The sequence below is a fragment of the Robiginitalea sp. genome, from assembly GCF_982776155.1.
Window position 1 is genome coordinate 115,343 of the sequence record NZ_CEXZKX010000001.1, and the last position, 57,671, is coordinate 173,013.

37 protein-coding genes and 1 other RNA gene (2 of these 38 running past the window's edge) are annotated in these 57,671 nt (G+C 57.0%); 21 read left to right on the top strand and 17 right to left on the bottom strand.

The genetic code is table 11. The features are described 5' to 3' along the window. Positions 1 to 520, top strand: the 3' end of a protein-coding gene (locus AC3DKS_RS00480) for an MFS transporter (protein ID WP_272608127.1). Its footprint begins 776 nt before the window's first position; 520 of the gene's 1,296 nt are visible here — the last part of the coding sequence; its start codon lies off the left edge, out of view; it ends in the stop codon at positions 518 to 520. Here AC3DKS_RS00480 and AC3DKS_RS00485 read toward each other — a convergent pair whose 3' ends face one another. Further along, the gene (locus AC3DKS_RS00485) at positions 521 to 1,102 is read right to left on the bottom strand and encodes a MiaE family protein (protein WP_272608195.1); all 582 of its coding nucleotides are present in this window, start codon (positions 1,100 to 1,102) and stop codon (positions 521 to 523) included. Between the two features lie 159 nt (positions 1,103 to 1,261). On the opposite strand from AC3DKS_RS00485, the gene AC3DKS_RS00490 reads away from it, so the two are divergent. From AC3DKS_RS00490 to AC3DKS_RS00520, 7 genes are read left to right on the top strand one after another with little or no spacing between them, the layout of a single operon-like run. Further along, positions 1,262 to 2,116: an EboA domain-containing protein gene (locus AC3DKS_RS00490; RefSeq protein ID WP_272608129.1), complete on the top strand. Its 855-nt coding sequence runs from the start codon at positions 1,262 to 1,264 to the stop codon at positions 2,114 to 2,116. Between the two features lie 2 nt (positions 2,117 to 2,118). Beyond that, positions 2,119 to 3,027, top strand: a complete 909-nt coding sequence (locus tag AC3DKS_RS00495) for a TatD family hydrolase (protein ID WP_015754529.1) — start codon at positions 2,119 to 2,121, stop codon at positions 3,025 to 3,027. Position 3,028: 1 nt separating this feature from the next. Then, positions 3,029 to 3,931, top strand: coding sequence for a UbiA-like protein EboC (gene eboC, locus AC3DKS_RS00500; protein WP_272608132.1), 903 nt, complete (start codon positions 3,029 to 3,031; stop codon positions 3,929 to 3,931). A 12-nt stretch (positions 3,932 to 3,943) separates the two neighbouring features. Further along, positions 3,944 to 5,110, top strand: coding sequence for a 3-dehydroquinate synthase (locus tag AC3DKS_RS00505; protein WP_272608133.1), 1,167 nt, complete (start codon positions 3,944 to 3,946; stop codon positions 5,108 to 5,110). After that, positions 5,110 to 6,312: a metabolite traffic protein EboE gene (gene eboE / locus AC3DKS_RS00510; protein WP_272608134.1), complete on the top strand. Its 1,203-nt coding sequence runs from the start codon at positions 5,110 to 5,112 to the stop codon at positions 6,310 to 6,312. The genes AC3DKS_RS00505 and eboE overlap by 1 nt, the downstream gene beginning before the upstream one ends. Further along, complete coding sequence (locus AC3DKS_RS00515; RefSeq protein WP_272608136.1) at positions 6,309 to 7,685, top strand: alkaline phosphatase family protein; 1,377 nt, start codon at positions 6,309 to 6,311, stop codon at positions 7,683 to 7,685. The genes eboE and AC3DKS_RS00515 overlap by 4 nt, the downstream gene beginning before the upstream one ends. Positions 7,686 to 7,696: 11 nt before the next feature. After that, entirely contained in the window at positions 7,697 to 8,056 is a 360-nt protein-coding gene (locus tag AC3DKS_RS00520) for a transmembrane 220 family protein (protein ID WP_272608138.1), read from the top strand. Between the two features lie 33 nt (positions 8,057 to 8,089). On the opposite strand, the gene AC3DKS_RS00525 is transcribed toward AC3DKS_RS00520, so the two are convergent. Further along, a complete protein-coding gene (locus AC3DKS_RS00525) occupies positions 8,090 to 10,036 on the bottom strand; it encodes a DNA polymerase III subunit gamma/tau (RefSeq protein ID WP_272608140.1) in 1,947 nt (648 codons plus the stop codon). A gap of 133 nt (positions 10,037 to 10,169) precedes the next feature. Here AC3DKS_RS00525 and rnpB point away from each other — a divergent pair. Further along, positions 10,170 to 10,494: RNase P RNA component class A (gene rnpB / locus AC3DKS_RS00530), an RNA gene on the top strand. Here rnpB and AC3DKS_RS00535 read toward each other — a convergent pair. Genes AC3DKS_RS00535 through AC3DKS_RS00545 form a run of 3 tightly spaced genes read right to left on the bottom strand, consistent with a single transcriptional unit; the run spans position 10,492 to position 12,492 of the window. Beyond that, entirely contained in the window at positions 10,492 to 11,034 is a 543-nt protein-coding gene (locus AC3DKS_RS00535; RefSeq protein ID WP_272608142.1) for an RsmD family RNA methyltransferase, read from the bottom strand. The two genes, rnpB and AC3DKS_RS00535, sit on opposite strands and share 3 nt — an antisense overlap. After that, on the bottom strand, positions 11,031 to 11,864 hold the full coding sequence (locus AC3DKS_RS00540; protein ID WP_272608144.1) for a DUF3822 family protein: 834 nt from the start codon (positions 11,862 to 11,864) through the stop codon (positions 11,031 to 11,033). Before AC3DKS_RS00540 ends, AC3DKS_RS00535 begins: the two co-directional genes overlap by 4 nt. Beyond that, positions 11,842 to 12,492 carry a hypothetical protein gene (locus AC3DKS_RS00545; RefSeq protein ID WP_015754538.1) on the bottom strand — a complete coding sequence of 217 codons (651 nt, stop codon included), beginning with the start codon at positions 12,490 to 12,492 and terminating at the stop codon, positions 11,842 to 11,844. The genes AC3DKS_RS00540 and AC3DKS_RS00545 overlap by 23 nt, the downstream gene beginning before the upstream one ends. 103 nt (positions 12,493 to 12,595) lie before the next feature. Here AC3DKS_RS00545 and AC3DKS_RS00550 point away from each other — a divergent pair, with 103 nt between their 5' ends. The 8 genes from AC3DKS_RS00550 to AC3DKS_RS00585 all read left to right on the top strand — a co-directional run bounded on the left by AC3DKS_RS00550 (position 12,596) and on the right by AC3DKS_RS00585 (position 36,729). Next, complete coding sequence (locus tag AC3DKS_RS00550) at positions 12,596 to 14,035, top strand: ATP-dependent DNA helicase (protein WP_015754539.1); 1,440 nt, start codon at positions 12,596 to 12,598, stop codon at positions 14,033 to 14,035. Positions 14,036 to 14,066: 31 nt separating this feature from the next. Next, entirely contained in the window at positions 14,067 to 14,630 is a 564-nt protein-coding gene (locus tag AC3DKS_RS00555; protein ID WP_015754540.1) for a DUF4126 domain-containing protein, read from the top strand. Positions 14,631 to 14,685: 55 nt separating this feature from the next. Continuing rightward, positions 14,686 to 15,414: a 3-deoxy-manno-octulosonate cytidylyltransferase gene (gene kdsB / locus AC3DKS_RS00560; protein WP_015754541.1), complete on the top strand. Its 729-nt coding sequence runs from the start codon at positions 14,686 to 14,688 to the stop codon at positions 15,412 to 15,414. Further along, positions 15,405 to 16,106 (top strand): HAD family hydrolase, encoded by a 702-nt coding sequence (locus AC3DKS_RS00565; protein WP_015754542.1) that lies wholly within the window; start codon positions 15,405 to 15,407, stop codon positions 16,104 to 16,106. The genes kdsB and AC3DKS_RS00565 overlap by 10 nt, the downstream gene beginning before the upstream one ends. A gap of 8 nt (positions 16,107 to 16,114) precedes the next feature. After that, positions 16,115 to 17,239: an iron-containing alcohol dehydrogenase family protein gene (locus AC3DKS_RS00570; protein WP_272608149.1), complete on the top strand. Its 1,125-nt coding sequence runs from the start codon at positions 16,115 to 16,117 to the stop codon at positions 17,237 to 17,239. Between the two features lie 20 nt (positions 17,240 to 17,259). Beyond that, complete coding sequence (locus AC3DKS_RS00575; RefSeq protein WP_272608151.1) at positions 17,260 to 17,805, top strand: lysophospholipid acyltransferase family protein; 546 nt, start codon at positions 17,260 to 17,262, stop codon at positions 17,803 to 17,805. A 467-nt stretch (positions 17,806 to 18,272) separates the two neighbouring features. Next, positions 18,273 to 27,161, top strand: coding sequence for a malectin domain-containing carbohydrate-binding protein (locus AC3DKS_RS00580; RefSeq protein WP_272608153.1), 8,889 nt, complete (start codon positions 18,273 to 18,275; stop codon positions 27,159 to 27,161). Between the two features lie 34 nt (positions 27,162 to 27,195). Continuing rightward, the gene (locus AC3DKS_RS00585; RefSeq protein ID WP_272608155.1) at positions 27,196 to 36,729 is read left to right on the top strand and encodes a malectin domain-containing carbohydrate-binding protein; all 9,534 of its coding nucleotides are present in this window, start codon (positions 27,196 to 27,198) and stop codon (positions 36,727 to 36,729) included. A gap of 46 nt (positions 36,730 to 36,775) precedes the next feature. Here the strand turns inward: AC3DKS_RS00585 and AC3DKS_RS00590 are convergent, their stop codons facing one another. The 8 genes from AC3DKS_RS00590 to thrA all read right to left on the bottom strand — a co-directional run bounded on the left by AC3DKS_RS00590 (position 36,776) and on the right by thrA (position 45,613). Continuing rightward, positions 36,776 to 37,486 (bottom strand): YebC/PmpR family DNA-binding transcriptional regulator, encoded by a 711-nt coding sequence (locus AC3DKS_RS00590; RefSeq protein ID WP_272608157.1) that lies wholly within the window; start codon positions 37,484 to 37,486, stop codon positions 36,776 to 36,778. Between the two features lie 153 nt (positions 37,487 to 37,639). After that, entirely contained in the window at positions 37,640 to 37,930 is a 291-nt protein-coding gene (locus AC3DKS_RS00595; RefSeq protein ID WP_041327151.1) for a 4a-hydroxytetrahydrobiopterin dehydratase, read from the bottom strand. A gap of 54 nt (positions 37,931 to 37,984) precedes the next feature. Further along, positions 37,985 to 38,689: a flavodoxin family protein gene (locus tag AC3DKS_RS00600; protein ID WP_015754550.1), complete on the bottom strand. Its 705-nt coding sequence runs from the start codon at positions 38,687 to 38,689 to the stop codon at positions 37,985 to 37,987. A gap of 181 nt (positions 38,690 to 38,870) precedes the next feature. Continuing rightward, on the bottom strand, positions 38,871 to 39,698 hold the full coding sequence (locus AC3DKS_RS00605) for a sugar nucleotide-binding protein (protein WP_272608161.1): 828 nt from the start codon (positions 39,696 to 39,698) through the stop codon (positions 38,871 to 38,873). A gap of 24 nt (positions 39,699 to 39,722) precedes the next feature. Continuing rightward, positions 39,723 to 40,808, bottom strand: coding sequence for a glycine cleavage system aminomethyltransferase GcvT (gcvT, locus tag AC3DKS_RS00610; protein WP_272608163.1), 1,086 nt, complete (start codon positions 40,806 to 40,808; stop codon positions 39,723 to 39,725). Positions 40,809 to 40,891: 83 nt separating this feature from the next. Then, on the bottom strand, positions 40,892 to 42,196 hold the full coding sequence (gene thrC, locus AC3DKS_RS00615; protein ID WP_474731734.1) for a threonine synthase: 1,305 nt from the start codon (positions 42,194 to 42,196) through the stop codon (positions 40,892 to 40,894). A 3-nt stretch (positions 42,197 to 42,199) separates the two neighbouring features. Beyond that, complete coding sequence (locus AC3DKS_RS00620; protein ID WP_015754554.1) at positions 42,200 to 43,147, bottom strand: homoserine kinase; 948 nt, start codon at positions 43,145 to 43,147, stop codon at positions 42,200 to 42,202. Positions 43,148 to 43,174: 27 nt separating this feature from the next. After that, the gene (gene thrA / locus AC3DKS_RS00625; protein WP_474731733.1) at positions 43,175 to 45,613 is read right to left on the bottom strand and encodes a bifunctional aspartate kinase/homoserine dehydrogenase I; all 2,439 of its coding nucleotides are present in this window, start codon (positions 45,611 to 45,613) and stop codon (positions 43,175 to 43,177) included. A gap of 341 nt (positions 45,614 to 45,954) precedes the next feature. On the opposite strand from thrA, the gene AC3DKS_RS00630 reads away from it, so the two are divergent. Then, on the top strand, positions 45,955 to 47,499 hold the full coding sequence (locus AC3DKS_RS00630) for an NAD(P)H-hydrate dehydratase (RefSeq protein ID WP_474731732.1): 1,545 nt from the start codon (positions 45,955 to 45,957) through the stop codon (positions 47,497 to 47,499). A 10-nt stretch (positions 47,500 to 47,509) separates the two neighbouring features. Here AC3DKS_RS00630 and AC3DKS_RS00635 read toward each other — a convergent pair whose 3' ends face one another. Continuing rightward, positions 47,510 to 47,923, bottom strand: coding sequence for a hypothetical protein (locus AC3DKS_RS00635; protein WP_015754557.1), 414 nt, complete (start codon positions 47,921 to 47,923; stop codon positions 47,510 to 47,512). 191 nt (positions 47,924 to 48,114) lie between these two features. Further along, positions 48,115 to 50,667, bottom strand: a complete 2,553-nt coding sequence (locus AC3DKS_RS00640; protein ID WP_474731731.1) for an ATP-dependent Clp protease ATP-binding subunit — start codon at positions 50,665 to 50,667, stop codon at positions 48,115 to 48,117. Positions 50,668 to 50,930: 263 nt separating this feature from the next. Between AC3DKS_RS00640 and gyrA the strand changes: the two genes are divergently transcribed. Beyond that, positions 50,931 to 53,477: a DNA gyrase subunit A gene (gene gyrA / locus AC3DKS_RS00645; RefSeq protein ID WP_015754560.1), complete on the top strand. Its 2,547-nt coding sequence runs from the start codon at positions 50,931 to 50,933 to the stop codon at positions 53,475 to 53,477. Between the two features lie 35 nt (positions 53,478 to 53,512). Then, the gene (locus tag AC3DKS_RS00650) at positions 53,513 to 54,775 is read left to right on the top strand and encodes a tetratricopeptide repeat protein (protein ID WP_474731729.1); all 1,263 of its coding nucleotides are present in this window, start codon (positions 53,513 to 53,515) and stop codon (positions 54,773 to 54,775) included. Between the two features lie 49 nt (positions 54,776 to 54,824). Here the strand turns inward: AC3DKS_RS00650 and AC3DKS_RS00655 are convergent, their stop codons facing one another. Continuing rightward, positions 54,825 to 55,577 (bottom strand): C40 family peptidase, encoded by a 753-nt coding sequence (locus AC3DKS_RS00655; protein WP_474731727.1) that lies wholly within the window; start codon positions 55,575 to 55,577, stop codon positions 54,825 to 54,827. An 18-nt stretch (positions 55,578 to 55,595) separates the two neighbouring features. Then, on the bottom strand, positions 55,596 to 56,771 hold the full coding sequence (locus tag AC3DKS_RS00660; RefSeq protein ID WP_474731725.1) for an acetyl-CoA C-acyltransferase: 1,176 nt from the start codon (positions 56,769 to 56,771) through the stop codon (positions 55,596 to 55,598). A 116-nt stretch (positions 56,772 to 56,887) separates the two neighbouring features. Here AC3DKS_RS00660 and AC3DKS_RS00665 point away from each other — a divergent pair, with 116 nt between their 5' ends. Continuing rightward, on the top strand, positions 56,888 to 57,671 hold the 5' end (the start) of the coding sequence (locus AC3DKS_RS00665; protein ID WP_272608175.1) for an HD family phosphohydrolase. The gene runs 1,265 nt beyond the window's last position; 784 of the gene's 2,049 nt are visible here — the first part of the coding sequence; its start codon is at positions 56,888 to 56,890; its stop codon lies beyond the right edge, outside the window.

A 57,671-nucleotide genomic window follows, 5' to 3' on the forward strand; every position in this document is an offset into this window, starting at 1 on the left:
TTTTTTGATGGCCATTCCGCTGGCCCAGCCGTATTTTGTGGTCATCGGCAGGGAGTACACGGATGCCGACTTGTCGGGCCTGGGCCTGTTTGTTATTGCCGCCGGCCTGGCAGCCCTGATATCCAGCCCGCTCTGGGGGAAGTTGGCCGATCGCTCCTCCCGCGGGCTGATGGTTGGCATGGCGCTGTTGGGCATCCTGAATTGCGGCCTGGTGGCCGGCTTTACGTATTTGCCGGAGGGGAGCCGGAGTATTTACCTGTTTGCCCCGTTGATCCTGATGAACATGATGGCCCACGGCGGCGCCCGGCTAAGCCGCAAAACATACCTGACCGACTATGCGCCCGAAGAAGATCGCCCGCTTTATGTGGCACTTGCCAACACGCTGATTGGAATTTTCACCCTGGCGGCTGCAGGGATCGGGTTTTTATCCGAATGGTTCGGCCCCCTGTTTTTACTGGCGTTTTTATCCGGGATGCTGCTGCTGAGTATTTTCTTCAGCCGGAGGCTGGAGGAAACCTGATCAGCCGTGGACGGTTTCCCGGTTCCCGAGCCCTTTGACGATTTCCGCCTCGTAGGCCAGCAGGTCTTCCCATTTTTGGTCTACTTCCGCCCGGTTGCCGTATTTCCTGGCAAATTTCAGGAATAAGGTGTAGTGCCCCGCTTCGCTTACCATGAGTTTGCGGTAAAATTCCGCCAGGTCCGGATCCTTGAGTTGTTCGGAGAGTAAACGGAAGCGCTCGCAACTCCTCGCCTCGATCAGCGCTGCGTAGAGCAGGCGGTGAACCAGTTTGGTCTCCCGGCTGCCGCCTTTTGGAAAGAACTTCATCAATTCCACCACATAATCGTCCCGCCGGTACCGCCCCAGGGTTTTGCCCCGGGCCAGGATCCGGTCGTGGACCATCTTGAAATGGCCCATTTCTTCCCGGGCAAGCGCTACCATTTCGGTGACGAGTTCCGGGTACTCCGGGAAGTTCACGATCAGTGAAATAGCCGTACTGGCAGCCTTTTGTTCGCAAAATGCGTGATCCGTCAGGATTTCGTCGATATTTTTTTCCACGATGTTGACCCATCGGGGGTCCGTAGGGAGTTTCAGCCCGAGCATGTCCTTCTTTTGTTGCAAAGGTACAAATCCCGAAGTGGAATTTTCACTTTCCCGAAACGGTCATCCAGTCGGGATTCTGAATAATTATAGCTACTTTTGACAGGAAGAACGCGCCGGGTTCTCCGCCAGGCGCACGAACCCGCCAACAGAATTGACTTTATGGATACGAACAACGTGTCACGGCGTTTGCGCATCCTTCTTACAGATACCCTGAAGCCCGGGCAGCTCGAGTGGCTGGATGAACGGATTGACCGTATTACCGGGGAGCCGTCCGGCAAGGACCTCTTCCTTTCCTACAGCCTGATTGGCCGGAAAATCCCCGGTTCGGGCGTGGAGCTCAATCAGGCAGCGCCATCCGCCGTCACCGATTATATCTGGGAACACGGTATCCGTTGCGACCAGCTGGCGCGGATCTACCTGCTGGCCTCTGTGCTCGAAGCGGACCCGGAGTATTTTACCCCAAAGGTTGCCACGCTCATTCAGGTGGCCGATACCGGAGAACTGGTAACCTTCCTCAGGTACCTTCCGGTTCTTCCCGCCGCCGGGGCCTTTAAGGAATCCGCTGTGGAAGCCCTCCGGACGAATATTGCAACTGTTTTCGATGCCATCGCTCTGGGGAACCCTTACCCGGTGGAGCATTTTAACCAGCAACAGTGGAACCAGATGTACCTGAAGGCCGCATTCATGGGTCGCGACCTGTTACAAATCCAAGGGGTGGGAAAGCGCGCCAACGCCGAGCTCGCCCGGATCATTTCGGATTACGCCCATGAGCGCTGGGCCGCTTCCCGCGCGGTAGACCCGCAGATCTGGCGCCCCGTGGGGCCTTTCCTGGAGGGGCCGCTGATAGGGGATATGCAGCGATTGCTGGACAGCCCGGACATCCGGGAACAACAGGCGGGGTACCTGTGTTGCCGGGCTTCCGATTCAGAAGCGGCCGGTAAACTCATCGACGGACACCCCGTGGAAAAGAAGTATGAAGCCAATCCATTTGACTGGCGCGATATAAAAGCATAAAAATGCAAGATAACCTCCGATTTATTGACCCGCACGTCCACATGACTTCCCGGACGACGGACGATTACGAAGCCATGGCTGCCGCCGGGGTGGTGGCCCTGATCGAACCGGCCTTCTGGCTCGGACAGCCGAGGACCCAGGTGGGGTCGTTCCAGGATTATTTCAGCAGCCTGGTGGGCTGGGAGCCATTCCGGGCCAGCCAGTTCGGGATCAAACACTACTGTACCATCGGCCTGAACTCCAAGGAGGCTAACAACGAGCCGCTGGCAGAAGCCGTCATGGAGCTGCTCCCCCTTTACCTGACCAAGGAAAATGTGGTGGCCGTGGGCGAGATTGGCTATGACGACCAGACACCTGCCGAAGACCGGTTTTTTCGTGCCCAGCTGGAGCTGGCAAAGGAAATGGGGATGAGCGTACAGGTCCATACGCCGCACCGGGATAAAAAATCGGGTACCATCCGGAGCATGGAGGTGTGCCTGGAACACGGATTGGACCCGTCGGATGTCATCATCGACCACAACAACGAGGAGACCGTCCGGGAAGTACTGGACCGCGGTTTCTGGGCTGCATTTACGATTTATCCCAAGACCAAGATGGGCAATGAACGCATGGTGGAGGTGATTAAACAATACGGGAGCGAGCGGATCCTGGTCAACAGTTCCGCGGACTGGGGGGTGAGCGATCCGCTGGCCGTCCCCAAAACGGCTTCCCTGATGCTTCGCAATGGAATTGCCCGTGAAGACGTGGAACGCAGCTGTTACGGAAACGCCCTGGCAGCATTCGGGAAGAACAGTACGATGAGCGAATCGGACTGGACCGGGGCCGGGGGCATCGACCAGCGCAAACTCTTCAATGACAACAGCGTCCTCCGCGGGCAGCAACCCCGGGTAGACTCCGACCAGATACAATAAGATGGGCAAAAGTGCCTTTTACGGGTACCTGCAGCTTATGCGGCCCCCCAACCTGCCGACGGCAGCCGCGGATATACTTGCCGGCGGGGCCATTGCAGGGGTTTATTCCCAATTGTTTGCTTCCCAGGAAGGGCCGGCACCCTGGCTCGTCCTCCTGGCTTTGGTTACTGCTTCCATCCTGCTTTATGCCGGGGGGGTAGTCCTCAACGATGTCTTCGATGCGCAACTCGATGCCCGGGAACGCCCGGAGCGGCCGATTCCCAGTGGGGTCATTCCCAGATCCCGGGCAGCGGTTTTTGGCGCTTCGCTGCTTTTCCTCGGCGTACTGGCAGCATCCCTGGTCCGCCTTGAGAGCGGCTATATCGCAGCCTTGCTGGCGATAGCCATCCTGGTTTACGATGCCTATGCAAAAAAATTCAGCTTTCTGGGGCCCTTGCTGATGGGTACTTGCAGGAGCCTGAACCTCTGGTTGGGGATCAGTATTTTACCCATAACCGGACAGGGGGCGTACCTCTGGGTGCCCCTGCTTTACATCTTTGCCGTTACCACGGTGAGCAGGGGGGAGGTATATGGGGGAAACAAAAAAGCCTTGATAGCCGCAGCCGGTATGTACGCAATTGCCATTTTCGGCGTTGGAATACTAGTCGGAGTACAGACCACCCGTTTTTGGTTTGCCCTGCCGTTCCTCCTGTTGCTCTGCCTGATGGTATTCAGGCCGTTATGGCGGGCCTATCAGATCAACCAGCCGGCGGAAATCCGGGGGGCGGTCAAAGGAGGCGTCCTGGGGATCGTTGCACTGGATGCCGCCTGGGCAGCGGGGTATGCCGGGCTCTGGCCCGCGGTGCTGATCCTGGCTTTACTGCCGGTGGCGCGATTGCTGGCGGCCCGGTTTGCAGTCACTTAAGTGAAGAGATCAATGGACAGACAGATAGAAAAAACATTCAATGTGCCCTTCCGGCACCGCCTCCTTTTCACTCAGGGGGTGTTCAATCCGGAGAACCAACTCCTGGCCGACCTGTTGCACGCCTACCGGCCCGGGGTGTCGGTCAAAACCCTGTTTGTCCTGGACAGCGGGGTGCAAAAGGCCCATCCCGGGCTTGAAAATGCCATTCAGACGTACTGCGGGAAGTATCCTGAACAAATGAAATGCGCGGATGTATTGGTGGTCCCGGGAGGAGAATCCGCAAAGAATTCAGAAGGCCCAACCAACCGGGTGCTCAAAGCGATCGAAACCCATGGGATCTGCCGCCATTCAGTGGTAGTGGCCATTGGGGGCGGTGCGGTTATCGATATGGCGGGGTATGCCGCCGCCATCGCCCACCGCGGGGTCCAGCTCATCCGCATCCCCACCACGGTACTGGCCCAGAATGACGCCGCCGTTGGGGTGAAGAACGGGATCAACTTTTACGGGAAAAAGAATTTCCTGGGCACCTTTGCCGTCCCCCAGGCCATCATCAATGACCGGGACTTTCTGGAAACCCTGGAGGACCGCGACTGGATAGCCGGTTCGGCCGAAGCGGTAAAGGTAGCCCTGATCAAAGACGCTCCGTTTTTTGAATTTCTGGAGCGGGAAGCCCAGGCGCTGCGCCGAAGGGATCCTGGCCCCATGCAGGAGCTGATCTTCCGGTGTGCGGAACTGCACATGGAACATATTGCAGGTGGGGGGGACCCCTTTGAGGCGGGCTCTTCCCGCCCGCTCGATTTCGGGCACTGGTCGGCCCACAAACTCGAACACCTGACCGGGTACGGGCTGCGCCACGGGGAAGCCGTTGCCCTGGGGATGGCCCTGGACGTGCGTTACAGCCACCGGTTGGGGATGCTCGAGCCCCGGGAAACCCAGCGCATCCTGGATTTGCTCACAAACCTGGGCTTCGACCTGCACCTCCCGGACCTGGGACCCGACGGCTCCCAAAACTTGTTGCAGGGCCTGGAGGAATTCCGGGAACACCTGGGGGGCGTGCTGACCATCACGCTGCTGGAAGGTATCGGCCGGAAGCGGGACGTGCATGAAATCGACCGGGATATTATGGCGGCAGCTATTGCCGAAATGCAACCTGGAAAAACAGCAAACAAGGCTTCCTGATGCTCCTGCGCAATACCTTCCATACCACCTATTGTACGAACATCCACCCGGGAGGGGACTGGAAGGAGACCTTCGGGGCGCTGGAAGACCATCTGGAAGCGATCCGGGGCAATGTAAGCCCCGGGCAACCCTTTGGCCTGGGGCTGAGGCTCTCCGACCAGGCGAGCAGGGAGCTCGACGCGGGCAATCGCCTGGCCGATTTCAAGGCATGGCTGGACGCCCGGGATATCTATGTCTTTACCATGAATGGCTTCCCTTTTGGAGCCTTCCACGGCACAGCAGTTAAGGACCGGGTCCACGAGCCGGACTGGACCACCCGGGAACGCCTGGATTACACGCTCCGGTTGTTCCGGCAACTGGAATTCCTGGCGGGGGAGGGGCGCGAAGCCGGTATTTCCACCTCTCCTGTCAGTTACCGGCATTGGTTTCGGTCGCCTGCGGAGAAATCGGATGCCCTCAGGGCAGGTGCCCGGAACATGGCCCGGGTAGCCGCGGCCCTGTACAGCAGGGAGCGGGACACGGGTGTTTACTTGCACCTGGACATTGAACCGGAACCCGACGGCCTGCTGGAGAACACCCGGGAGGTCCTGGATTTCTACCGGGACTATCTGATACCGGAAGGGGCGGCCTATCTGGAAACCGAGTTGGGTCTGGATACCGCAACTGCCCGGGAAGCTGTACTCCGGCACATCACCATTTGTTATGACATCTGCCATTTTGCCCTGGCCTACGAAGGCCCGGAACACGTGTTTGGCCTATTGGGTAAGGCAGGGATCCGCGTGGGGAAAATACAGGTCAGTGCAGCCCTCAGGATTCGCCCTGACGGGGCCGGCCGGGATATGGCGTTGAGGACCCTGGCGGAATTTGACGAACCGGTGTACCTGCACCAGGTAACCCGCAGGACCCCGGAGGGCGTGGAAACCTGGCCGGACCTGCCGGAATTATTGCAAGACCCGCCGGAATTTGAGGAGTTGCGCGCCCATTTCCACGTCCCGATATTTGCGGAGGGTTACGGGGCCCTGGGCGCCACCCAGCGGGAAATCCTGGAAGTCCTGGAATACCTGGTGGAACACCCGGATGCCTGCCGGCACCTGGAAGTGGAAACCTATACCTGGGATGTGTTGCCCGACGGCCTGAAATCCACCCTGTCAGAATCTATTTCCAGGGAACTCGGCTGGCTGAGAAAAGCGTTGAAAGCATGAAAAAAACAGTCGTAATCAATGCCGTCGGCCTGACGCGCCGCCTGATTGGCCCGGACACCCCGAGGATTCGGGAATTTTTGGCCTCCGGCCAGTCCCGGGATATCGCCCCGGTGCTCCCGGCAGTGACCTGTTCCGCCCAAGCTACCTACCTGACGGGGAAAATGCCTTCAGATCACGGGATTGTCGGGAATGGATGGTTTTTCAAAGAAGAGCTGGAGGTCAAATTCTGGCGGCAGTCGAACCGGCTGGTGCAGTCCCCGAAGATCTGGGACCGGCTCAAAGCCGAAGATCCGGGATTTACCTGTGCCAATATGTTTTGGTGGTACAACATGTATTCGAGCGTTGACTACAGCGTCACCCCGCGGCCCAATTACCTGGCCGACGGACGAAAAATACCGGATATCTACAGCCACCCGGCCAGTCTCCGCGACGACCTGCAGGAGCGATTCGGGCAGTTTCCGCTGTTTAAATTCTGGGGTCCCATGGCGGGGATCGACTCAACGCGGTGGATCGCCGATGCCTGTATCCACACGGACCAATCCTACAATCCGACCCTCACGCTGATCTATCTGCCGCACCTGGACTACAACTTGCAACGCCTGGGGCCCGACCCGGAACAAATTGGGCCCGACCTCCAAGCCCTGGACCACGAAGTGGGACGCCTCCTGGACCATTACGGCCCGCAGGAAGTGCAGATGGTGATACTTTCCGAATACGGTATTACCCCGGTTAGCCAACCGGTCCACCTGAACCGCATACTGCGTAAAAACGGGCTGATAGCCATTCGTGAAGAACGGGGCCTTGAGCTGCTGGATGCCGGGGCCAGTGAGGCGTTTGCAGTAGCGGACCACCAGGTGGCCCACATCTATGTGAAAGACCGGGACCGGATCGGGGAGGTCCGGGATCTCGTAGCGGCCACCCCGGGAGTGGAACGGGTCCTGGAAGGTGCTTCCAGACGTGAAGCCGGACTGGACCACGAACGCGCCGGCGACCTGATTGCCGTGGCCGGCCCCGATGCCTGGTTTACCTATTACTTCTGGCTGGACGATGCCAGGGCCCCGGATTACGCCCGGATGGTAGACATACACAAGAAGCCCGGTTACGACCCGGTGGAACTGATGACAGACCCTTCGGATCCGCTGGTAAAACTGAAAATTCTCCGGAAGCTGGCTGGTAAAAAGCTGGGGTTCCGTTCGGTACTCGACGTGATTCCCCTGAAAGCCGAACTGATTCGCGGTTCCCATGGCCGGATTCCCGAAGATCCCGCAGATTATCCTATTTTTATATGTAATAACAAGGGCCCGCTGCCGGATAGCCCGATAGCCCCCACCGAGGTGTACGGAGAATTGTACCGGCTGGTTAAGGGCCTGTAAACCAACCAACCATGCAACAAGCTTTAAAAATATTTGCCATCGTAATGGCTGTCCTTTTTGCCTGGGCGGCCTATGTTCAGATTAACGACCCCGATTCGGGTATCTGGATTGCCGTTTACGGGGCGGCTGCTCTGGGATCCCTGCTTTTTGCACTCGGGAAACTCCCTTCCTGGCTCGGGCTGATAATGGGGATCGCCTTTCTTGCGGGCGCCTTCCTTTCCTGGCCGGACACCTATGAAGGGGTGCGTTTCGGGGAGCGGAAAATGGCCAGCCTGAATATTGAATTGGGTCGGGAGTCCCTGGGTTTGGGGATTACGGCCCTTATTTTCTTCCTGTACAGCTGGCGCTCCAGGGGCCGGCGCATTTCCTAGGAAGTTGCCCGGAAGGGAAATACAATCAAACGCTTACAGTTCCAGGTCGAAGGTCTTTCGCAGCAGGTCGATAGCAGGGTTCTTTTCCCGGAGTTTCTGATATTTTTCCTCCGGGGTGAAGGCGAATTGTTTTGCCGTTTCTTCGTTTACGGTAATTTTCAACTGGATGTGGTGGTTGTTCAGCTGCGTCCGCAAAAAGTCCATGAGCTCGAACTGATCCCGTTCCACTTCTTTTTTCATGGTGCTGTTTGGCAATTCGATCCATATCACATGATCGCCGATTAATTTGGGCAAATCGGTTCCCAGGCTGGCTGCCAGTATTTTGCGCCCGCGTTTTTCCGTCTGTTCGGCAAACTCTGTCCAGAGGGCCTGCAATTCGCTTTCTTCGAAAGGGTCCCGGGGCAGGTCTTCCGGGTTGGGGGCTGCATGGTGTCGCGATGCCTTGTGTGCTTTTTTTGCCCGGATACTGGAAAGCGACAAGCCCGAAACTTTCTGGCCGGACTTTTTTTTGCCGACGGGCAGGGTCGGCGCTGGGGTCTCTTTCGGTCCGGCAGGAGCACTAGTGTCTTTTTGATTATCCGGGGATTGCGATTGCTCGGCTCCATCCGGTTCCCCTATGTCCTTTGATTCCGGCATGTCCTTTGATTCCGGGATGCTTTCCGTTGTCTGATGGGCACTTCCCACTGTTTCAGGGGAACTTTCCGCCCCTTCCTGGGCACCCGCCGCCGGTTTCGAGGTGCTTTCCACCCCTTCCGGGGCACCCGCCGCCGGTTTCGAGGTGCTTTCCGGCCCTTCCGGGGTACCCGCCGCCGGTTTCGAGGTGCTTTCCGGTTCCGAGACTGTTTCCGGGGGAGGCGTTTGGTTGTGGAAAGCTGCCGCCGGGATCAACCAGGCGTCTTCCCCGTTACGGGCCTTTTTTTTTTGACGCTGTGTCAGGGAGGCCAGTTTCATCAGGCAGAGTTCCACCAACAGACGGTGGTTCTTGCTGGTTTTGTAGTCCAGGTCGCACTGGTTGGCCAGGTCCAGGGCGGCGAGCAGGAATTCCCCGCTGCAGTGGCTGGCTTGCTCCAGATACCGCTGGCGGACGTTTTCGCTGGTTTCCAGCAGGGCAACCGTTTCCTGGCTGGTGCAGACCATCAAATCCCGGAAATGGGAGGCCAGGCCATTGATATAATGGTGGCCCTCAAAGCCCTGGGCCAGTATTTCGTTAAAGTTGATGAGCAGGGCGGGGATGTCTCCCTTGAGGATGTGGTCGGTACTTTCAAAATACACATCCACATCCAGGACGTTCAGGTTCTCCGCCACGGCTTTGCGCGTGAGTTTGTTTCCCGCAAAGCTCACCACCCTGTCGAATATGGATAGGGCATCTCGCATGGCCCCGTCCGCTTTTTGGGCAATCATGTGCAGCGCTTCCTCGTCCGCTTCAATTCCTTGTTGTTCTGCGATATATTTCAGGTAGGACGCGGCATCCCCCACAGTGATCCGCCGGAAATCGAATATCTGGCAGCGCGAGAGGATCGTCGGGATGATTTTGTGTTTCTCGGTGGTCGCCAGGATAAAGATCGCGTGGCGGGGCGGCTCTTCCAGGGTTTTCAAAAAGGCGTTGAAGGCTGCCTGGGAGAGCATGTGCACCTCATCGATGATATACACCTTGTACTTTCCCACCTGTGGCGGAATCCGTACCTGGTCAATGAGGTTCCGGATATCGTCTACCGAATTGTTGGAGGCGGCGTCGAGTTCAAAGATATTGAAGGCAAAATCCTCCCCGTCCCGTTGATTCCCGTCCTCGTTGATTTTCTTGGCCAGGATCCGGGCGCAGGTGGTTTTACCGACCCCACGGGGCCCGCAGAATAAAAGCGCCTGAGCCAGATGATCGTTTTCAATGGCGTTCAGCAGCGTGCGCGTAATGGCTTGCTGGCCCACCACGTCCTCGAACTGCTGGGGTCTGTACTTTCGGGCTGATACGATAAATGGTTCCATTCGAATGGGGCGGCGACCGGTGTATTCCGGCATGGTACCGCATTGACACAAATATAGGGATCGGGTGCCTAATTCGATAATTCCCGGGGGGATGTCCCCCGGTTTTTATTAACAAATGCGGTATCTTTACAGGCGAGCAGGCCGGCTTATCGCTCTTTGCGGATGCAGGGGGAGGAAAGTCCGGACACCACAGTGCAGCATAGCGGGTAACACCCGTCCCCCGACGGGCCCTGCCCGGTCGGGGAGGACCAGTGCAACAGAAAGTATGTACAGTTCGGCTGTAGTGAAATCATGTAAACTCTATGCGGTGAAACGCCATGTAGGCCAGCGACCGAGGGCGGCACGTCCGAGCTGGCGGGTAGGCGGATCGAACCCGGGGGCAACCCCGGGTCCAGATAAATGATAAGCGCCCCGGGCAACCGGGGAGACAGAATCCGGCTTACAGGCCTGCTTTTTTATATTCCCCTGAAAAAACTGAAAACTGTGCCCCCGTATCGGCGGGCCTGTTCAAATGCGTCCAGGTGGGACAAGTCGGTTTCCCGGGTATGTTCCAGAATCAGGAGGCCCTCCGGGGCGAGCAGTTGCCGGTCCATAACTTCCTGTACAAGCTCCTCCAGTTCGCCGGGATTCATGTCGTAGGGCGGGTCCCCGAAAACCAGGTCGAATTTCAGGGCAGATTGTCGCAGATACGCCAGGCAGTCAGACCGAACGGCATGGATGGGCATGTTCAGTTCCGCAGCCGTTTTTCGGATAAAAGCCACGCAGCCGGCGTCGGCATCTACAGCCGTAATGGTCTCCCCGCCACGGGAAGCGCTTTCATAGCTGATGTTCCCTGTTCCGGCATAGAGGTCCAGGACATGGGCCCGGGGCCAGTCCATCTCCGCAGCCAGGATATTGAAAAGGGCTTCTTTGGCCCGGTCCGTGGTGGGGCGGACGGGTAATTTCCGAGGGGCCCGGATGCGTCGTCCCCGATGCGTGCCAGAGATTATCCGGATCATAGCGAATTGATCAGGGTGAAATCGATATCTTCCTCGGAACCGACGCTGGCATAGGGCTCCCCGGAGGGTACGAAAATGGAGATATTCTCGATGTAACGGGCGGCCAGGTCGTACGTGGCATCCCCCGCCTCGATCTCGCCGAGGAAACGGAGTTTGATCGTCGCCGGGTCCAACCCGAGTTGCTCGATCGCGAAGAGGAGGTAGTACATTATATCCTCTCCGGTCCCGACGGAAAAGCTGTTGAAATACTGCATTTTCTTCCCTGAGAATACCGTCATGTCCATTTGTCCCTCGGCCAGGTGTACATAACATATTTCCCCGGTGCCGTTGGCAGGCAGTTTCACCAGGGTTTCCAGCAAAACCGTGGCCGTATGCTTGAATTCAAATTCCCCGAAGAGGTCGTAGAGATAGTTGTTGACATTCGCAAAAGGCACATATACGTTGACGGCATCCAGCCCGTCGATGGAATCGTAATCCAGGTGGTCGGTGGGGAGGATTTTCGCATTGAATTTCAGGTAATTGGCCAGGTCGTCCCTGCTGAACAATGCCTGGGGGACGAGGCTGAACAACGCATTGCGGTGGATGGCAACCACCTCGGAGAACCGGTACTCCAAAACCCCGTTTACCCGCAGGCTTTCCCGCAGTTCCCGTTGCAGGTCGTAGGGGCTGAGTTCCTGGTTAAAACGCAGGGAATGACTTAGCGCCAGGCGTTTGCCGATGGTATCCAGGATACAAAAAGAAAGTCCATTCAGGCTGACCTGAATGGACAATTTGTAAAAACTATCTTCTTGTTGTTCCAGCCTGTTGCTATTGTTCTCCTTTTTTGTCATAAATAGGGGGCCAGTTACCGCTGGTACTCACCTTGGAAAGGGAGCCAACCGTGATTTCAGGTCCGTTAACCTCTTCGACGCTCACCTGGGCCTTTTCCCGTGCCACCAGGTCCTGGGGCTGGTCGTGCAATACGATATCCTTGGCCACTTTGGCTTCAAAGACCGGGGCGCGGTACCCGCTTTGCTCGAGCATGTCCGCCTTCATGGTAAACTGCTCATTGTTCGGGGCGTAGGGGACATTCATCATGGTCTTGTAGCGATCACCCCCTTTAAAGAGCGAATCCTTAACGGATACATACCCCAGGGTATCGATAATCTTAACCTCGCGCAGCATATCGATCTGGTAGGTCTCGTCGAATTCCATATAGGAGGAATCCCGTTGGGTGGTGATCACGTACCGGCCCGTATCTACAAACTTGACCAGGCTTTCAAAATCATTGGCATAACTCCGGTTGACGGATTTATACGCCTCCTGGGCATTCCGGATATCCTTCAGCTTTTTAATTACTTCAGCATAGCGTTCCTGTTTGACTTCTGCGAACTCAATGGGGCCGGTTACTGAACGGTATATCAGGTACCCCAGTATGATACAAACAATCCAAAGAACAATCTGAAGTATGGTTTTCATTTTTGTAAGGTGTTATTTTGATTTAGCGGTTAACGACAAATCTACGATTTTTTTTTAATCACAAAAGCGTTCCCGGCAAAAAGGTCCGTATCTTTAGCCGCCTATGGAATCCCTTACCGCCCCCGTATTTTACAGGCTTTTAGAGGAAAAATTCCCCCACGAACCCACCCGGAACCAGGAGCGTGCCCTTCGTCAGCTTTCGGACTTTATCATCGGTGCGCATACCGACAGAATTTTTTTGTTGAAAGGCTATGCCGGTACCGGGAAGACCACGCTGCTCGGTACGTTGATTACCAACCTGTGGCACAGTAAGAAAAAGGCCGTCCTGATGGCCCCAACCGGGCGTGCCGCAAAAGTGATGTCTACCTATACAAATTCCCGTGCCTACACCATCCACCGGCAGATCTACATCCCGAAGAAAGAGCGGTCCGGAGGGGTGCGTTTTACCCTGGCCCCCAACCGCCACCGCAACACAATTTTCATCGTGGACGAGGCGTCCATGATCCCGGATTCCCCGGTTTCTACTGCCAAGGGGTCTGAACGCTCCCTGTTGGACGACCTGATGCAATACGTCTATTCCGGATTCCGCTGCCAGTTGGTGCTGATTGGCGACACGGCCCAGCTCCCGCCGGTTAAGCTGAGCCTCAGCCCGGCGCTGCAGGCAACGACCCTGGAACTCAACTACGATAAAACCGTCATCGAACTCGAACTGGACGAAGTGGTGCGCCAGACCCGGGATTCGGGAATCCTGATGAATGCCACCGAACTCCGGGAAGCGCTATCGGCCGACCCGGTCGGCTCTTTCCGGTTTTCCGTGGACGGTTTTCCGGACATTGTCCGCCTGACGGACGGATATGAAATCCAGGACGCCATCAACCGGGCCTTTGACGAAGGGGGGAAGGAGGAAACGGCCGTAATTGTGCGGTCCAACAAACGGGCCAACCTCTATAACGAGAACATCCGGAGCCGGCTGCTGTTTCTGGAGAATGAGCTGGCCACCGGGGATTATATGATGGTGGTCAAAAACAACTATTTCTGGTTGAAAAGCACCTCGGAAGCGGGGTTTATCGCCAACGGGGATATCATTGAAATACTGGAAATTTTTGCAATCAAAGACCTGTACGGATTCCGTTTTGCCGAGGTAAAAGTACGGATGGTGGACTACCCGGGGCAGAAACCCTTCGAAACCGTGCTGCTGCTGGACACAATCAAGGCGGAAAGCCCGGCGCTCTCTTACGAGGACGGCAACCGGCTCTATCAGGCGGTTATGCAGGATTACGCGGGGGAGACCTCTTCCTACAAAAAGTTTCTGAGCGTTAAGAATAACCAGTATTTCAACGCGTTGCAGGTAAAATTCTCCTATGCGATCACCTGCCATAAGTCCCAGGGCGGGCAGTGGGAAACCGTTTTCGTGGAACAGCCCTTCCTGCGCGGCGAGCCGGACCGGGAATACCTGCGCTGGCTCTACACGGCTGTTACCCGGGCGCGTACCAAACTTTACCTGATCGGCTTCAGCAACGATTTTTTTGTCAATGGCGAATAACGTATTTTAGGACTCCCAGCCTCGGAATGCGATGAGTGGAGAGACGATAATCAGTATTTTTCTAGGAATCGGCCTGGCGGCTTCCACCGGCTTCCGGGTATTCCTGCCGCTGTTTGCCCTCAGCCTGGCTTCCTATAACGGCCTCTGGGAGCTCAACGAGAACTGGGAGTGGATCGGCAGCCTGGCTGCGGTCATCACCCTGGGGGTGGCAACCCTTGCAGAGCTTTTTGCCTATTTTATTCCCTGGGTGGACAACGCCCTGGATGCCCTTGCGGTACCCCTTGCGGCCCTGGCCGGGACCGCCGTGGTCGTCTCCACGGTCACCGGGGTAGACCCGGTAATTACCTGGTCGCTGGCCATCATTGCAGGGGGCGGAACGGCAACGGCCATCAAAGGTGCGGCTGCCGGCAGCCGCATGGCTTCCTCCCTTTCCACCGGTGGGCTGGCCAACCCGGCTGTAGCAGCGGTTGAGACCGGTACGGCCACCGTGCTGACCGTCGCTTCCCTGCTCGCCCCGGTAATCGGGGCTGTCCTGGTGATTGCCGTCCTGGCTTTCGTCTTCAGGATCTACCGCAAGCTGCGGCCTAAACTATAGCACAAAACGGGCAATTAAGCGTACATTTGCTGCCCTTAAATAATAATATCAAATTGTGAAGGTAGTAGCCCTGATTCCCGCCCGATACGGCGCCTCCCGCTTTCCCGGCAAACTCATGAAAGACCTGGCCGGCAAGCCGGTAATCGTGCGTACCTACGAGGCTGCCGTTCGGACAGGTTTGTTCGATCAGGTGGTGGTGGTTACCGACAGCGAGGAAATCGGCCAGGCCGTTCGCGATGCCGGGGGTTCCGTGATCATGAGCCGGGAAACACATGAAACCGGCAGCGACCGGATTGCGGAGGCCGTCGAGGGGCTCGATGTGGATATCGCCGTAAACGTGCAGGGGGATGAACCTTTTATCGAAGGGGAAAGCCTGGCCAAGCTCCTGGAGGTTTTCCGGGATGACCCGGAGAAGACCATCGACCTGGCATCGCTGATGACCGAAATAACGGACCCGGAGGAAATCGCCAACCCGAATACCGTCAAGGTGATTACCGACCACCGGGGCTTTGCTCTGTATTTTTCGCGCGCCCCGATCCCTTTCCAGCGCGCGGAGCATCCCCGGGCCACCTACTATAAGCATAAGGGGGTGTATGCGTTCCGCAAACAGGCGCTGCTGGATTTCAGGCGGCTGCCCATGCAGCCCCTGGAAGCCGTGGAGAAAATTGAAGCCATCCGCTACCTGGAGTACGGGAAGCGGATCAAAATGGTGCAGACACGGGTCACGGGGATTGAGATCGACACCCCGGAAGACCTCGAAAAGGCAAAGGCAGCATGGACTTGAATTTCAGCAACATCACGACCATCGGCTTCGATGCCGACGATACCCTGTGGGTAAACGAAACCTATTTCCGGGAGGCGGAAGAGTATTTTGCCGGCATGTTAGAGGAATTCGAGACCCGCAATACGATCGACCAGGAGCTTTTCAAAATGGAAATGCGCAACCTGGAACTCTACGGATACGGGATCAAGGGGTTTATGCTGTCGATGATCGAGTCGGCCCTGGAATTGTCGAACAACCGGGTTTCCCAGGCAACCCTTTCCAGAATCCTGGATCTTGGAAAAAACATGATATCGCATCCGTTGGAATTACTGCAGGACGTTCCGGAAGTGCTCCGGGCCCTGCACGGAAATTACCGGCTCCTGGTGCTGACCAAGGGCGACCTGCTGGACCAGGAACGCAAATTGGAAAAGTCCGGCCTGATGCAGTATTTCCACCATGTGGAAGTGTTGAGCGACAAGAAGCCCAGGAACTACAGCCGGCTGCTTGAACATCTCGAAATCGACATCTCGGAATTCCTGATGGTAGGGAATTCCCTGAAGTCGGATGTTCTACCTATACTGGAACTGGGCGGCCGGGCCGTACATGTGCCGTTCCATACCACGTGGGCCCATGAAGAGGTGGACCCCGCGGACCATGCAGACCGGCACCTGACCCTGTCACGGCTGAACGACCTGCTGAACTATTTAAACTGATTGAAGGTATGAAAGTGGAAGGACAACCAACCAATGTCAAAGCGGCATTAGCCGGCACCAAATACCGGAATTTTCCGATGGTGCCCCGGGTGATCTACGGCAAAGGCAGCTTTGATCAATTGGGCGATATCCTGATGCCGCGCCGCAAACACGCGGAGGCACCTGTAATCTTCCTGGTGGACGACGTATTCGAGGACTCCCCCCTGATGGGTCGGATTCCCCTATTATTTGAAGACCAGATCATCCTGATTTCCGCCGACGAGGAGCCGAAAACCGGGCAGGTGGATGCCCTGGTGGCACAGATACGGGACAGTTTTGCATCGACGCCCTCAGGCATTGTCGGTATCGGCGGCGGCACGCTGCTGGACCTGGCCAAGGCGGTGGCCATCATGTTGAACAACCCGGGCAAGACCTCCCGCTACCAGGGGTGGGACCTGGTCGCCAAGCCGGCGGTATACCACGTGGGGATTCCCACGCTGAGCGGCACCGGCGCAGAGGTATCCCGTACGGCCGTCCTGCTGGGTCCCGACCGGAAGCTCGGCATCAATTCGGATTATACGACCTTTGACCAGGTGGTACTGGACCCGGACCTGACCCGCGATGTCCCCAGGGAGCAGTGGTTCTTTACGGGCATGGACTGTTATATCCATTGCGTGGAGTCCCTGCAGGGAACCTACCTGAACGCTTTCAGCCAGAGTTACGGGGAAAAGGCGCTGGAATTATGCGAGGAGGTTTTCCTCGGCGACCTCCCGGAAGATGTCGGGCGTGAAAAACTGATGATGGCCTCCTGGCACGGGGGCATGAGTATTGCCTATTCGCAGGTGGGAATCGCCCATGCGCTCAGCTATGGACTGTCGTATGTGTTGGGGACGCCCCACGGCCTGGGGAACTGCCTGGTGTTCCGGCATCTGGGGGATTACTACCCGGAAGGCGTTCGCCAGTTCCAAAAAATGCTGAAAAAAAACAGGATCGATCTGCCTGAGGGGGTTTGTGCCGACCTGACGGACCACGATCTGGAGACGATGGTTCAGGTGGCCCTGGGGATGGCCCCCCTTTGGGAAAATGCCCTGGGCCCGGACTGGGAATCCCGGGTATCCCCGGAACTCATCGCCGGGATATACCGCAAAATCTAAAAACAGGCCAGCGGGCTGCCATGCGCGCCATAGCCAGAATCATTTACGAAAGAATCCTCGGTTGGAATTTGGTGGGGGAATTCCCCCAACTGGATAAATACGTGGTGGCCGTGGCACCGCATACGAGCAATTGGGATTTTTTCATCGGGTTGCTGGTTCGGACACTGAGCGGGGTGCGGATCAACTATATCGGCAAGAAATCGCTTTTCCGCCCGCCTTTCGGCTGGTTTTTCCGCTACATGGGCGGTGCCCCCGTAGACCGTCGGAGGAACGCGGATACGGTCCGGGCCATTGCCGCCCTGTTTCGCGAGCGAGCCGAGTTTCGGCTGGGCCTCTCGCCGGAGGGGACGCGCAAAGCCGTACCTGCCTGGCGGACCGGGTTCTACTACATCGCCCTGGAAGCCGGGGTCCCCATTGTATTTGCGGCCCTGGACTATGGAAAGAAACAGGTCCGGCTTTCGAAACCCTTCTACCCAACGGGGCAATACGCCCAAGACCTGGAAATATACCACACCTTCTTTAGGGGCGTCCGCGGGAAGAACCCGGAAAACGGATACCCTGCCTGACTTCTCCGAGGGAAGCCCCTTACACACCGTGTGACTCAGCGAAGTTTTTGTGTCGTTCATCGATAGTTTGCATTTCATCGATGGTTATAAGAATGCTTTTCTTAATCTTTGATCGAAGCCAACCAACAAGATTTTGCTTCACGCGGCGGGTTTTCGCCAGCCGGTTTACATTTTTTACGTTCCCCCGTTTTTAGTATTTGGAAGTCACCCCACAACGCTTCCAGGCCTACCTTCTTATGCAATGGTGCAACGAGAGCACTTTTGCCTATGAAACAATTCTACTCCCGGAATACCGGTGGGAATGTCCCTACGTATTCCATCCTGGATTACCTGTATGCGCGCTTAGCGGCAGGCCGGCGGGTATTTTCCCCCTGGGGGAATGCTGCGGGGCAGTTTTGCGGGAAAGGATGCTCTTTGGTTGCCAGTAAGGAATCGAATTCATTCTCATCCCACAAACCGCTCCCATTATGGAAAATGTAGTTAAGCTACGCCAACGCCTTGCACGTGTAATCAAAAACATGGCCCAACGGCCACCCCGGACACAAACCGTTCCGGCAAAAATTCAATCGCCTCCAGCGTGGAACCGGAAGGCTCCGACCTTTTGGTTGTTCATTCTGGCCCTGGTCGGACTCGGATTCCTGAGTCCGGTCCGGTCCCAGGCCGACCTCGTCGTCAACCCGGCCTCCTCCGATGTGGAAGTGAGCGATACTTTCACCCTGACCGTAGCCATTGAGTCCACAGGACAGGCGTACCAGGGTACGGGCTTTTACTTGCAATTCGATCCTGCCATCCTACAGGTCAACAGCGCTACCCAATCCTCGGGAAGCGCCCTGCCGATTCCCCTGGATGGTCCGGATATCAACAATACTTCAGGGACAGTGTATTACCAGGCCGGGAACCTGTCTAGTGCCCCGACAACCGGGACCAACGTCCTCGATATCGTTTTTGAGGCCGTTGCCGAAGGGCAGTCGACTATCGCCTTTTTTGACCCGGACCCGAGTGATCCGTCACTTTTTCCGACCATATCACTCTCAGGCGGGAGCGTCCTGGGAACGGCAACAGGGGCTGTTGTAAATGTGGGAACCGCCAATCAGAACCCGATTGCCGATTTTACCATCGCGCCCAATCCGGCCAATACCAACCAGGTAATTGATTTTACGAGTACTTCCACCGACGCGGATGGGAGTATTGTCAATTACAGCTGGAACTTCGGGGACGGGAGCCCCGTGGTTTCCGGGGCCACCGAGACTGCGCCCCAGCACAGCTATACCCTTTCCGGCACGTACCAGGTCATGCTTACCGTTACGGACGACCTTGGGGGCGTCGGGATGATTACCAAACAAGTGCAGATCCTTGAAACCGGACCGACGCAGTATACGATTACTGCATCCGCAGGTGCGGGGGGAAGCATTTCCCCATCCGGGGCAGTTGCCGTCAATGAAGGAGACAACCAGGAGTTTGTATTTACGCCGGACCCCGGGTTTGAGATAACCGAAATACTTGTAGATTCCAGCCCGGTTCCTGTAGCACCTACCTACCAATTCACAGGTGTAACAGCGAATGCCACAATCAGTGTGAGCTTTGCCGAAATTCCTCCTTTCCAGCTGTGTATTGCCGCAGGAAATGATGCCCTGACGGCATTTGGAAGGGATTTTGTCGGCGACCCGAACACTACTCCTCCAACCACTACCCTGTTTTCCAGGACGAATGGGAAGGCCTACAAGGGGTATTCTAGTGCGATCGCGGGAACAACCCCAGGCTCTCCGGAGGAATTATTATTCCAGAAAGAAATTTACGGGGGCGCCGGTGGGACCAACCCATCCTATATCTATGACATCCCTGTCGAAAATGGAAACTACCAGGTAGAACTCTACTTTGCGGAGGTATTTCACCCGGGCCCCAACGGCCGGGTGTTCGATGTATTCCTGGATGGGAACCTGATCCTGGACGAGTACGACCTGGTCAACCCAATTAAGGATGGATTGTCCTCCAACCAGACGGCCATCACCAGGACATATAATGTCAATGTTACAGACGGAAATATTTCCGTACAGATTGGCGACGCTACCATTGACAATGGAAAACTGGCCGGAATTTGCATCACTGAAGTGAGCAGTGCCAACCTGCATCCGCTCAGCAATATCGGCCCGATTGCTGTCGATGCCACCGTGCCCGTTGCCCTGGCCCTGGGGATTTCAGACCCGGAAAGCGACCCGCTGACTGTAACGCTCCACGGCCTGCCCGCTTCCTTGAGCTTTAATTTTACCACCCAGCAACTCGAAGGCACCCCCCTGGTTGGTGACGTCGGCACCTATACCATCAACGCGATTATTTCGGATGGGACCAACTCCCCGGTAACGGAGGAATTCACCCTGACCGTTAACCCGGCCCCGGGCAATGACCCGCCAACCATCGACGCCATCGCGGATGTCACGGCCAATGAAGGGGATAACATCTCCGTGCCCATCACCATTACAGACGACACAGACCCCTCCGGTTCCATCGAGATATTTGATGTCAGTGCCGGGGGAACCAACCAACCGTTTACCCCAACGACTGCAGTTGCGGTCGGTTCCCTTACGGACAATGGGGGTGGTAGTTATAGCTTTGACTGGACGCCTGCGCCCGGCTCCGGTAAATCCTACCTGGCAATTGTTACTGCCGATGACGGGGTCAATCCGCCGGTTTCGGAATCCTTCCGGATTGACGTTGCCCAGCAACTCCAGGATGGCAGTACCATCCTGGCGCGGACATTTAACAACCCGGATCCCTGGTATGGTGGTAGCCCTCAAGCACCCTATACAGTAGCCATTGAAACCTCAACGGCACAAAACATCGGTTGGATCGACAACGGGGAATTTGTGGAATACCTCATCAACGTCCCGACCCCTGGGGTTTTTGATATGGTAGTCCAGGCCGCAAAGGGTAGTGGGGGGACCACAACCGTCACCTTCTCCGAGAATTCGGGAGGTTCTTTTATCCCTATCGGTTCTGTCGATGTTGTCCAAACTGCATGGCAAACCTATGCGTCCTACACCACCCAGGTAACTTTTGTGAATTCCGGGTTGCAGACATTGCGTCTGGATTTTAACGGGGGGGTGAATATCTCTGAATTCAGCTTCACGGCCAATAATGACAATACACCACCGGTGGTGACAATCACAAGCCCGGTTGACGGTATCTACGCAACATCTGATGTGAGCTTGAGTTTTACCGGAACGGCCAATGACCTGGCTGACGGTGACCTTTCTGCCAACCTGAGCTGGGAGTCCGACGTGGACGGCCCGCTGGGTGCGGGAGCCTCATTTTCTTCCAGCCTTTCCTTGGGAACCCACGTTATAACCGCTTCGGTTACAGATCTTGACGGATCTGATCCGCAAACGGGTCAGGCTTCAATTACAGTGAATATCATTTCCCCGGCACCGGCATGCGACGTGAGTTTCCGGGTGAATGCGGGAGGCCCGACCGTGTTATCTCCCGAGGGTGATTTTGAAGCAGATCAGTCTGTTTCCCAGGCAGGTTCAGATGCTCAGACAGGTACTCCCTCTCCCTATCTGGATCTGACTCCGCCTGCGGTGGATAAAACCTTTGGATCCAATGCGCCCCTGGCGTCCAATACTACAGGATATCCTGATTTTCTCTTCCAGACGGAACGATGGAGCGATGCCGCCAGCCCCGATAATATGAATTGGGCATTTCCCACAGGGAATGGTACGTTCCTGGTCAAATTATTATTCAATGAAAATTGGTCCGGCGAGGTCAATAGCCCCCGGGTTTTCGATGTGATAGTTGAGGGTGAACTGGCTCTGGATGATTACCGGCCTTCGGGACCAACGGGAGCAGATTTTAATGTTGCCAAAGTCGAAACCTATGAGGTGACTGTGGAGGACGGCACTCTCAACATCAATTTCCTTCCGGGAACCCAAAACCCATCAATCAAAGGGTTCGATATCTGTGCTGTCCCAGCCCCCAACACGGCTCCGGTCGTAAACATCACCGCCCCGGCGGCTGGCGCAAACGTAACCCGCGGCCAGGCGATAACGCTCACAGCGACCGCTACTGATACCGAAGATGGCGATGTAGCTGCCTCCATCCAGTGGAGCTCGGGCGACATCCAGTTCTCCCCGGACGGTACTGGCGGCAGTACGACCGGAGTATTCGTAACCCCGGGAACCCAGACACTTCGGGCTACCGCCCAGGATTCCGAGCCGCTCGAAGGCTTCGATGAAATTACGGTGAACGTAAGTGCGCCTGAGGTGACATTTGCGAGCCCCCTGGAGGGTGCTACCCTGAGCAGCCTGACGGTAGGCGTAGAGTTGAGCCCCACGGGTATCCTGTTCGGGAATTCAGAGCACTTCCATATTTATATCAATCCGCCGGATATAAACAATATCGATACGGATACGCGTATTTCCTCGGCCGGCACCGGCCCCTGGAAAATCAGCGAGACGGAGTTCGAGTTCGACGAGAATAGCGGATCCCTGACAGCTACCACACCCGGTAACGGCATCCAGGAAGGAGCCAACACGATTGTGGTGGTAGCGGCCAACCAGTTCCACGACGAATTCACCAACCCGGAAGCTAAGGCAGTTGTCAACTTTGACGTCTGCCTGGTAAACATCACAGATGTTGCAGCCACCGATCCCTCGGAATGCGGGGTAAACGACGGTAGTATCGTCATTACCGCCGATGGATCCAACCTGCAGTACAGCATCGACAACGGAGCCACCTTTGTGGCGTCCAATACATTCAGCGATCTGCCTGCCGGTACGTATAACATCGTGGTAAAGAACTCCGAGACTTGTTCGGATACACAACTCAATGTGGTCCTGACTGCCCCGGATGTGCCGGCGATAAGCCAGGTGGACCCTACCAACCCCACAGATTGCGGGACGGAAGACGGGACCCTCACCGTTTCGGCTACCGGGACGAACCTGGAATACAGCCTGGACGGCGTGGATTTCCAGGCCAGCAATGTATTTGGCGACCTGGCCGCAGGGGCCTACACGGTAACTGTCCGGGAAGTGGGCACCACTACCTGTACGGCAACATCCGGAGTGGTAACCCTGACAGCGCCCGAGGCGCCGTCTATTGACAGCATTACCCCCACCGACCCGACGGCCTGTACGACTGACGATGGAACGATTACCATCGGAGCCACGGGAACCCAGTTGGAATACAGTATAGACGGGGGTGCGAATTTCTTTGAAAACGGCGGGAATTTCACCGGCCTCCCCGACGGAACCTACAACATCGTGGTGCGGGAAGTCAACAGCCCGGCCTGCCTGGTGAACGGTGCCGCCCCGGTGGTCCTTTCCGACCCGATTGGCCCGATGCCGGTTATTTCCGGGGACCTTACCTATCTGCAAGGCACCTCCGGGACTACCCTGGATGCAGGAGCAGGATACTCCTCCTACCTCTGGTCTACCGGGGAGACCTCCCAGACCATTTTGGCAACGGCAGGCAGCTATTTTGTCACCGTAACGGATGCCAACGGGTGCGAAGGCACCTCGGTAACGGTTATTGTATCCGAAACCACGGACAACGAGGCCCCTAATGCCGTATGTACGGCCTTTGAGATCTTCCTGGATGCCGATGGGAATGCCACCCTGGACCCTGCGGATATCGACGGGGGCTCAACGGACAATGTAGGCATCGCATCCCTTTCCGCGAGCCAGACGGCCTTTACCTGTGCGGACCTCGGCGTCAACCAGGTGATGCTTACCGTGGTTGATGTGAATGGCCTGAGCAGTTCCTGTATGGCGGACGTTACCGTAACGGACCTGATTGCCCCGGTAGTGGATTGCGATGCGAATGTGATCCGGAATAGCCTCAATGGCAACCCGGTGGTGATTTCCGTTCCGGAACCCACAGTAACGGACAATTGCGAAACCGGCCTGGTGGCTGTGGGTACCCGCAATGACGGGCAACCCATGGATGCCGGCTTCCCGGTTGGCACAACGGTGGTTACCTGGACGATAGCAGATGCCTCCGGCAACGTGGGTACCTGTCAGACCAATGTGATTGTCAACAACACGGGGTCTACCAACAACAACATCGTGAGCTTTAACGTTGGCGGCCAGGTCGGTAACTCCAACATTGACGCCACGCTGCACACGGTAGAATTCACCATGCCTTTCGGCACGGACCTCTCCAGCCTGGCTCCGAGCATTGCCGTATCGGAATTTGCCTCCATCAACCCGGCCTCCGGGGCAACGGCAGATTTTACTTCCCCAGTGGATTACACGGTGACGGCACAAAGCGGTGCCCAGCAAGTATGGCAGGTTACGGCCCTGCTGGCGGCTGACTCGGAAGATCCTGTAGTTGCCTGCCCTCCAAATCTCACAATTACCAATGACCCCGGAGCATGCGGGGCAATCGTTACCTTCGAGGCAACGGCCACGGACAACGATGCGGTGAGCAGCCTGGATTATTCAACCCCCAGCGGAAGTTTGTTCCCGGTTGGAACCACCACCGTAACGGTCACTGCTTATGACCCTGCGGGGAATTCCGATACCTGTACTTTCGATGTAACTGTCAATGACACAGAGGCGCCGGCTGTTACCTGCCCGGGAGATATAATTGTGCAGGCGGCACCGGGAGCTTCCTCGGCGACGGTTTCCTACGGCCTGCCAACGGTTACGGATAATTGTCCCGGGGCAAATGTCAGCCTGACCGGTGGCCTGGCTTCCGGGGCTGCGTTCCCCATTGGGACCACCACAGTAACCTACCAGGCTACAGACGCCTCCGGAAACACGGCAAGTTGCAGCTTTGATGTAACCGTAGAGGAAACGCCGGTTACGGCAAGCCTGGTGATTGCGCCGGCCTCCATGAATGTCAACCTGAATGTTGGCGGGTCCCAGGCCGTGCAATATACCGTGGATTCCGATGACGGCAGTACGCTGCCTACGCCGGCTGCCATGACCCTCACGGACAATGCAACTGGTTTGGATGCTACGTGGGCGAGTACCACAAGCGCCGCCAACCAGGATACCCCGTATGAAGTATTCTTCAATGCCGCCGGCCTGGCTCCGGGAACCTATAACGGAACCCTTGCGGCCGGTCCTGTAACCGGATATTCAGATACGAGTATACCGATTACGATGACCGTGAGCGAAATACCGCCGCTCAGCCTGCTGGAATTTGTACTGGTGGATGCCGATTCGGATACGGATCTCTTCCCCATTACCAATGGCATGTTGATCGACGTCAATGCGCTGCCCACCAACAACCTGAATATCCGGGCAGAGGCCTCTGACGACGTCACCAGCGTGGTGTTCCAGCTTTCCGGGACCCTCACTAAGAACCAGACGGAGAATGTTTCGCCGTATGCAGTTTACGGAGACAACTCCGGCAATTACAACGCCCAGGTGTTCCCGCTGGGGTCGTACACCCTGAATGGCACCGCCTATAGCGGGGCAGGGGGAAGCGGCAGCTCGGGTACCACGGCCACTGTGCAGTTTACCTTTACCGATGAGAACCCGGCCTGCGCGTCTTTTGACGCCGTGTTGGACGCATCTTCGGATCCCACGAGCTGTAGTAGCCCGAACGGGACGGCTTCAATCGACGTCAGCGGCGCAACAGGGAGTGTTACATATACCTGGAGCCATAACCCGGCGCTGAACAGCGCAACGGCTACCGGCCTCTCCGGCGGATCCTATTCGGTTCAGGTGTCGGATAGCAACGGGTGTATCGATGTGGTGAATTTCACGCTGAATGCTCCTGCTTCGCCAGTAGTAACCCTGGCCGCCCAGCCCACCGTACTGAATACGGATGCACCGTTTGCGCTTACCGGCGGTTCCCCGGCAGGGGGCACGTACAGCGGTACGGGTGTCAGCGGGGGAGTGTTTGACCCCGCAGTAGGGCCCGGCACTTTTGCCATCACCTATACCTTTACCGACGGTAACGGGTGTACGGCAAGTGCTACGCAGAACCTCCAGGTGAATTCCGCTATTGGCGACGCAGCATTGATTGTATTGGACGCCACCACGGATACGCCCCTCTTTGCCCTGACCGATGGGATGACCATTTACAAGAGCAATATCGGCAATACCCCGCTGGGCGTAATCTATAATGCAGACCTCAATCCGGGCGGCGTTCAGTTCAACCTGAGCGGCCCCCTGAACGAATCCCGTTACGAAGGCCCTTCACCGCATTCCCTCTTTGGGGACATCGGGGTGAACATCCAGGGGAAACCCTTCCCGGTTGGGAACTACACCCTGGTGGCCAACCCGGCTAACGGGCCCACCATTTCGGTGAATTTCTCAGTGGTTGACCAGGATCCTGCCTGCGTATCATTTGACGCCAGCCTGGCATCGACCACCAACCCTTCAACCTGTAATGGGAATGACGGAAGTGCCACGGTTTCGGTTTCCGGTTCAACGGGTACGGTGACTTACCTCTGGAGCCATAACCCCGGCCTGAATGCCGCCACGGCCAACAACCTGGCACCCGGGGCGTACAGTGTTACCGTATCAGATAGCAACGGGTGTATCGATGTGGTGAGTTTCACACTCAACGGACCGCCCCTGCCGGTTGTGACCCTTGCGCCCCAGCCAACGGTTGAAGTAACCGATGCGCCGTTTGCCCTGTCGGGAGGGTCTCCTGCCGGCGGCACCTACAGCGGTACCGGAGTAAGCGGAGGCGTCTTTGACCCATCCGTAGGCCCGGGCACGTATGTAATCACTTATTCCTACACGGACGGGAACGGATGTTCCGCCAGCGCTACCCGGAACCTGACCGTATCCGGAGGCCTGGATGATGCGGTCCTGATTGTAGTGGATGCTACTACGGATACGCCCCTCTTTGAGTTGGTGAACGGCATGATCATCCAAAAGTCCGCGATAGGAAATACGCCCCTGAGTGTTATTTACAACGCGAGCCTGAACCCGAACGGGGTGTTCTTCAAGCTCACCGGCCCGATCAATGAAACCCGGAGTGAAGGCGCCATTGCCCCGCATTCCCTGTTTGGGGACATCGGGGTGGATATCCAGGGGAAACCTTTCCCTGTGGGGAATTACAGCCTGACGGCCAACCCGAACAATGGCCCCACGGTGGTAGTCAATTTCAGCGTGGTCAACACGTCCACTTCCAAGGTGGCCCCGTCGGTCAAATCCAGCCCGAACCCCGCAGACGAAGAGGTAACCCTCACCTTCGATGCCCCGGTACGCCTGGAGACCTTCCATATCTATGATACGGCAGGCCGCCTGGTCCGGGTGGTCCGGGCAGAAGGCGATTCGGACCTGCGAACCTATCAGCTGCAGGTGCTGGATCTCCCGGTGGGCATGTATTACGTCCGCTCTACGGATGCGGACGGTAACAGCTACCAGGAGCCCATTTTAATCAACCGCTACTAATCCCAGTCTTAATAAATAAACAAAAGAACCGATCATGTTAAGTTTCACCCCACATACGCGTCCCGGACGTCCTCCGGTGGTACGTTTTCTCACGACGACTGTATTTTTTATCAGTCTCCTGTTTGCCAGTCAGTTGGCAGCCCAATCCTTCAGTCAGAGCGATTTGAATTTCAATGGCAATGGCGGTGTGAGTTCCGGAACATCGCTGATGTTCGGGCCAGACGGCAGGTTGTATGTACTCAGTTTGAACGGTACGGTGGATGTTTTTACAGTACAACAAAACGGCCCAAACGACTATGTTGTAACGGATTCCGAGGAATTGTTGTTTGTAAAGAATATCCCGAACCATAATGATGACGGCAGTTCTAACAGCGGTAACAACCGGGAGGCCACGGGCCTTACGGTTGCCGGTACGCCTGCCAACCCGGTGATCTATGTAACCTCAAGCGATTCGCGTGTCGGGGGACCTGGCGGGGATGAGGACCTCGATACCAACTCGGGTGTCATTACCCGGATCACCTGGACGGGAAGTGCCTGGGACGCGGTGGATATTGTTCGCGGCCTGCCGCGGTCCGAGGAAAACCACGCTACAAACGGCCTGGAATTCGTCACAATTGGTACTACGGACTACCTGATCGTTTCCCAGGGGGGGCACGCGAATGCGGGCGGCCCTTCGGACAACTTCGCGTGGACTACGGAATACGCGCTTTCCGCGGCGGTGCTCTCGGTGAACCTCACCATGTTGGAGGCGATGCCCATTCAAAATGACGGCGTACGGGACTATATCTATGACATCCCGACCCTGGACGACCCGACCCGGCCCAACGTGGGGCCCGAGGATCCGGATGACACGGGTTATACGGGAATAGACGTGGGCGACCCCTGGGGTGGGAACGACGGCCTGAACCAGGCGATGCTGGTGCCCGGCGGCCCGGTACAGATATTTTCCCCGGGATACCGGAATACCTATGATCTGGTAGTGACCCAGGACGGAAAGGTTTTTGTAACCGACAACGGTGCCAATGGAGGATGGGGTGGTTTTCCGGAGAACGAAGGTTTGAAGGACGGCTCGGGTAATTCTCTGGTAACCAACAACTATCTGCCCGGGGAACCCGGGAGTACCTCCTCTTCCGGAGGCGAGCAGGTAGATAATGTGGACCACCTGACCATGGTGACCGATAATATCCAGACTTATGCTTTCGGAAGCTTTTACGGGGGGCACCCCACGCCCGTCCGGGCAAATCCCACGGGCGCAGGACTTTTTACCAACCCGGAAAAGAACATTTATAACCCTTCCACATCTGTGTTCCGCACGCTGATCTACGACCCGGACGGTTCCCGGGGTGCCGGATATACCACGGATGCGAGCATTGCGCTCCCGGCCAACTGGCCACCGGTTCCTCCGGCCATGGCAAACCCGGACGAGGGTGACTGGCGCGGTCCGACCGTTCCGAACCCGGATGGGCCGGATGATGTTCTGGTTACCACCTGGGGGAACAACACCAACGGGATCGATGAATACACCTCCACGGTGTTCGCCGGTTCCGAGAGTATGGTGGGCAACCTGATTGCAGGCAGGAACCAGGGTCGGCTCTGGCGGGTACAACTCAATCCGGACGGCAGTTTGCTCGACCTTTCGGAATTCGCATCCAACCTGGGCGGGAATGCCCTGGGGATTACCTGTAATGGCGACTCCGACCCTTTCCCGGGTACCATCTGGGTGGCAACCTTCAACAGCACGATTAAGGTATTTGAACCGCAACCTACCATTGTTTGCCTGTTCCCTGGCGATGACGGTTATGTAGGTACAGATGATACAGACGGGGATGGATATTCGAATGACGACGAGATTGCGAACGGTACGGATCATTGTACCGGGGCGTCGCAGCCTAACGATTTCGATAAAGTCGCAGGCGCTCCCTTTGTTTCCGACCTGTTGGACGAAGATGACGACAACGACGGCATCCCGGACGCATCGGATATATTTCAGATGGGGGACCCCGAGGACAATGGCTCCGATGCCTTTAATCTGCCGGTACTTAATGACTTGTTGTCGGACAACCCGGACCTGAAGGGCTATCTGGGGCTCGGATTTACCGGGATGATGAATAACGGGGACCCGAACCCGAACTACCTGGACTGGCTGGATGAGGTCGGGGCCGGGCCCAACCCGAACGACATCCTCGGGGGCGCCGTGGGGGCGATGACCATGCAGATGACTGCGGGTACTGCCCTGGGCAATGCGAATACCCAGGAAAAAGCTTTCCAGTTCGGGGTAGAGGTAGACCAGACGCTCAGCAGTTTTACCGTAGAGGGGCGCCTGTTCAATTTTGATGCCCCGCTCCAGCTATATGGATCATCCGCACCTGCTGCCGGAGAGATTGGATTGTTTATCGGTGATGGGACCCAGAGCAATTATATCAAATTCGTGATCAACCAAAACGGGCTCCAGGCCCGCCAGGAGATTGGGGACAACGCGCAAACACCCATCGACCTGACGATTCCTTCGGGCAGCCGGCCCGGCAATACGGCGACCCTTTTCTTTGTGGTCACACCGTCTACCGGAGAGGTAAGCCTCCAGTATAAATTCGACGGGGGTGCCATGCAGACTCTGGGGACGATTACGGCCCAAGGCTCCATCCTGACGGCTATCCAGCAGGCGGGAACGCCCCTTGCAGTGGGATTGATCGGCAGTTCCAATACATCCGGGCAGGAGGTGGAAGGTACCTGGGACTACGTCTATGTACAGGCCAGCCAGCCTACTGTCCAACAGGACCTGCCGGACCTGAGTGTTTTAAGCGGGGCCTCTCCGGGCTCGTTTAACCTGGATGACTACTTCAGCGATGACGGGGGTGACGGCAACCTCACCTACAGCGTAACGAACAATACAAATACGGCCATCGGGGCGACTGTGAATGGCAACCAACTCAACCTCACCTATCCGGCTTCGGAGGCCACCTCGGACATTACCGTGCGGGCCACCGACCAGGATAATTTTTTTGTGGAGCAAACCTTTACAGTGACCGTTTCCGACGAGCCCGTCCCATTGGTGCGGATCCGGGCAAATGGTGCAACGCTTGCCGCCACGGATGCCCCGAACCCGGATTGGGTGGGGATTACTGCTACCGGAGCCCAAAGCGGCACGGCCAACGGATATCCCTGGTCGGTCAACACGGGGAATCACTCCACGCATAACATCAGCGGCCGGGATGCCTCCGTACCGGCATATGTGCCCCAGGCACTCTTCGCCAATGAACGATGGGATCCGGGTGCAGCACCGGAAATGCAGTTTGATATCGACCTGCCCAGCGGGCAGACCTACCTGGTGCGTCTCTATATGGGGAACGGCTATAGCGGGACGTCTGCCGTGGGTCAAAGGGTTTTTGATATTACTATTGAGGGTAACCTTGTGGAAAACGACCTGGACCTGGTCCAAACCTTTGGCCACCAGGTAGGGGGGATGCTCGAGTACCAGGTGAGCCTTACCGACGGTACGCTGAATATCCTCTTTGAGCACGTAACGGAAAACCCCACAGTTAACGGGATTGAGATCCTCGGACTGGGCGGGGACTTTACGCCACCAGTGAGCGTGGACCCGATAGCCAACCAGAGCAACTTTGAAGGCGATCTGATCAATTTTAACGTGGTTGCCAGCGGCGGGGATCCGGGTGAGAATTTCACCTATGCAGCTACCGGCCTGCCCCCGGGCGTAGACCTGGAACCGACTACCGGACAATTCTTTGGCACGGTTTCAACCGGAGCGGCAGCAGGAAGCCCGTATGCGGTTTCCGTAACGGTCTCCAAACCGGGAAGCCCGAATGAAATTGTCAATTTCTCCTGGAGTATTTCCGATCCGAATGTTTCCGGGGACGCGCTCTACAGGGTCAATGCAGGCGGGCCCCTGACGGCTTCCAACGATGCGGACCCGAAGACCTGGGACGAAGACCAGGCGGTGGCCAATGCCAATGCCGGAGCAACCACCGGGACGCCCTCCCCCTATGTAAATTCGGGGGCGGAGGATGTGACCTACGGCGTGGTCCCGCTTCCTGCTGGTTTCACCAATACCACGGGTTACCCGGACGCCATTTTCCAGACCGAACGCTACAATACGCTGGCTGTCCCGGACAACATGCAATGGGATTTCCCTGTACCCAATGGCGATTACACGGTTAACCTCCTGTTTGCGGAAATTTGGACAGGAGCCCAGGACCCGGGCATCCGCGTCTTTGATGTTCAAATAGAGGGGAACCCCGTATTGACGAACTTCGACCAGACGGCAGCCTACGGCTGGGCTACGGCCGGCGTTGAGTCGTTCCCGGTGACCGTATCCGACGGGAACCTGGACATCGACTTTATTATGGGCGTCCAGAACCCGAGTATCAAGGGAATCGAGATTATCCCATCCGGGCCGCCCGTCGACCTGGAATGGACCGACCAGACGGACGACGAGAATTATACGGCGCGCCACGAGGCCTCTTTTGTACAGGCGGGGGATAAGTTCTACCTCTTTGGCGGGCGGGAAAATCCGGCAAACCTGGATGTGTACGACTACCAGACAAAGACCTGGTCCACCATCCCGAATTCGGCTCCTTCCGACTTCAACCATTTCCAGGCCACGGAGTACAACGGCCTGATCTGGGTGATTGGGGCCTTCAAAACCAATTCCTTCCCGAATGAGGCCCCCGCGGACTACGTTTGGGCGTATAACCCGGCAACAGACCAGTGGATCCAGGGGCCGGAGATTCCGGCCGACCGCAAGCGGGGTTCTACGGGGCTGGTGGTTTATAACGATAAGTTCTACATCATCGCAGGAAATAAGCTGGGCCATAACGGGCAGTACGGCCCCTGGTTCGACGAATTCGACCCGGCAACGGGTACCTGGACCACCCTGGATGATGCCCCGCGGGCCCGGGACCACTTCCACGCGGAGGTGATCGGCGATAAGCTCTATGTGGTGGGCGGCCGCCTCTCCGGCGGGGCCGGGGGAACGTTTGCCCCGCTGATTGCGGAGGTGGACGTATATGATTTTACCACTTCTACCTGGTCCACCTTACCGGCCGGCCAGAACCTGCCGACCCCCCGGGCAGCGGCCTCCGTAGCCGTTTTCCAGGACGAACTCTACGTCATCGGTGGGGAGATTGAGGTAGACTTGCAAGGCAATAATGTCAATGATGCCGTGAAAACCACCGAATCGTTTAACCCAACGACGAATACTTGGACCACCCGTGCCGACCTGATTACGGAACGCCACGGTACACAAGCCATTGTGTCTGGCGACGGTATCCACGTCACGGCGGGCTCCAACACCCTGGGTGGTGGCGGCACCATGAAGAACATGGAATACCTTGGAACGGACAACCCCACAGGGACTGCCCTCACAGCGGGCCAGCTTTCGGTGGCTTCCTCCCTGACTGTGGAAACAGGCGGGGCCAGTGTGGTCACTTTAAACCATACCGGAGGGAATACGGGAATCCTGGTAACCGGTTTTCAATTAACCGGGGCGGACAGCGGCAATTTCCAGGTGTTCTCAGACCTGGCCTTCCGGTTTATCCCGCCGGGCGGCAGCCTGGATGTGATCGTTGGCCATACGGGTGCCTCCGATGGTGAGGTCGCCTCCCTGGTATTTGAGTACGACGGTACAACGAGTTCCCCGGTGGCCCTGACCTCCGGCGAAGGACAGGCTACTGTCCTCTACCGGGTCAACACCGGCGGACCGCTGACCCCGGCAACGGATTCCCCGAACCCGGATTGGGAAAGCGATCAGGGCCAGGCTGGGGACGCGGCCAATTCGGCTTATCTGGCAACCATTTCCTCAGGTAATTCTATCTTCGCAAAAACATCGGGAAGTGCCTATACAGCCCCGATTGATATGTCAGACCCTTCCCTCCCGTCAGGGACGCCGTCTTCCTTGTTCGAAACCGAGCGGTACGACGCGGATACGGCACCTGAAATGCAGTGGGAATTCCCGGTTCCTTCGGGTACCACCGTAGAAATACGCCTTTATTTTGCAGAAATATATAATGGGATAACAGCTGCCGGTCAGCGCGTCTTCGATGTTTCCGTCGAGGGCAGTGTCCCGGCTGCGTTTGACGATATCGATCCATTTGCTCGAAATGGCGCTGTCGGAGCCTTTATGGTGAGCCATACGCAAACGGTTACGGACGGAATACTGAACCTGGAGTTTATCCACGGGGTGGAAAACCCGAATATCAAGGCGATCGAAATTCTGGATACAGGTGGGGTACCCACCAACCTGCCTCCGGTAGTTACGAACCCTGGCCCGCAATTGAGCGTGGACGGGGACGTAGTCTCCATCCCGATCCAGGCCAGCGATACGGACCCGTGTACGGGGCTCACCTATTCGGCAACCGGACTCCCGCCCAATGTAACTATCGACCCGAATACCGGGCTGATCAGCGGGACACTGCAGGACGGAACGGGTAGCGGCACGCCAGGTGCCTTCATTGAATCCGGCGGCCTGGTGGTTATCGAAGCTGAGAACAATAGCGGGATAACGGGCAATTGGAAGAATGCCTCCAATTCCACGGCGCCGAATGTGAACGACCCTGGCGGGGCTACCGGCAATGATTACATCTCCTGGGAGGGCTCCCAAAACCTAAGTACCCAGGGCGTCGGGTTGCTCGTATACCCCGTTGAAATCACCACCACAGGTACCTACCGCTTCCGGTGGCGTTCCCAGGTGGGCAATGGGACAGCTTCTACGGACCACAACGACACCTGGCTGAAGATCGAGGGGGATTCCTTCTTTGGGGAAAAAGGCACCGGAAGTATCGTTTGTCCGGCAGGTGCCGATTCCTCCAATGACTGTACGGGAAGCACTCCGAATGGTGCGAGCGGCAACGGCTGGTTCAAGGTGTACTCCAGCGGGACCACCAACTGGACCTGGTCTACCCAGACCAGTGACAACGATGCGCACCAGATCTATGTGCGCTTTGACACCCCGGGGACGTATAACATCCTGGTTTCCGCCCGCTCGAGCTTCCACCTGATCGACCGGATGGTGCTGAACCACCTGACGGCCTATAGCGGGAACGCCCTGGCCCTCTCGAATCCGCAGTCTGCGCAAAACACGGATGTGACGCCCGGAGCTTCGGAGAACAGCCCGTACAATGTGGCCGTAACGGTTACTGACGGCTGCGACCCGGCCCTGTCTTCTACGGTGGATTTTGTCTGGAACGTGACGGCCGAGCCTATCGGGAACCCGGAAGCATTCGTACAGGTGAATGCCGGCGGCGGCCTGGGGTCCTCCACTTTTGGCAACAATTCCTATTTGATACAAAATACGGGGGACGACATGATCACCAGTATTTCGTTCAATACACTCACCGGCTTCCTCCCGGATATCGTTTACGACCCGGTTGGAACCGCTGGTGACAACGCTGCCAAATGCCTGACCGAAGGGTCGGCTTCTGTTGGGGACGTGGGCATCACTGTCCCGGCCGACGGAGGTTCCGATGCCGAGGACTGCGAAAGCGTATTTGCCTCTCCCCACAATGGCGTTGACAATGACGAGGGATACGATGAACTCGTGTTGACCTTTACGGATTTTAATCCCGGGGAGGCTTTCTCCTTCGGGGTAGATATGGACCCTACAACCATCAAAGGCGACCTGAGTTCCGGAGATGCCGGTTCGGTGTCCGGGTTTGAGATGATTGGCAGCACGGTTACCATAACTTTTGCCAGTGGTGTCACTTATACGTCCAGCCTCTTTGACGAAGGGTCCATGGGCGGTTCGGATGCCCTGGTCAACCAGGTGAGCCAGGGTCTCGCGGCCCCCTCCCTCTTGGTCAATGGCACGGCCCAGCCGCGGTTGGTTACCGAGGCCAACCAAACCGTAGCCATATCCGGGACACCCAATGCAAGTGTTACGCTGCTGCGGGTGGATGCGCGCCTGCATATCGATGCCGGCAACCCGGGAGTCGGTTACGACATCGACCTGTTTGAGGCGAACGAAGCCATGGTGAAGGAGCTCTACACCGTAACCCTTGACGGTTCCGGCAACGCGCAGGTACCTGTTGTACTCACGCAAACGCCGGGTACTTCCGGAACGCCTGATGGCGGGCTCAACCACTTTATTGCGGTTGAGACGGCCCCGACAGGGGAACAGGGACTGGCATCCAATGTGATTGTCCTGGAGTACGATCCGGACGGGGTGATTGCCCCGTCTGCCCTTGTCGAGATCACCCCGGATGGCAGCGTGGATGCTAGCACGTACTCCAACAACAGTTTCCAGATCACCAACACCTCCACGGGCGGGTTGCAGATTACATCTGTGAGCATCGACCTGAGTACGGGGATCCTCCCGGATATGGTCTTTGACCCCGTCGGAGCCGGCGGAGATGCTACTGCGAGTTGCCTGACGCCCAATACGGGGGCTGCGGCTACCGGGTTTACGGCTCCGGGCGACCCGTGTACGGACCCCTTCAGCCAGCCGCGGAATGGCGGGTTTGATATTATATCGCTGAACTTCACGGAGTTCGATCCCGGAGAGTCCTTTGAGTTTACCACGGACATCGACCCGAATAGCATCCAGGGCGTGGCCGGTGCAGGCAACGCAGGTGCCGTTTCCGGATACGAATTGATCGGGGCGACGGTAACCATAACCTATAACGATGGTTCTGTCCTGGTTGGCTCCCTCTATGAAGATGGCAGCCTGGGCGGTTCCCAGGTTCTTGTGGACGTCCTTCCCGTAGCGCCTTCGCTGGCCGTTTCGGGAATCGGAGCCGGACCTGCGACCGTCAATGACCTGAACCAGGTGGCTCAGGTTACCGGTACGCCCGGGGACTATGTGTCGCTCCTGTTGATGGATTCCCGCCTGTTTATCGCTTCGGGCGACCCGCCTTTCAACGTGGCGGACCCCACCTATTACGCGAATGAGGCGATGTCCGGCAAGGCCCTGTATTCCGGGCAGATACCCGCAGGCGGCACACTGGATATACCGGTAACGCTCCTAAACACGGCCTCCACGGATGCCGGGCCCGACGGGGGGCTGAACCAATTGATCGCCGTGTCGTCCACGCAGCCCTATGCGGTGGACCAGCCGGTGAGCATGACGTCCAATGTGGTAACCTTGCTGTACGACCCGAATTTCCTTCCGGCCGAAGCGTCCATTACCTATACGCTCCAGGGCCGTACGGATCACACGGCCGATCTGACCGTGGAATTCTACGAAGTCGGACAGACCACTCCCGCCTATTCGTTCACCCCAACGGGTGATGCAGGGGGTACAGCGCTGGTACAGGGCCTACCCGAAGGTGCATTCAATGTGGCCGTTAAAACAGGCAAGTACCTGCAGCGGGTGGTCAATGTAACCCTCGCAGCCGGGGCAAACACCGTGGATGCCGGCCAATTGCTGGCAGGGGATATCGACGGGAACAATGTGGTGAATATCGACGACTTCACACTCCTGGCGGCAACATTTGCCCTGGGCGAAGGAGATCCCGGATATGATGAAGGATCCGACCTGAATGGGGACGGAGTTGTCAATATTGATGATTTCACCTTACTCGCAGGCAACTTCACTGTTGCAGGAGACGAGGTCGAATAATTCAATACATGTTAATAAGTGAAAACCCCCGGAAACGGGGGTTTTTTTATTCCTGCATACTGTGGTAGACGTTCTGTACGTCGTCGTCCTCCTCGATCATTTCCAGGAGCTTCTCCACGTCCTCGGCTTCCTCGGCAGATAGTTCCTTGGTGACCTGTGGGATGCGCTCGAATCCGGAGGACAGGATTTCGATATCCCGGGATTCCAATTCCTTCTGGATGGCGCCGAAACTCTCAAAAGGCGCATAGATCAGGATGCCGTCGTCGTCCACAAACACCTCTTCCGCCCCGAAGTCAATCATTTCCAGTTCCAGTTCTTCCGGGTCGATGCCTTCGGCTGGAATCCGGAAGTTGCAGGTGTGGTCAAACATAAATTCCACGGAGCCGGAGGTGCCCAGGCTGCCGTTGCATTTGTTGAAGTAGGAGCGGATATTCGCCACGGTTCGCGTATTGTTGTCCGTGGCTGTTTCGATCAGGATGGCGATGCCATGGGGCGCGTAGCCTTCAAAGAGGACCTCCTTGTAGTCGCCCTGGGACTTATCGGTGGCCCGTTTGATGGCCCGTTCAATATTGTCCTTGGGCATGTTCACCGCCTTGGCGTTCTGGATCACTGCCCGCAGCCGGGAGTTGGCATCCGGGTCCGGGCCGCCTTCTTTAACAGCCATTACAATGTCCTTGCCGATTCGCGTAAACGCCTTGGACATGGCTGCCCAACGCTTCATCTTACGTGCTTTCCGGAATTCAAAGGCTCTTCCCATGGGTGGCGTTATTATTTCCAGACAAATGTAGCAATTCCCCCATTTTCGGCAAGGGCATAAGGAGCGCAGGGAGCAGAGGAGGGCAGGCCAGGACGTGGGCCCGGCAGATGGGGACAGTGCCCGGCAGGTGGGGACAGTGCCCGGCAGGTGGAATCAGGGCTGCTCGGATACCAGGTTTTCAATAATTTCGGCCAACTGGAAATCCTTTTCGGTCACCCCTCCTGCATCGTGGGTGTTCAGCCGGATCTCCAACTGGTTGTACACATTGGTCCAGTCCGGGTGGTGCTGCATTTCCTCGCATTCAAATGCAATGCGGGTCATCAGGGTAAAGGCTTCCTTGAAGTTTTTAAATTCAAAGGTGGTAGCCAGGCAATTGTCGGTGTATTCCCAACCTTCCAGGCTTTTCAGTTTCTCTGCAATCGTTTCTTCAGATAATTTACTCATGGTTTCAATTTTCAAATTTTCAAATCGGCATATCTTCAAATCGCCATATCAACCTCATCCCCGGTATTCGGGATTCTCAAACCCCCAGCGCTCGCCGGATTCCCACCCGGCCCTTGAATTTCCGTACGCCGGATACCCGCCCTGGTCCTTCAGCATCCGGGCCAGGTGGAGCAGGTTGTAAGTCATAAAAGTGGTATTGCGATTGGTAAATTCGTGGTCGGCTGCGCCGGATTCGGGGTCCAAATAACTCGGCCCCGGACCGATTTCCCCCAGCCAGCCGCAATCGGCCTGAGGCGGAATGCTGTAGCCAATATGCTGCAGCGCGTATAGGATGCCCATGGCACAATGCTTTACCCCGTCTTCGTTCCCGGTAATAACCGTCCCGCCCACCTTGCCGTAATACAGGTACTGCCCTTTGTCGTTTTTTTCGCCGGAAAAGGCATAGAGCCGTTCGATGACCCGGGTGCAGACCGAGGAGCGTTCCCCGAGCCAGATCGGGGTGCCCAATACCAGGATATCCGCCGCCATGACGCGCTCAAACAAATCCGGCCAGGCATCGGTATCCGCCCCGTGCTCGCGCATATCCGGGTAAACGCCCGGGGCTATGGGGTAATCCACGGCCCGGAAAACGTCCGTCTGCACGCCCTCACGCTCCATAATTTTCCGGGAAACCTCCATGAGCCCGCGGGTGTGGCTTTGGGCCGGGGAAGGTTTAAGCGTGCAGTTGATGTACAGGGCGCTGAGGTCAGAGAAATCCATGGCTGTGCTTTTCTCCTGAAGATACGGATTCCTTTTGTGGGCAAAAAGCCCGGGCGCCATTGCACCCTGATTTTAGCGGCTTGAGTACGGTCAGTCCATCGGGAACTGTCCGTTTCCTGTCGGGATTCGCGGAGGATATCCGTTAAGGGGATTGCGGGATTTGTCGGGGACTCTGAAGGAGCTATTGCGGGATGTGGTGGTCGATGACCTCCTGGTAGCCGAGCTGCAGGTTTTTGGGCAGCAGGTTGTGTTTGGGCAACACGGCCAGGTACCTTTCTTCGTTGGTGGTAAACACCCGCTTGAAAAGAGGTTTCCGTTCGCTCAGGTGCGCGGCGATTTCCCGGATAAAGTCCTCGTGGTGTACCAGGTCCCGGGAACCCAGGTGGAAGACCCCGTGTTTGTCGCGGTTGATAATATAGTGTACCTGCTGACTCAATTTGTCATCCGATGTTACGTTGATCACCAGGTTCGGAAACACTTCGATGGCTTCGCCTTCCAGGAGGGCGTCCCGGATTTCCCGGGTTCTGGGGGATGCATTCCCGAATACCATTGGCAGGCGCAGGATGGCCATCCGTTTGGACGGAAGCCGAAGGAGCATGTTTTCGATTTTGATTTTCAACCGGCCGTAGATACTCTCAGAAAGGGTCTTGTCAAATTCGTAGGAAGGGAATTTGCTATACGCGTCAAACACATTGGCCGAGGAGAGGAAAAGCAACCGGCAATCATGGCGGGCCAGGTATTCCGCCAGGTGCGAGTGGGCTTGAATTTGCGCCCCGAAATCGCCGCGGAGTGCCGAAATGATAATATGCGGCCGGACCTCGTTGAGTACCTGGTGGATATCGTCCTCCAGCAGGTCGTAGTGTAGAAATTGTCCGTTGTCCCCAAAGCGCTTCCGCGCAGAACAATACGTTCCGTACGTGTCAAAATAATTGCAGAGTTCCTTGTACAGGGCATAACCCAGGAACCCACTACCTCCCAAAATCAGAATCCTCTTTCCTTCCTCGCGCACGCCTCTCTCTCCTGTTTACAGATTCTATCCTTTATAGAACGGGGGTTTCACAATAGTTGCGGGTACGTTTTTATTGCGTATTTGGATATTTACCGTCGTTCCGGGGGCTGCGAATTCAACGGGCACGTAACCCAGCCCGATTCCCCTGTTGAGGCTCGGCGACATGGTTCCCGAGGTTACCCGGCCAATCGGCTGGCCGTCTGCATCCGCTATGATGTAATCCTTGCGGGGGATCCCGCGCTGCTCAATTTCAAAACCGACCAGCTTGCGTTCCACGCCTGCTGCTTTCTGGGCGGCGAGTGCCTCGTGGTTGACGAATTCCTTGGTAAACTTCGTAATCCATCCCAGCCCGGCCTCCAGGGGGGAGGTGCTGTCGTCAATATCGTTGCCGTAGAGGCAGTAACCCATTTCGAGCCGGAGGGTGTCCCGGGCTGCCAGGCCGATGGGCTTGATTCCGTATGCCGCCCCGGCTTCCATCACCCGTTCCCAGACCTGGCCGACTTCCTCGTTCTTGCAATAGATTTCAAAGCCGCCGGAACCCGTGTACCCGGTGGCCGAAATGATCACGTTGGGAATGCCGGCAAAATCCCCGACCGCAAAATGGTAAAACGGGATGGCGGCCAGGTCCTCGGAAGTAAGGGATTGCATGGCGGCAACCGCCTTGGGCCCCTGGATCGCCAGGAGGGAGTACGCATCGGATAGGTTGCGCATTTCGGCGCCGATCCCCTCGTTGTATTTGCTGATATGGTCCCAGTCCTTGTCGATATTGGACGCATTGACCACCAGTAAATAAGTCGTATCCTTGATGCGGTAAACGATCAGATCGTCCACGATCCCCATGCGTTCATTGGGCATGCAACTGTACTGGGCGCGGCCCACCTCCAGCTTGGAAGCGTCGTTGGAGGAGACCCGCTGAACGAGTTCCAGGGCCCGGGGTCCTTCAATGAGGAATTCCCCCATGTGGGATACGTCAAATACGCCGACACCTTCCCGTACAGTCTGGTGCTCGGCGTTAACGCCTTCGTAGGATACAGGCATCAGGTAGCCGGCAAAAGGGACCATTTTAGCCCCCAATGCCTCGTGTACCTGCCTGAGCGCGGTTTCTTTCATCGATGCCGGATTAATTACGCGGCAAATGTATTGAAAATAGTTTGGAAGTCAGGGGCGGGCACCCATTGAATTGGCAGGCAAATTCAACTGCCCGGGGGCTGCATCAGGAACCTTCGGAGATCGTCGTAGCTGGTAATCGGAAGGGCGGTTTTATCCCGTTCCAGCAGGCCTCGGAGTCGTTCCGGCAGGTCCAGTTCAAGCCCCAGCGTACGCTCCACTTCCGGGCGAAATTTAATGGGGTGGGCCGTCTCCAGGAAAATACCCGGACCCCCCGGGTCCTGCAGGAGGTAATCCGACAGGCCCAGGTAGCCCACCGCACCGTGCGGGTCGGCGATGTACCCGTAGGTCTCGTGTAGGTGCCGCATGGCGTCCCGGGTCTGCCCGTCCGTATAGGCATGGGAAGTCATCACTGCATCCAGGTCGGGGAAGCGGTAGCCGAAAAGCTTCCGGATACGGACAAAGTTGCTCGGATCGGCTACATCCATGGCATTGGAGATGGTGGGGACTGCCTTTTCCGGGGCGTACTGGCCGCTTTCCATAAACCGGGGAACCGTGTCGTTGACGTTGGTCGCCGCCACAAACTGCCGGCAGGGCATACCCATCCGATGCGCCAGCATCCCGGCGCAGATATTCCCGAAATTCCCGCTGGGTACGGCAAATACCGGGGGTTTGGAATCGGGCCCGAGCTGCCTCCACGCCATCGCGTAATACAGCATTTGCGGAATCCACCGGGCCACGTTGATACTGTTCGCCGAGGTGAGTTGTCGGGCGGCCTTCAGGTCGTTATCCAGGAAGGCCCGTTTGACCATGCGCTGGCAGTCGTCAAAGCTGCCAGACACCCGAAGTGCCCGGATGTTCTGCCCCAGGGTGGTTAGCTGGCGTTCCTGGATGTCGCTCACCTTGCCTTCGGGATACAGGATCACCACCTCCACACCGGGCACCCCGAGGAACCCGTCTGCAACTGCTCCTCCCGTGTCCCCGCTGGTGGCCACCAAAACAGTAATTTCAGCCGGGGAATCCTTAGAGAAATGCCCCAGGCACCTGGCCATAAACCGGGAGCCCACATCCTTGAAGGCCAGGGTAGGGCCGTGGTAGAGTTCCAGGGAGTAGACCCCTTCGGAAAGCTCCACCAGGGGGAATTCAAAGCTCAGCGTCTCCTCGAGGATGCGGCCGAGGTCGGGGTCCGGTATGGAATCGCCAACAAAGGGCCGCATGAGTTCCAGGGCAATTTCATTTACGGGTTTTTCCCGGAGGTTCTTCCAGAAGCTGTCCGGCAGGCGGGGAATCTCCACCGGGAAATACAGGCCTTTATCCGGGGCAATCCCCTGGATAGAGGCTTCCCGGAAAGGTACCTCGGCGGCATTCAGGTTCAGGCTGTGGTATCGCATCGGTCAGGTATTCGGGTTTATGGAATAGATTCCGCGTCGGTTCACCGGGCCGTGGTGGAGCGTATACGGGATGTCAATGGCGTCATATGCTTTGCCCAGGGCGCGGGAAACGGCCTCCGCGGTATCGGCCCCGTGGGTCAGGGCATACACCGAGGGCCCTGAGCCGGAAATTCCGAACCCCAGGGCGCCCGCCGCCAGTGCGGCTTCCCGAAGCGTGTCGAACCCGGGGATCAGCAGGGACCGCACCGGTTCGATGATACAGTCCTCGAGCGACCGGCTGATCAGCCCGAAGTCTTCTGTAAACAAGCCAGTGACCAGCCCGCCCACATTGCCCCACTGGCGGATGCCCTTGGAGAGCGGGATGGAGGTGCGGAGCACCTTGCGCGCATCGGAGGTTTTCAATTCAATTTGCGGGTGCAGGATGCAGGCATGCAGCGCCTCTGGGCAATGTACCCGGGCGATGTCCAGGGGGTGGGAACTTCGGACCAGGGTGATCCCGCCATACAGGGCAGGCGCCACGTTATCGGCATGGGCCGCGCCACTTGCCAGGGCTTCCCCTTTCATGGCAAACCCCACCAGGTCCGGCAGGCCGAAGGGTTCCCCCAGCAGTTGATTCAACCCCCAGACGGTGCCTGCTGAACTGGCCGCGCTGCTGCCGATACCGCTGCCCGGGGCAATGCGTTTTTCGATTTCGATCCGTACGCCCCCCGAATAGCCTGTGGCCGCTTCCAGGAAGGCCATGCCGGCAATTCCCGCTACGTTCCGGTCGGTTTCCAGGGGAATGTCGGCCCCGGTAACCCGGGTGATGGATACCCCGGGCTCCGGGGTCAATTCCAGGTGGAGGATATCGCCGATGCCGTCCAGGGCCAGGCCCAACACGTCAAAACCGCAGGACAGATTGGCAATTGTTGCCGGGGCAAAGACGGTAAGTTTTTCTGTTTTCATTTTCATCTGCGAAATGCCAGGCCCGTTCAGGCCTTAGAAGTTACCAATTCGGATAATGTCCGCAAAGATGCCCGAAGCTGTGACTTCGGCCCCGGCCCCGGCCCCTTTTACTATGAGGGGTTGCTCGCTGTACCGGTCCGTATAAAAGAGGACGATGTTGTCGCTTCCGCTCAGGTTAAAGAAATCGTGACCTTCCGGGATTTCCTCCAGCCCTACGGAAGCCTTTTCCCCGTCGAGCTGGGCCACGTACTTCAATCGGCAATTCGCTCCATCGGCCTGTTCCCAAAGCCTTCTGAAATGAGGCTCCTGCTGCTCGAGGACTTCGTAAAAGGCGTCCACGCTTTCGGCCTCCAGGGCTCCCTCGGGCAGGAACGACCGGTTTTCGATCGCGTCCATCTCCAGTCGGAGGCCACTTTCCCGGGCCAGGATCAGGATCTTCCGCATCACATCCACCCCGCTCAGGTCAATCCGCGGATCGGGTTCCGTGTACCCTTCTTTCCCGGCCAGCCGAACAACATCGGCAAAGGAATCCTTCCCGTTATAGTTGTTGAAGACGAAATTCAGGCTACCGGAAAGTACCGCCCGGATGCGGCGTACCCGGTCGCCGGAGAGGATCAGGTTTTTCAGCGTATCGATAACCGGCAGGCCGGCACCCACATTGGTTTCGAAAAGGAAGGGGGCGTTGTAGGTACGGGCGAGGCTCTTGAGCCGGGCATATACTTCGTACTCCGAGGAACAGGCAATCTTGTTGCAGGTCACTACGGAAATACTGTTTTTCAGGTAGGAGGCATACCAGCCCGAAACGGTTTCGCTGGCCGTATTGTCAATAAAGATGGCATTGCGTAGGTTTAGCTCGCGTACGCGGGAAAAAAAGGCGTCCAGGTTGGCCGGCTCCCCTTTCTCCAGGACATCCTGCCATTCCGCAACCGGGAGCCCTGAGGCGTCAAAGGCCATTTTCCGGGAATTCGAGATCCCCACCACCCGCAGGTTCAGCCGCAATTCCTTTTTCAGGACGCGTTGTTGCAGGCCAATTTGCGCCAACAGGCGCGAACCGACATTTCCCACGCCCATCACAAACAGGTTGAGTTGTTTGACCTGCTCCTCAAAAAAGGCCTCGTGCAGTGTGTTAAGCGCCTTCTTGACATCCCCCGACCGGATAACAGCCGAAATATTCCGCTCGGAGGCCCCCTGGGCAATTGCGCGGATATTCACGTTATTACGTCCCAGGGCGCTGAACATTTTACCGCTGAGCCCCTGGTGCTGCTTCATCTGATCGCCCACCAGGGCGATAATCGCCAGGTCGTCTTCTGCCTGCACCGGCTTGATGAGCTGTCGGTCCATTTCATAGGCAAACGTGTCGTTCACCGCCTGGATGGCTCGCTCCAGGTGCAGGGCGGCAATCCCCACGCAAATGGAGTGCTCGGAGGATGCCTGGGTGATAAAAATAATGCTGATGCCCGCATCGGACAGGGTTTCGAAAAAGCGTTTGCTGATCCCGGGAATCCCGATCATGCCGGGGCCTTCAAGCGAGACCAGGGCGATCCCTGGGACATGGCTGATCCCCCGGACGGTCCGGCCCTCCGTGTTGCCGCGGGCGTGGATCAGTGTGCCGTCCGTATGGGGGTCGAAGGTATTTTTGATCCGGATCGGGATACCTGCATCCAGGACGGGCTGGATGGTTGGCGGATAGAGTACCTTGGCCCCGAAATGGGATAACTCCATGGCTTCCTCGTAAGAGATGAGCGGGATGGGCCGCGCCTGGCGGACGAGGCGCGGGTTGGCCGTGAACATGCCACTGACATCCGTCCAGATCTGCAGTTCTTCGGCGCCCAGGGCGGCAGCCAGTATGGCCGCCGAATAGTCGGAGCCTCCCCGGCCGAGGGTCGTGGTATCCCCGGAAGCGGTGGCCCCGACAAAACCGGGCAGGATACTGATTTCCTCAGGCTTATGGAGTGCCTCGCGGACTTTGGTGCGGGTGGCATCCATCCGCACATGCGCATTGCCAAAAGTGGCATCCGTTTCGATCAGTTCGCGACTGTCCCGGAAAACGGCCGGAAGCCCCTGGCTTTCGTAATAGGCTGCAATGAGGAAGGAGGACAGCAGTTCCCCGTAACTCACAATTTTATCCAGGAGTTTCGGGGTGGTTTCCCCAATGAGGAAGGCGCCCTCCAACAGGGTTTCCAGGGTATTCAGGTCCGTTTTTACGCGTCCGATGACCGCGGCCTGCCGGGCCGGGGGGATCAACTCGCGTATGGTGTCCAGGTGCCGTTTCTCGAGGGAGGCCAGGCTTTCCTGGTAGTCTGTTTGCTGGGCAGCAGCCTGGGCGGCTGTCAGGAGAAGCAGGTCGGTTACCCCGCCCAGGGCGGAGACCACAACGGCCAGGGGACGGCCGGCGTCGGTAACTATTTTACAGGTTTCGGAAATCGCCTGGGCATTTGCTACGGAGGTGCCGCCAAATTTCAGGACTTTCATAAAGAGTGACTTAAGGGAGTTGGAAACAGGTTACAATACAGATCGGGCCGGAGATAAATACAGGTTCTTACCCCCAGGGGGTGCATCCCGTGGCGGACAGCGGGGTCGCTGCAAAGCGGAAAGCGGATATGCCGGCAAAATCTGATCGCATGGCGTGAACGTTTTTGATACGCCTGTCAAAAGTAGCACATTTGGAACCCCGTGCAAGGATTTACCGGATTTTTACAAAGTCCGCACCAAATGTTGCTTTTTGCTCCGGATTGCTGCTACTTTTGTAGGGATTCCCGAAAATCGTTCAATGCCGGAAATCCCTCCGGACTGGCGGCAATTGACCTGGTATCATGAAGATCCTCAGCAAAGAACAGAGTTACGAAGCAGACCGCAGGACCCTGGCAGCCCAGGGGATCAGCAGCACTGAACTGATGGAGCGCGCTGCCGCTTCGATATTCAACTGGCTGCACAACCGCCTGCAGGGCGCCCCGGTCCGGATACACATTTTCTGCGGCACGGGTAACAATGGGGGAGATGGCCTGGCCGTGGCCCGCCACCTGGCCGAGCACGGATACCATATACAGGTTTACCTGGTGAATTACAGCGAGAAGCGGTCCGGGGACTTTCGGATTAACCTGGAACGGCTCCGCCAGCGCAAAATCGAGCCGGAATCTCTGGACGCGGACAGCGGGTTGCCGGATATCTCCGAAGCGGATATACTATTGGATGCCATATTCGGAATCGGCCTGAGCCGTCCGCCGGCCCCTTGGGTTCGAAACCTCATTGCACACATGAATGCGGCCGATGCCTTCCGGCTGGCGGTGGACCTGCCTTCCGGGCTGCAGATGGACGCCATGCCTGCCCATCCCGAAGGTGTGCTGGCTGCTGATTTTGTGCTGACAATCGGGTCGCCGAAACTCGTTTTTTTCCTTCCCGGGAGCGGGGAATTCGCAGCGGATTTTGAGGTGCTGGATATCGGGTTCGACACCACTTACCTCAACGAAGTGGCTGCACAATATGAATGGGTGGGGGCAGACGAGGCTCGGGCGCTGCACCGGACCCGCGGAAAATTCAGCCATAAAGGGACTTTCGGACATGCCTGCATCGTGGGCGGCTCCCACGGAAAAATCGGAGCTGTGGCCCTGGCCGCATCGGCTTGCCTGAGGGCCGGGGCCGGACTGGTTTCGGCATGGGTTCCCAAGTGCGGCTACCTGCCCCTTCAGGCCGGCGTTCCCGAAGTCATGGTGGAAACCTGCGGGCGGGAACAATACCTGGACGCCTTCCCGGAACCGGGTTCCGGGTACCGGTACGGCGTGGGCATGGGAATGGGTACGGAGAAGGATACCGCCAAAGCATTCTTTGCATGGCTGGGCCGGGTCAGGGAGCCGGTAGTGGTGGACGCCGACGGACTCAATAGCCTCTCGGCCCATCCCGAAGCGCTTGCCAACCTGCCTGCCGGGAGTATCCTGACCCCGCATCCGGGCGAACTGGCCCGGCTGATAGGGGAGTGGACGGATGATTTCGATAAATTGGAGAAAGCCCGCGCCTTTGCAGCAGACCACAATTGCGTCTTGCTTATCAAAGGCGCCTATACGGTAATACTCGGAGAGGGAAAGGGGTTTATCAACAGCAGCGGCAATCCCGGGATGGCCACTGCCGGCAGCGGCGATGTACTCGCCGGGATACTAACCGGATTGCTCGCCCAGGGATACCCGGCCCTGGAAGCAGCCGTGTTCGGTGTATACCTGCACGGGCGCGCCGGAGATCTGGTCGTTTCGGAAACAGGACCCGAAGCCCTGGTTGCCAGCGACCTTTTCGGGGCGTTGGGCAGGGCCTTCAGGGAGCTGTACGCAGAAGCCACACCGCCCCAGCCCAAAGAAGGGGAGGAGGGGTAAGCGCCGGACTTCAGGCAGCTTTTACCCGACGCCGGACCCAGTCCAGGGCATTGCGGTACTCGATATAAAATTTCATCGGTTTTTTGTAGAACATGCGCTCGATATTGAAGTTGTGCATGTCCACTTCCCGTGAGGATACGATGGCGTACGCCCTGAGGTTTTCAAGTTCCCGCAGGTAGGTATAGACCACGGGGTCGATGGCAAAGGAATGTTTGCGATGGCTGATGATCCCGAAGGGTTTGTCCCGGAAATGGATTTCGGATATCCCGATAATCTGGTAGGCCCTCTCCAGGGTCAGTGTGGCGCCTTCGTCAAAAATGGCTACGAGGTAGTTGTCGTAAACCTGGATCTTCCCCACATCGAGCTGGTATTCCCGCACGATCACGGTCTTTTTGGCCGGTCTTGTATTATTGCCCATATTCATATAGTGTGTCTGAGACGAAAGTATGCGTCAGGTATCCGTTTGAGAAAAATAATAGATTATCGACATAAATATCGTATAAGCGGTTCCAGCGTCCGGGCTATGTCGAACGATTCCTACGAAGCCTGACCGACAAGCATAAAAAAAGGGGTCATCCAAAGATGACCCCGATACCTTTCCCCTTACAGTGCCAATCAGGCTTCCTTGGAGGATTTACTCGCTTTCTTAATGGAAATGGTCAACTTGTCAGCCTCCTCGTCCAGGTCCATGGTGATGCTGTCCCCTTCGTTGAGCTTCGAGTTGACGATCTCTTCGGCCAGGGCATCCTCGATATACTTCTGGATGGCCCGTTTGAGCGGCCGGGCCCCGTATTGCTTATCGAAGCCCTTCTCGGCAATATAGTCACGCGCCTTATCGGTAAGGGTCAGATGGTAGCCGATATCCGCAATGCGGTCGTAGAGTTTCTTGAGTTCGATTTCGATGATCTCGTGTATGTGCTCCCGTTCCAGTGGGTTAAATACAATAACGTCGTCAATCCGGTTGAGGAACTCCGGTGCAAAGGCTTTTTTCAAAGCATTCTCGATAACGCTCTTTTGGTGCGTATCGGCCTGGGATTTCTTCGCCGAGGTACCGAAGCCGACACCCTGGCCGAAATCCTTGAGTTGCCGTGCCCCGATATTCGAGGTCATGATGATAATGGTATTGCGGAAGTCGATCTTCCTGCCGAGGCTGTCCGTGAGGAAGCCGTCGTCGAGTACCTGCAGCATCATATTGAAAACATCCGGGTGTGCCTTTTCCACCTCGTCCAGCAGGATTACGGAGTAGGGCTTGCGCCGCACCTTTTCGGTGAGCTGCCCGCCTTCCTCATAGCCGACATAGCCGGGGGGCGCTCCCACCAGGCGGGAGATGGCGAATTTTTCCATGTATTCGCTCATGTCGATCCGCACCAGGGCGTCCTCCGAGTCAAAGAGTTCCTTGGCGAGTACTTTGGCCAACTGGGTTTTCCCGACCCCGGTTTGTCCGAGGAAAATAAAACTCCCGATCGGCTTGTTGGGGTCTTTCAGCCCGGCCCGGTTCCGCTGGATGGCTTTGGCCACCTTGGCCACGGCTTCGTCCTGCCCAATGACGCTGTTCTTGATTAGCTGCGGCAATTCGGCCAGCTTATTGCTTTCGGTCTGGGCAATTTTGTTGACCGGGATGCCGCTCATCATCGAGACCACGTCGGCGACGTTGTCTTCCGAGACGGTTTCCCGGTTCAGTTTGCTGTCTTCTTCCCATTTCTCCTGGGCGGTAGACAGGTCTTTTTCCAGTCGTTTTTCGTCGTCCCGCAATTTGGCGGCCTCCTCGTAACGCTGTTTCTTGACCACGCTGTTCTTGAGTTCGCGCACCTCTTCAAGCTGCTTTTCGAGCTCGAGGATCTGCTTGGGCACGTCCATGTTCACAATGTGCACCCGCGATCCGGCTTCATCCATGGCGTCGATTGCCTTGTCCGGGAGGAAGCGGTCGGTCATGTAGCGGTTCGTGAGCTTCACGCAGGCCACCAGGGCCTCTTCCGTGTAGTTTACGTTGTGGTGATCCTCGTATTTTCCCCGGATGTTGCGGAGGATTTCGATGGTTTCCTCCACCGTGGTCGGTTCCACCATCACCTTCTGGAAACGCCGTTCCAGGGCGCCGTCCTTCTCGATGTACTGGCGGTATTCATCCAGGGTCGTGGCCCCGATGCATTGAATTTCGCCCCGGGCGAGGGCCGGCTTGAACATGTTGGACGCATCCAGGCTTCCCGTGGCGCCTCCGGCTCCCACAATGGTGTGGATCTCGTCGATAAACAGGATGACGTCGTCGTTCTTTTCCAGTTCGTTCATCACGGCTTTCATCCGCTCTTCAAACTGCCCGCGGTACTTCGTGCCGGCAACCAGGGACGCAAGGTCCAGGGTTACCACGCGCTTGTTGTACAATATGCGGGATACCTTTTTGTTGATGATCCTCAGGGCGAGCCCTTCGGCGATGGCGCTTTTGCCCACCCCGGGTTCCCCGATCAGCAGCGGGTTGTTCTTTTTGCGGCGGCTCAGTATTTGCGAGACGCGTTCAATTTCCTTTTCCCGACCGACAACCGGGTCGAGTTTGTTTTCTTCCGCCAGGCGGGTGAGATCCCTGCCAAAATTATCGAGGACGGGGGTTTTGGATTTCTTGTTTCCTTTCTGGGAGGTACCGCTTGAAAAAGTGCCCTCCTTGCTGTCCCCGGTGTCGTCCGAATCGCTCGGAAAGGATTCCGAGGTCGGGCTGTCCGTATAGTCGTCGTCGCTGGTGATCATGCTTTTGAATTGCTCTTTGACCCCGTCGTAGTCCACCTTCATCTTGTGCAGAAGCTTGGTGGTCGGATCGTTTTCGTTTCGCAGGATACAGAGCAGCAGGTGCGCCGTATTGATGGATGAGCTCTGAAACAATTTGGCCTCCAAAAAGGTGGTCTTCAGGGCGCGCTCCGCCTGACGGGTGAGGTGCAGGTTTTTCTTATCCTTGGGTTGCGAGCCCGCTTCCGGGTTCGCCGGGGAGAGGATTTCCACCTTTCTGCGCAGGTGGTCCAGGTCCACGTCCAGCGCATCGAGTATGCTGATTGCCTTCCCGTTCCCGTCGCGCAGCAGGCCGAGCATCAGGTGTTCCGTCCCGATGAAGTCGTGGCCCAGGCGCAGTGCCTCCTCCTTGCTGTAAGCAATTACATCTTTTACTCGCGGTGAGAAATTATCATCCATATACCTAGTGCGTATTCAACTTTAAAATTAGTAAAACTTATTATAAGAACGTCAAATACCGTACCTATATTCGATAAAGCTTCCCTAAATGACGAAAAAAACAAGGAAGTGCAAAATATATGGCCTGGATTTTATCAAAAAACCAAGGGGGGTTTGGTGTTGATAAAATCTTTAATAAAACCTGCGCAACCTGCCACAAAGGGGTGGTTTTTACGTATATTGGCATGATTTTTTAACCACAAAAATACAAGCCCGATTCAGTTATGGCGGAAGGAGAGAAACTGATTCCGATTAATATAGAAGATGAGATGAAATCGGCCTACATCGATTATTCGATGTCGGTCATTGTGTCACGTGCCCTGCCAGATGTTCGGGACGGCCTCAAGCCGGTGCACCGGCGCGTCCTCTACGGCATGCACGAACTGGGCGTACGCTCCACGAGTGCCCACAAGAAATCTGCCCGTATCGTCGGGGAAGTCCTGGGTAAATACCACCCGCACGGGGATTCCTCGGTCTACGATACAATGGTGCGCCTGGCACAGGACTGGAGCATGCGCTACATGCTTGTGGACGGCCAGGGGAACTTCGGTTCCATAGACGGCGACAGCCCGGCGGCCATGCGGTATACGGAAGCCCGCATGCGGAAGATCGCCGAGGAGATGCTGGCGGACATCGACAAGGAAACGGTAGACCACCAGCTTAATTTTGACGACTCTCTGGAAGAACCCACCGTCCTGCCGACGCGCATCCCGAACCTGCTGGTCAACGGCGCCTCGGGGATCGCTGTGGGTATGGCCACCAATATGCCTCCCCACAACCTTTCCGAGGTGGTGGACGGCACCATCGCCTATATCGACGACCGCGACATTACCATCGAAGGCCTGATGCAGCACATCAAGGCGCCCGATTTTCCCACCGGGGGCATCATCTACGGCTACGACGGCGTCAAGGAGGCCTTTGAAACAGGCCGGGGCCGGGTAGTTATGCGGGCCAAGGCCACGTTCGAAGAGGTGCAGGGGCGGGAGTGCATCGTCGTCACGGAAATCCCCTACCAGGTGAACAAGGCGGACATGATCAAGAAGACCGTCGACCTGATCAACGAAAAGAAAATCGAGGGCATCGCCACGATCCGGGACGAGTCGAACCGGAAGGGGATGCGGATTGTCTACGTGCTCAAGCGGGACGCCATCCCGAATATCGTGCTGAATATGCTGTATAAGTATTCGGCACTGCAATCTTCCTTCAGCGTGAACAATATCGCGCTGGTGGGCGGGCGTCCGGAACTCCTCAACCTCAAGGACCTGATTGTGCATTTTGTAGACCACCGGCACAAGGTGGTCGTCCGGCGATCGGAGTACGAACTGCGGAAGGCGGAGGAACGAGCGCACATTCTGGAGGGGCTGATTATCGCCTCGGACAACATTGACGAGGTCATCGCCATTATCCGGGGCAGTGCCAACGCCGAAGAGGCCCGGGCAAACCTGATTAAACGGTTTGAGCTGAGCGAGGTACAGGCCCGCGCCATCGTGGAGATGCGCCTCCGCCAGCTGACCGGCCTGGAGCAGGACAAGCTGCGCAGCGAGTACGAAGAAGTCCTGGCCACCATCGAGGACCTGAAGGACATCCTGGCCCGGGAGGAGCGCCGGATGGAGATCATCAAAGACGAACTCCGGGAGGTCCGGGATAAATACGGCGACGACCGCCGCAGTGAAATCAACTACGCCGGGGGCGACCTGAGCATCGAGGACATGATCCCGGACGAGCAGGTGGTGATCACCATTTCCCATGCCGGCTACATCAAGCGTACCCCCCTGACCGAATATAAGACGCAACACCGGGGAGGGGTCGGGCAAAAAGCCTCGGCCACCCGGAATGAGGATTTCCTGGAACACCTGTTTGTGGGGACGAACCACCAGTATATGCTGTTCTTTACGCAAAAGGGCCAATGTTACTGGCTCCGGGTCTTCGAGATACCGGAAGGCAGCCGTACCTCCAAGGGCCGGGCCATCCAGAACCTGATCAATATTGAACAGGACGACAAGGTAAAAGCCTTTATCTGTACGCAGGACCTCAAGGACGAGGAATACGTGAACAGCCATTTTGTAATCATGGCCACCAAGAAGGGGGTTGTGAAAAAGACGTCCCTGGAACAGTATTCCCGGCCCCGTCAGAACGGGATTATCGCCATCGGCATACGGGAAGGGGACGAGCTGCTCGAAGCGCGCCTCACCACCGGGTCCAGCCAGATCTTCCTCGGGCTCAAATCCGGGAAGGCCATCCGCTTTGAGGAGAGCAAGACCCGTCCGATGGGCCGGAGCGCCTCAGGGGTCCGCGGCATTACCCTGGCCGACGACAACGACGAGGTCATCGGTATGGTAAGCGTCCACGATTTTGACGAGGACATCCTGGTCGTTTCCGAGAACGGTTACGGCAAGCGCTCAAGTCTGGACGATTACCGGATTACCAACCGCGGGGGCAAGGGGGTTAAGACCATCTCCATTTCCAAAAAAACCGGCGGGTTGGTAGCTATCAAGAACGTATCGGATTCGGACGACCTGATGATCATCAATAAATCCGGGATTGCAATCCGGATGAGCGTGGAAGACCTCCGCACCATGGGGCGCGCCACGCAGGGCGTAAGGCTGATTAACCTGAAGGACAACGATTCCATCGCCGCTGTTGCCAAAGTGATGAAAGACGAAGACGACCTGGACGACACGGACATCCTGAATATCGAGGTCGATGCCGAGGATGGCACGACCCTTGATACAGATGGGGCGGATTCCGAAGGGACGGAGTCCGGAAAATAATTGATAAACACTAAATTTGCATAAACACTTTTTTAATGAAAACTAGATTGACTCTTCTGGCAGCCCTGCTTATCGGGTCTGCCGCAATAGCACAAAAATCAGAGATCCGGGATGCGGAGAAAGCCCTGAAAGACGGGAACACCGCCGAGGCGAAAGCCAGCCTGGACGCCGTTCAGGGCGTCATTGCCGGGGAAGACGAACGCCTGCAGTCCGAGTACCACCTGGTACGCGGGCAGGTCTACGCGGATTTGGCCAAGAAAGGCGACGACAGCGCCTTTGAGGAAGCGGTGGCTTCCTTCAGGAAAGTCCTGGAGGTGGAGGAACAAAGCGGTAAGGACCGGAACTCAGGTGAAGCACAGCAACGTTTAAAAGCCATGTCGGCCGACCTGGTAAACTCCGCTGTGGATGACAACAACGCCAAAAATTTCGATGCGGCTGCCGAGAAGCTCTATATGAGTTACAAGATCAGCCCGACGGATACCATCTACCTGTATTACGCGGCCAGCAGTGCTGTCAATGGCGGGAATTACGAGCGCGCCATGGATTTCTACCAGGAACTGAAGGACATTGGCTATGACGGGAGCGGCGTGGTCTACAAGGCCACCAACGTGGAAACCGGCGAAGTGGAGGAGATGAACAAGGCGCAGCGCGATCTGATGGTAAAATCGGGAACGTATACGGACCCCGTAGACGAGAAGGAGCCCTCCAAGAAAGCCGAGATCGTCAAGAATATGGCGTTGATCTACACCCAGCTCGGGGAAAATGAAAAAGCCCTGGAAGCCTATAAGGACGCCCGGGCCAACAATCCGGACGATGTAAACCTCGTATTGAACGAGGCGAACCTCTACTACCAGATGGGTGACAAGGAGAAATTCAGCGAACTGATGGCAGAGGCAGCCACCATGGCACCGGACAACCCGGACCTCTACTACAACATCGGGGTGATCAATATGGAGATGGACCGGATTGAGGAGGCCCGCGAGGCGTACCACAAGGCCATCGAGATCAACCCGGGCTACGTGAATGCCCAGCTGAACCTGTCTACCACCTATGTGAACGAGGGGAACGCATTGATCGACGATATGAACGCCCTGGGGACTTCCCGGGAAGATATCGCCAAATACGACGAGTTGAAGGAGAAAAAGGACAGCCTCTTTATGCAGGGGGCCGAGATCCTGGAAGATGCGCTGAAAGTCAATCCCGACAACCAGAGCATCCTGACACAGCTCAAGAACATTTATGGCGCCCTGGGCGACAATGAGAACTTTATGCGGGTCAAGAAACTCCTGGGCGAATAAGCCCCCGCTATTCCAAAATCAGGACCCCGGCCGGATGGCCGGGGTTTTTTTATGCGATTTGTTTGATTACCCGCAACGGGTGCGTATAGTTGCGCAGATCGTTATTGAAGATGCCGCTGTGGTCGATGCGGTCGATTCGGACGCATCCGTTTACGTGGATGATATAATTGTCCTGCATGATGAGGCCCACATGGTCGATAACCCCGTCGGGTCCGTCGAAAAATGCAAGGTCGCCGGGCAGGCTTTCCTCGATAAAACTCAGGGCTTGGCCCTGGGCGGCCTGTTCGGCCGGGGAGCGTTTCAGGGCCATGCCGCAGCACTTGTAGACCATTTGCGCCAACCCGCCGGCATCGATGCCGAAGGGGGATCGGCCCCCGGCCATTTCCGGGCTGCTGAGATACAATAGCGCTGTCTGCACGAGTTCCTCCCGGCCCGCGGCAGGGTCAAAGCGCGCTCCCTCGAATTGGTGTTCCATTACCGGGGCGTTGTGCGCATCCGACCCCAGGAGGACCGGGATCAGCAAGCCTTCCGGGGTGCAACAATGGCTCACCAGGTCGGCGGCGCAACCCGCCGAGGTACCCGGGGGACACGCCTCGTATTGTTCTTCGGAAAGCTCGGACAACTGGTCGTTGCGGACCCAGCCCTCGGCCCCGTCCAGGCGGATCCGCACCCGGCTCCAGTACTTCCGGGATTCCAGGATTTTAAAACATTCGCCATAGAGGAGTTGTGTCCGGAGGGGTGTGGTATCATCCGGAGAATCGTACACGGGTACGAGGCTGAGGGGGCAGATTCCGTATCGCATGGCGGGGCAGGGCGGGGGTCAGGGCCGTTCCAGGACTATTGCCGATGCACCACCACCTCCATTGCAAATGGCCGCGGCACCCAGGCGGGCGTTTTGCTGCCTGAGCACGTGGATCAGGGTCACGGTGATCCGCGCCCCGGAACACCCCAGCGGGTGCCCGAGGGATACCGCACCTCCGTGGATGTTTACATTTTGGTCGTCCAGCCCCAGGATTTTGATGTTGGCCAGCCCAACCACGCTGAAAGCTTCGTTGAATTCAAAATAATCGATATCCCCCAGGGCGACTCCTGCTTTGTCCAGCGCCAGCGGCAGGGCTTTGGCCGGGGCCGTGGTAAACCATTTGGGTTCCTGTGCAGCATCCGCATAGCTTTTGATGCGCACCAGGGGTTCCAGGCCGAGCGATTGGGCTTTTTCGGCACTCATCAGCACCAGGGCTGCAGCCCCGTCATTGATGGTGGAGGCATTGGCGGCCGTTACGGTTCCGTCCTTGGTAAAGGCCGGTCGCAATTGGGGAATTTTATCCATTTTCACGTTGCGGAACTCCTCATCTTCCCGAACCACAACAGGTTCGCCCCGTCGCTGCGGCACTTCTACCGGGACCACTTCATGCTTGAATTTGCCGCCTTCCCAGGCCGCCGCGGAGCGTTTATAGGACTGGATGGCATAGGCGTCCTGCTCCTCCCGGCTGAACTTGTATTTCTCGGCACAGGCATCTGCACACACCCCCATGGCCTGCTGGTCGTAGACGTCTACCAGCCCGTCCCGCTGCATCCCGTCTTCCAGGGTTGCCGGGCCAAACTTTTTCCCGTTGCGCATGTGCACATAGTGGGGGATCAAACTCATGTTTTCCATGCCCCCGGCCACTACCACAGACCGATCGCCCAGGGCGATACTTTGGGCGGCCTGCATAACAGCTTTCATCCCGGAGGCGCAAACTTTGTTCACCGTGGTACAAGGCACCGTTTCCGGGATGCCCGCATAGAGGGCTGCCTGCCGGGCCGGAGCCTGGCCGGCCCCAGCCTGGACCACATGGCCCATAAGTACTTCTTCTACGGCGGCCGGATCCAGGCCAATGGAATCCAGGGCTCCCCGGATGGCCGCAGCCCCCAGTTTCGGGGCCGGCACCGAAGAAAGGGCGCCCATAAAACTTCCGATCGGCGTGCGGACAGCAGCCACAACAACTACCTCTTTCATCTGTTCCTTTTTAGTGGCACGAAAATACGAATTTAAACCCGGACCCCCTACTTGAGCAGGAAAAGCCCCGAGATGCCGCGGGTTTTTTCTATTTTTGAGCGACACAAGCGCGATGCATGGCGAAAACGCTGGATACCTTCTATCGATCCCAGTCACTGATCTATAAGTATTTCCTTTACTTTTTAACGATCGGCGCCATTGTGTTCTTTTTCCCCAAAGGAGGACAGTTCAAGTACGAGTTCCAGAAAGGCAAACCCTGGCAATACGAAAACCTCTATGCCCCTTTTGATTTTTCGATCCGCAAGACGGAGGCCGAATTACAGGCCGAACGCCAGCAATTCCAGCGGGACCAGGTGCCGTATTACCGGTTCGATACCGAAGCGGCACGGGAGGTTTACCGCGCCTACGAAGAGCTTTTCCCCGAATACTTCCCGGGGACTGGCCTGAGCGCCCGCCAAATCGGGGTGTTGCGCCAGCAGGGCCGCGCCATCCTGGACAGCCTGTACCTGAGGGGAATCTGGGACGGCAGCGACCCCCCGCTAAGCCGGGAGGTCTACCTGGTGCGGAACAACCAGGCACGTCGCATGCGTTTTGACAGTATTTACCGAATGGACGCGTTGCGCAATACCATCCGCGACCTGACGGAATCCGTGGGTATTCCCGCGGACCAGGCGGAGTTCCGGGAATTGTTGCTCCGAATAGCCGAGCCCAACGTCAGCCTGGATCAGGAACTGACCGGCCGGGAACTGGAAAACCAGTTATCCGGAATATCCCTGACCCGGGGAAATGTTGACGAGGGCGCCCTGATTGTCGCCAAGGGCGAAGTGGTGGAAGGGGAGAACCTGAAGAAGCTCGAGTCGTTGCGGGCGGAATACGCATCCGAGGTATGGAGCGCCAACA

Coding starts and splice junctions, on each gene's coding strand:
- AC3DKS_RS00485 (WP_272608195.1), bottom strand. CDS start 1,102: ATGCTCGGGCTGAAACTCCCTACGGACCCCCGATGGGTCAACATCGTG.
- AC3DKS_RS00490 (WP_272608129.1), top strand. CDS start 1,262: ATGGATACGAACAACGTGTCACGGCGTTTGCGCATCCTTCTTACAGAT.
- AC3DKS_RS00495 (WP_015754529.1), top strand. CDS start 2,119: ATGCAAGATAACCTCCGATTTATTGACCCGCACGTCCACATGACTTCC.
- eboC (WP_272608132.1), top strand. CDS start 3,029: ATGGGCAAAAGTGCCTTTTACGGGTACCTGCAGCTTATGCGGCCCCCC.
- AC3DKS_RS00505 (WP_272608133.1), top strand. CDS start 3,944: ATGGACAGACAGATAGAAAAAACATTCAATGTGCCCTTCCGGCACCGC.
- eboE (WP_272608134.1), top strand. CDS start 5,110: ATGCTCCTGCGCAATACCTTCCATACCACCTATTGTACGAACATCCAC.
- AC3DKS_RS00515 (WP_272608136.1), top strand. CDS start 6,309: ATGAAAAAAACAGTCGTAATCAATGCCGTCGGCCTGACGCGCCGCCTG.
- AC3DKS_RS00520 (WP_272608138.1), top strand. CDS start 7,697: ATGCAACAAGCTTTAAAAATATTTGCCATCGTAATGGCTGTCCTTTTT.
- AC3DKS_RS00525 (WP_272608140.1), bottom strand. CDS start 10,036: ATGGAACCATTTATCGTATCAGCCCGAAAGTACAGACCCCAGCAGTTC.
- AC3DKS_RS00535 (WP_272608142.1), bottom strand. CDS start 11,034: ATGATCCGGATAATCTCTGGCACGCATCGGGGACGACGCATCCGGGCC.
- AC3DKS_RS00540 (WP_272608144.1), bottom strand. CDS start 11,864: ATGACAAAAAAGGAGAACAATAGCAACAGGCTGGAACAACAAGAAGAT.
- AC3DKS_RS00545 (WP_015754538.1), bottom strand. CDS start 12,492: ATGAAAACCATACTTCAGATTGTTCTTTGGATTGTTTGTATCATACTG.
- AC3DKS_RS00550 (WP_015754539.1), top strand. CDS start 12,596: ATGGAATCCCTTACCGCCCCCGTATTTTACAGGCTTTTAGAGGAAAAA.
- AC3DKS_RS00555 (WP_015754540.1), top strand. CDS start 14,067: ATGAGTGGAGAGACGATAATCAGTATTTTTCTAGGAATCGGCCTGGCG.
- AC3DKS_RS00565 (WP_015754542.1), top strand. CDS start 15,405: ATGGACTTGAATTTCAGCAACATCACGACCATCGGCTTCGATGCCGAC.
- AC3DKS_RS00570 (WP_272608149.1), top strand. CDS start 16,115: ATGAAAGTGGAAGGACAACCAACCAATGTCAAAGCGGCATTAGCCGGC.
- AC3DKS_RS00575 (WP_272608151.1), top strand. CDS start 17,260: ATGCGCGCCATAGCCAGAATCATTTACGAAAGAATCCTCGGTTGGAAT.
- AC3DKS_RS00580 (WP_272608153.1), top strand. CDS start 18,273: ATGGAAAATGTAGTTAAGCTACGCCAACGCCTTGCACGTGTAATCAAA.
- AC3DKS_RS00585 (WP_272608155.1), top strand. CDS start 27,196: ATGTTAAGTTTCACCCCACATACGCGTCCCGGACGTCCTCCGGTGGTA.
- AC3DKS_RS00590 (WP_272608157.1), bottom strand. CDS start 37,486: ATGGGAAGAGCCTTTGAATTCCGGAAAGCACGTAAGATGAAGCGTTGG.
- AC3DKS_RS00595 (WP_041327151.1), bottom strand. CDS start 37,930: ATGAGTAAATTATCTGAAGAAACGATTGCAGAGAAACTGAAAAGCCTG.
- AC3DKS_RS00600 (WP_015754550.1), bottom strand. CDS start 38,689: ATGGATTTCTCTGACCTCAGCGCCCTGTACATCAACTGCACGCTTAAA.
- gcvT (WP_272608163.1), bottom strand. CDS start 40,808: ATGAAAGAAACCGCGCTCAGGCAGGTACACGAGGCATTGGGGGCTAAA.
- thrC (WP_474731734.1), bottom strand. CDS start 42,196: ATGCGATACCACAGCCTGAACCTGAATGCCGCCGAGGTACCTTTCCGG.
- AC3DKS_RS00620 (WP_015754554.1), bottom strand. CDS start 43,147: ATGAAAATGAAAACAGAAAAACTTACCGTCTTTGCCCCGGCAACAATT.
- thrA (WP_474731733.1), bottom strand. CDS start 45,613: ATGAAAGTCCTGAAATTTGGCGGCACCTCCGTAGCAAATGCCCAGGCG.
- AC3DKS_RS00630 (WP_474731732.1), top strand. CDS start 45,955: ATGAAGATCCTCAGCAAAGAACAGAGTTACGAAGCAGACCGCAGGACC.
- AC3DKS_RS00635 (WP_015754557.1), bottom strand. CDS start 47,923: ATGAATATGGGCAATAATACAAGACCGGCCAAAAAGACCGTGATCGTG.
- AC3DKS_RS00640 (WP_474731731.1), bottom strand. CDS start 50,667: ATGGATGATAATTTCTCACCGCGAGTAAAAGATGTAATTGCTTACAGC.
- gyrA (WP_015754560.1), top strand. CDS start 50,931: ATGGCGGAAGGAGAGAAACTGATTCCGATTAATATAGAAGATGAGATG.
- AC3DKS_RS00650 (WP_474731729.1), top strand. CDS start 53,513: ATGAAAACTAGATTGACTCTTCTGGCAGCCCTGCTTATCGGGTCTGCC.
- AC3DKS_RS00655 (WP_474731727.1), bottom strand. CDS start 55,577: ATGCGATACGGAATCTGCCCCCTCAGCCTCGTACCCGTGTACGATTCT.
- AC3DKS_RS00660 (WP_474731725.1), bottom strand. CDS start 56,771: ATGAAAGAGGTAGTTGTTGTGGCTGCTGTCCGCACGCCGATCGGAAGT.